A 54,761-nucleotide genomic window follows, 5' to 3' on the forward strand; every position below is an offset into this window, starting at 1 on the left:
TCAGGTCTGCCAGCGGCGATGCGGCGGCCACGGCCAGTGGCGGCGCCTCCGCCGCGGCGCGGCCGGCATAGTGCCGCGCCGCGTTGCGGTCGCCGAGGCGTTCGGCCTCGAGATAAAGCCCGCGCAAGCCGAGCAGCCGCATTTCGGGATCGTCGAGCATGGTCTCGAACTTCTCGCGGGCGCCGTCATGGTCGCCTTCGAGCAGCGAGGCTTGCGCCTCGAGCAGATGGATCAGCGGCTCCTGGTCGGAGCGGATCAGCTTTGCCGCTTCCTTGGTCTTCTTGCGCGCCAGCGCTCCATCACCGGCGCCGGCGGCGATCATGCCGGTCGACAGCGCCTGATAACCACGATCGCGACGGCGCACGCGGAAATAGCGCGAGATGGTGTAGGGGCTGTTCCACAGCGCCTTGAGCAGCCACCAGACGATCATTACCGCGGCAACCACTGCAACGACCGCTACCGCCGCCACCATCAGGCTGACCTGGTATTGATAGCCGCTGAAGGTGACGACCATCTCGCCCGGCCGGTCGGCCAGCCAGGCGAAACCCAGCCCGAGCACGAAAACGACGGCGAGGAAAAGCAGAATGCGAATCATCGGGTTTTCCTCACGCCTTCATCGCACCTGATATCAGCGCGTCGACCTGCTTCTCGACCTCGATTCGCGCCTTCAGTTTGCCGGCAAAATCAGCGCCGGCAGTCTTCACCGCCTCGGGCAGCGTATCGTATTCGCTGAGCGCCTTGGCGTAGTCGCCCTGGTTGACCGCCACCTCCATGCGGGCGACGGTTTCCGGCGCACCGGCGCCTTCGACGGCACCGATCGGCCGGACCTTGACCAGTGATTCGGCGCTCGACAGCAGGTTTTGCAGGAAGCCGGCATTCTGATCGACGGGCTCGGAGGCAGCGACCATGGCACTGGCGGCGGCGGCCACTTCGGCGGCGATCTCGGCACGGGTCGGAACGCCTTTTTCTGCATAGGGACGCAAAGCCGCGATCTCCGGCGCATCCGGTGAAATCGCCGCAAAGGTTTCGAGTTCGGCGGCGAATGGCGCACCGCGGTCGAGGGCTGCCTTCAGCGCCGAGGCGGCGATGGCGAGCGCAACCTTCGGCTGCCCGGCCTGTGCTTCGACCTTGCCGGAAAGCTGCGACACCGACTGTTCCAGCGCCGCAAGCCGGCCGTCCTGCGCCTTTGCCGTCTCACCGGCGGATTTCACCGCCGCGTCGAGCCTGGCCAGCTTTTCGTTGAGCGGGCCGAGATCGACCGGCGCCGTATTGCCGGCCTGGCCAAGGGCCGCGACCGCCGTCTCGATCTGCCTGACCTTGTCGCCAAGGGCTGCAAGCCCGGCAGTGTCGCCTGCTCCGCCCTGCTCGACCGCCGATTTCAGCGCCGCGACATCCGTCTTGACCTGATCCAGCGCCGACGACAGCCCGTCCACCTTGGCCGACGCATCATTGTCGCCGGCTGTGTCCTTGAGCCCGGCGATCTCGCTCTTCAGCGAAGCGATTTCGCCATTGATGCCATCGAGCGACATGCCGCCCGAGGAGACGTCGCCAGTCCCTGGCGCGCCGAGCAGGCCGGCAAACTGCAGCCCTCCGGCGGCAGCGAGCGCGATGACGCCGCCGATAATGCCGGCAGCGATGCCGTTGATGCCGCCACGCTTCGGCCGCGCTGCCATGTCTTCATTCCCTGTCTGGGTTTCCGTCGGCGCATCTTCGGTGCCGCTGGTCCCTGTCCCGCTGGTTTTGGCCGATGCGTCGTCGAAACTGTAGTCGAAGGCCCGGTTCGCAGACGCCTCCGCGCCGGCCGGATAGGTCGGTTTGGGTCCTTCAGGACCTTTGACGCCGCCCTCTGCCGGCTCTTCCGAACCGGCTGGCGGGGCCGCGTCGGCATGTTCCCACGGCTCGATGTCGGTCTGGTCGGCATGGACGGGTTCTTCAGGCGCCTCCGGCTGCGACGCGTTCGCCGATTCCTCCGCCTCCGCCTCGTCGGTCCGCCCGTTGGCGGCTTCTTCGTCGGCAACGCGCGACACGGCGCCGGGTTCGAGCTCGATGGTGACCGGCTCGCGACGGCTTTTCGAATGCCGCATCTTCGGCGTCTTGACCATGCTTGGGCTCCGCAAAATTCGCTTCGGGATGGTTCAGAAAAGGGTCTAGCACATCACCAAGCGGTGAAAAGGGGCGGCGTGATGACGCCGTGACTTCGAAGTCAGTTTTGGCAAAACGCCGCAGGGGCCGTATCTGCACTTCAGGGAGATCAGAAACAAAAAACCCGCCTTGGCGGCGGGTCGTCGGCGCGAATGGGCACCATAAGCAAGTTCTTAGCACAGCTGCCGGCACAAAGCAAGAACAAACATGTCGATCCAGGCAATCGCCCCGGCGCCGACGCCCGGGACGGGCAGGCAGCAGCGGCAGGCGCCGGTCAGCGCCGCGCCTGCAAAAGTCGCAGCAGCGCGTCTTCGCCGGGCTCAGGCGCTATACGGATCCTGTCGCGCGCGACAGGATCCAACGCCTCGGCAATGCGCGCCGACAAAACGAAAAAAACTGTCCTCTCAAAAACGCCAAGCAGCGCCGGCCGGCCGGCCAGTGCCTGCATCGCTGTGGCCGCGTTGGCCGAATAGAGCAGCACCGCCGCGACCGGCAGGCCGGACAAGCGCGCAAGAACGGCTTCGTCGGAATAGTCCAGCACGACGGTGTCGTAGGTCTCGACGGCGCGGACGTGGACACCCGCGGCCTTCAGCCGCTGCTCGAAACCCGAAAACCGCACGCGCCCGCACAGATAGACGATGGTCTGTCCGGCGTAATCGCCGGCAAGCGCATCCGCCAGCGCCTCGGCATCGCCCGGCCCTTCGCTGACGGACAGAAGCCCGGCTGCGCGGGCGGCCTCCGCTGTCCTTCTGCCGACGGCATGGCAAGGCAAACCGGCGAGCGCAGCGCTGATTTTCTTCGGCGCATGGCGCACGGCATTGGCACTGGTGACCGCAACGGCCGCGGCATTGATTGCGATCCCGTCCGCATCGACCGGCAGAGCCACCGTTTGGGTCAACGGCAGCAGGATCGGCTTAAAACCCTGGTCCAAAAGCCGCTGCGCCGTGCGCGAGGCGCCCGGTTCCGGCCTTGTCACCAGGACGCGACGCATGTCAGACCCAGCCGTCGAAGAATTGTTCGCCGGCCTTGGCCCGTACGGTCCTGGCGGCGTCCTCGCCGATGTGGGCGGCATCCTGCACCGGGCCTTCCGCATTGACCTCATGGGACTGCGTACCGTCCGGCGAAATGATCAGGCCGGCAAAGAAGACCGTTCCGCGCGATATCTTCGCATGGCCGGCGATCGGCGTGCGGCACGACCCGTCGAGCGCCGCCAGGAAGCTGCGTTCGCAGGCCAGCGCCTGTCCGGTCGGCAAATCATGGATCGCCGTCAGCATCTTTTCCACATCGAGGTCGCCGATGCGGCTTTCGATGCAGATCGCGCCTTGCCCCGGCGCCGGCGGAAAGGTGTCGAGCGGCATCAGGTCGGTGATGACATTTTCGAGCCCGAGCCGCTTCAGCCCGGCATAGGCAAGGATGGTGCCGTCGGCAACGCCCTCGTCGAGCTTGCGCAGCCGCGTCTGGACATTGCCGCGGAACATCACCACGTCGAGGTCCGGCCGCATCCGCCGGATCAGCGCCTGGCGCCTGAGCGATGACGAGCCGACCTTCGCGCCGTGCGGCAATCCGGCGATTGTTTTGGCCGCCTTACCGACGAAAGCGTCGCGGGCATCCTCGCGCGGCAGGAAGGCGGACAGTTCCAACCCATCGGGCAACACCGTCGGCATGTCCTTCGACGAATGCACGGCGATGTCGATACGGCGCGCCAGCAGCGCTTCCTCGATCTCCTTGGTGAACAGGCCCTTGCCGCCGGCTTCCGACAGCGGCCGGTCCTGGATGCGGTCGCCGCTGGTGGAGATGACGACCACTTCGAATGCCTCAACCGGCATGCCGTGCGCGGCCATCAGCCGCGCCTGCGTTTCATGCGCCTGCGCCAGCGCCAGCGGGCTGCCGCGTGTTCCGATTTTCAAGGTTGTTTGCATGGCGCGCGGTCCGTGATAACCCCCGGCAGGTTGTCGGGCTTTCTCCTAACGGGGAACGCCAAGCTATACAATCACTAGGGACAGCGACGAATTGATCCGCGTTCTGGGCATTGAGACGAGTTGCGACGAGACCGCCGCCAGCGTGGTAGCGCTGGACGCCGGCGGCGCGCCGAAAATCCTGTCCGATATCGTGCTCAGCCAGATCGAGGAGCATGCCGCCTTCGGCGGCGTCGTCCCGGAAATCGCCGCGCGCGCCCATGTCGAGGCGCTGGACGGCATCATCGAGGCAGCGCTCGCCGATTCGGGCGTCGAACTCGCCGACATCGACGCGATTGCCGCGACCGCCGGCCCCGGCCTCGTCGGCGGGCTGATCGTCGGGCTGATGACGGCCAAGGCGATCGCCGCCGCGGCGAACAAGCCGCTGATCGCCATCAACCATCTCGAAGGCCACGCGCTGACCGCGCGGCTGACCGACGGGCTCGATTTTCCCTACCTGTTGCTGCTGGTGTCCGGCGGCCACACGCAGATCGTCGCGGTGCGTGGCGTTGGCGACTACCAGCGCTGGGCGACAACCATCGACGATGCGCTCGGCGAAGCCTTCGACAAGACGGCCAAGATGCTCGGCCTGCCCTATCCCGGCGGACCGAATGTCGAGAAGGCGGCGGCGACCGGCGATGCCACGCGCTTCGCCTTCCCGCGGCCAATGAAAGGCTCGGCGCAGCCCGACTTTTCCTTTTCCGGACTGAAGACCGCCGTGCGCCAGGCGGCGACGGCCATTGCCCCTTTGAGCGATCAGGACGTCGCCGACATCTGCGCCTCGTTCCAGGCTGCGGTGGCAGACGCGCTGGGTGATCGGGTTTCGAGAGCGTTGAACCGATTCCGTCAGGAATTCCCGAGCGAATTGGACCCCGCGCTTGTTGTTGCCGGCGGCGTCGCCGCCAACCGGACGATCAAGACGACACTCGAAGCCCTGTGCGAGAAAGCCGGCTTTGTTTTCGTCGCACCGCCGCTCAAACTCTGCACCGACAATGCGGCGATGATCGCCTGGGCCGGCATCGAACGGCTGCGCGCCGGCATATCAGGTGTGAACACCGCCGATTTTGTGCCGCGCTCGCGCTGGCCGCTGGACAGCATCTCTGCCCCGATGGTCGGCTCGGGCCGGCGTGGGGCCAAGGCGTGACCGGTAGCGGGCACAAGGCGCCAAGCGGCTGGCGCATTGCCGTGCTCGGCGGCGGTGCCTGGGGCACGGCGCTGGCGCTGGCCATGCTGCGAGCCGGTCATTTCGTCCGCCTCTATGCGCGCGACCCGGAGACCGTCGCCGCGATCGACCGTGGCGAAAATCCGCGCTATCTGCCGGGCATCGCGCTCCAGGCCGGCATCGTGGCGACGAGCGACCTCGAGGCCGCGCTCGACGGCGCCGACTGCGTTCTGGCGGTGGCGCCGGCGCAGTCGCTTCGCGCCATGCTCGCCACCGCGAAAGGCCCTATGCCGAACGGCGTCCCGCTGGTTCTCTGCGCCAAGGGCATCGAGCGCGACACCGGCGCGCTGCTGTCGAAGATCGTCGAAGAAATCCTGCCTGAAAATCCGGTCGCCGCCCTGTCAGGCCCGAGCTTCGCCACCGACGTCGCCAGGGGCCTGCCGACGGCCGTGGTGGTCGCCGCCCGCAATGAGGATCTGGCGGCCGACCTCGCCGCCCGCTTCTCCGCGCAGAACCTGCGCTGCTATTCGAGCGACGACCTCATCGGCGTCGAGATCGGCGGCGCGCTGAAGAACGTCTTCGCCATTGCCGCCGGCGCCGTCACCGGCGCCGGGCTCGGCGCCAGCGCTCAGGCCGCCATGGTGACGCGCGGCTTCGTCGAATTGCGCCGCATCGGTGCTGCCTTCGGCGCCAAGCCGGAAACGCTGATGGGACTTTCCGGCCTCGGCGACCTGTTGCTGACCTGCTCGTCCGCCCAGTCGCGCAATTTCGCCTACGGGCTGGCGCTGGGGCAAGGCAAGCCACTTGCCGGGCTGCCCTTGGCTGAAGGTGTGCCGACGGCGGCGATCGCCGCCCGCATCGCCACCGAACGCAAGATCGACGCGCCGATCATCACCGCCGTCACCGCCATACTGGACGGCACGATCACCATCCGCCAGGCTGTGTCGGCGCTGATGACAAGGCCGTTGAAGACCGAAACCGACGTCTAACCTCGAACGATCCGGAGATGGAAAGATGCTGTTTGCGTTGATTTGCAAGGACAGGCCTGGAAACCTGCAGGTGCGGCTCGATACGCGGCCCGAGCATGTTGCCTTCCTGGAAGGATTGAACGGCGAGAAGAAGCTGGCTTTCGCCGGTCCGTTCCTCGACGCCGACGGCAAGCCGAACGGCAGCCTCGTCGTGGTCGAGGCGCCCGATCTGGCCGCAGCACAAGCGCTGTCGGCGGCAGACCCCTACGCCAAAGCCGGGCTGTTCGAAAGCGTCGAAATCCGGCAATGGAATTGGGCCTTCAACAAGCCGGCGAGCGCATGATCGTTCGTTCGCGCCGCCCCTCATCCGCCTGCCGGCACCTTCTCCCCGTGAAGAACGGGGAGAAGGGACAGTTGCAGCGCTGGCGAACCCCTCTCCCCGTGCTTACGGGGAGAGGGTAAGGGTGAGGGGCGGCGCCGACTTCAACAATGCTGAACTGACAAACGGCAACTAGGACAACTGAGATGAACTATTGGCTGTTCAAATCCGAACCCTCGGTCTTCTCCTTCGAGGACCTCAAGGCGAAGGGCAAGGCCGGCACACAATGGGACGGCGTGCGCAATTATGCGGCGCGCAACAACATGAAGGCGATGCAGATCGGCGACCTCGGCTTCTTCTACCATTCCAACGACGGGCTCGATGTGGTCGGCATCGTCGAGGTCTGCGCGCTGGCCCATCAGGACACCACATCAGACGATCCGCGCTGGGAATGCGTCGATATCCGCGCCGTCAAGGACGTGCCGAAGCCGGTGACGCTGGAACAGGTCAAGGCCAACCCCAAGCTTGCCGAAATGGCACTGGTCCGGCTCGGACGGCTTTCCGTGCAGCCGGTGACGCCGGCCGAATGGAAAGAGGTCTGCCGCATGGGCGGCCTGACGCCGGCTCCGTGACGGCGCTGACGCCAAACAGCGCGAAAAACTTCATCCTCGACAACACGGCGCTGATGGCGCCGCCGCATGTGCCGGAGATCCTGCTGCATCTGGCCGACGAGGCGCATGAATTGTGGCAGCGGACAGAGGACGAACTGGCCGAAATCGGCCTGCCGCCGCCCTTCTGGGCCTTCGCCTGGGCCGGCGGCCAGGGCCTTGCCCGCTATATTCTCGACAATCCGTCTGATATGCGCGGCAAGCGCGTGCTCGACTTTGCCTGCGGTTCCGGCCTTGTCGCCATTGCCGCGGCGAAGGCCGGCGCGGTAGAGGTGATCGCCGCCGACATCGACCCGTTCTGCGCGACCGCGATCCGTCTCAACGCCGAAGCCAATGATGTCGGGATAAAGTTCCTCGGCTCGGACTGCATCGGAGCCGATGGGGGCTGGGATGTGGTTCTGGCCGGCGACGTCTTCTACGACAAATCCTTCGCCGACCGGCTGATGCCATGGTTCGCGACGCTGAACGCGCGCGGCGCCGACATCATCGTTGGCGACCCCGGCCGATCCTATCTGCCGAAAGCAGGACTGGAGCCGCTTGCCGTCTATGAAGTGGCGGTAACCCGGGCGCTGGAAGACGCCCTGGTGAAGCGCACGACCGTCTGGCGGTTTGCTTGATGGCATCGCCGAACAGGCGTTCCATCACGCATCGATTTTGAGAATACGCATATCGTTGTCCCAAAACCGCTGGCACCCCCGGTTCGGGCCCGGGGGGATGCTTTTGGGCGACATGCTTCCGGGGAGGGAAATCATGGATTTTTCAGCAGTGAACTGGCTGGCGGTGATCGTCGCCGCCGTGGTGGCGTGGATGTTCGGCGCCGCCTGGTACATGGGCTTGAGCAAGCCGTGGCTCAAGGCCGCCAAGCTTGATCCGGCGACCATGAGTAAATCGCCGCTGCCCTTCGTCATCAGCTTCGTCGCGGAACTTGTCATGGCGCTCGTCATGTCCCTGGTCATCGGAGCGATGACCGGCGGCGAACCGAGCCTCGTTGCCGGGCTCGTCTTCGGTTTCGTTCTCTGGCTGGGATTCGTCGCCACGACGCTTTCCGTCAATCATCGCTACCAAGGGTTCGGCTGGGACCTAACCATCATAGACTGCGGCCACTGGCTCGGCGTGCTGCTTATCATCGGCGCGGTGATCGGCTGGTTCGGCGCGGCGGATGTCGCGGGCTGACCCTGCCACCATGAATAATGCATGTCGCGCAAAAGTGTGCAGCGGTTTTGCGATAACGACATGCATAAAAACAACAACCTAAAGCGCGTCGCATGAGGCCGGTCAAACGCGACGCGCTTTAGTCGACGACCGCCGGCTGATCACTCAGAGCGACCTAAAGCTCATCCAGGCGTCGGGTCCGGCTGCGGGTTGTGAACTTCGTTCAGGAGCCAATCCCTGAACGCCGCGATCCTGGCGTCGTTGGCGGATGCGATGGGATAGACCAGGAAGTAGGCGAAGTCGGGCGGAACCCTGATGCCAAGTTCGAAGGGCCGGATCAGCCGGCCTTCGGAAAGGTCGTTCGCCACCATGGCAAAATCGGCGAGGGCGACGGCATTGCCGTCGAGTGCGGCCTGAACGGCGTCGGTCGAGGTGCCGAACACGATCGTTCGGCTGTCGTCGAAATCGTCGACGCCGGCCGCTGCCATCCACATCCGCCAATTCGGCCACGTCACGCCTTGTCGCGCCCACTCGATATGGGCGAGCGTGTGATGGAAGAGATCGCGCGGCTCGCGCAGCGGCGGGCCGGAGGCCAGCAGGCTGGGGCTGCACACAGGGATGATGATGTTGTCGAACAGCCGGTGGGTGCAAAGGCCCGGATATTTTCCCGCGCCGAATCGGATGCCGACATCGATGTCGTCCAGGTCGAAATCGCGCAATTCGGAGGCAATGTCGAAGCGGAGATCGATGCCCGGCCGCTGCTTGCGAAAATCATCGACGCGCCGCATCAGCCATTTTGTCGCGAACTGGGCGTCGAGGGTCACTTTCAGCAGCGCCGTTCCGCGCGCCATCTTGTGCGCCCGTGAGACGGCCCGGCCAAGCAGGTCGAGCGCATCGGTCGAGGCCTCGAACAGCACCGCGCCCGCCTCCGTCAGCCGGATCGTCCGGCTGGTGCGCGTGAACAGCACTATGCCGAGCTGATCCTCGATTTCCTTGATCTGGTGGCTCACCGCAGCCGGCGTCAGGCCGAGTTCGTCGGCGGCGCGGGTGAAATTAAGGTGCCGGGCCGCCGCCTCCAACGTCCTCAGCGCCCGGGTTCCGGGCAGCAGGCGCGCCATCACAGCAGGCCGAGGAAAGGTCGGTCGAGCATTTCCAATCCTCAAACAAAACTTGAAGATACAGAGAAAACTACTCGTTTCTCATTTTAATTTCAATCCGTCATGATGCGACCATCGAACAAACATCAAACCGGATTTGATGTCCGGAGAAGCGGATTGCACCATGTCTCACATTGCCTTGAGCTCTGTAACCACCCGCCCGGCCTGGTTGCGCGCGGTGCTTGACTGGTTTCGTCATGCGAAAGTTGCGGTCAACCTCCCGCATGAGAACGTCGACGATCTTCCGGACCGCCAATTGCACGACATCGGCGCTGAACGCAAAGATGTCGCGCGCGCGATGGATCGGGAACTCGGCCGGTTGGGTCTTCTCGACATCGGCTGGCAGAGGCCGCGGAGTAGGGCAGTAGGCAGTAGGCAGTAGGCAGTAGGCAAACGAAAAGGCAAGCGGCGCGCCTGGGCAATCCTGCGGACACCTTCTTGCTGCCCTACCCCCCTACTGCCTACTGCCTACTCCCTCACCTCACCACCCTCATCACCGTGCGGTCCGACAGCAGCGGCAACAGCCGGGCCATCGTGCGTGCCGTCACCGCGACGCAGCCTTGCGTCGGCGTGAAGCCGGGGCGCGCCAGATGAAAGAAGATGGCGCTGCCGCGCCCGCGGCGGCGCGGCGAAATGTTCCAGTCGAGCACCAGGCAGGCATCATAGAGCCGATCGGTGCGCAGCATCCGTTCGTGGCTGGCGCCATAGGGAATCTTGACCGGACGGTTGTAGTTGCGGTCCTCAGGTACTTCGCACCAGCCGAGATCGGGACCGATCGGCGTCATCGCCAGCCGGGTTTTCCGGCCGCCGGAAAAATGATCGTTACGGAAATATCCTGACAGGATCCGCATCGACCCAAGCGGCGTGGCGCCATCGCCTTCGCGCTTGCCGGCCGATATGCCGCCGCGTCCCAGCGCACATGAAAACACCAGTTTGCCAGCCTGCAGGAGCCCCTGACTGGCGTGGCCGGGCCTGGCGCGCACCGTGAGAACACGAAGCCCTTTTGGCAAAAATGCGCTCGCCTCATTGCACACGCGTTTTTTCTTGTATGATCGTGCCACGGAACAAATCATTGTGATCGGCTGTTGTGTCGGTCAGCTTCCGCATAAACAGGCAGCGGTCAACTGAATTTTCTTTTCAAAACAACGGATTGATCCATGACTTCACGCACCATTCTGATCGTCGATGACGATGACGACCTGCGCGGCACGCTCGTCGAGCAATTGTCTCTCTACGAGGAATTCGACGTCCTGCAGGAATCAACCGCCGCCAAAGGTGTCGCCACGGCCCGCGGCGGCCTCATCGATCTGCTCATCATGGATGTCGGCCTCCCGGATATGGATGGCCGCGAGGCGGTGAAGATACTGCGCAAGGGCGGCTATAAGTCGCCAATCATCATGCTGACGGGACACGACACCGATTCCGACACCATTCTCGGCCTCGAAGCCGGCGCCAACGACTATGTGGTCAAGCCGTTCCGCTTCGCGGTTCTCCTGGCCCGCATCCGTGCCCAGCTTCGCCAGCATGAGCAGAGCGAAGACGCCACCTTTTCGGTCGGCCCCTACACTTTCAAGCCCAGCCAGAAGCTTCTGATCGACCAGCGCGGCGCCAAGGTGCGGCTGACCGAAAAGGAAGCCTCGATCATCAAGTATCTCTATCGCGCCGACCAGAAGGTGGTGACGCGCGACGTGTTGCTCGAGGAAGTCTGGGGCTACAATTCCGGCGTCACCACGCACACGCTGGAAACCCATGTCTATCGGCTGCGCCAGAAGATCGAGCGCGATCCTTCTAACGCAGAAATTCTTGTGACAGAAAGTGGCGGCTACAAGCTGGTTCCTTAAACATTTAATCATTCAATCAGCGGTCGGGGCAGGGGCCGCTTTCGGGTACGATCCTGAGACTGGAGGTGGTTCTGGATCGAGCTCGCCGACGCATCGGACCAAAATCGCAATCGATTTTGGAAAGCGTCGATTTCAAAGCGTTAGAGCGTCCTTTGCGCGTCCAAAGGGAGGCTCGGCGCTGTAAGGGAGGGATTGGACTGGCCGTTCGGGGACATAGCTAGATGGCGTTGGATGACGACATCCGCATCCTGTCCACCGTGAGGCTCTTCGAGGGCTTCACGGAGGAACAGTTGCGTCTGCTCGCCTTTGGCGCGGAAACCACCAGGTTGCAGGCCGACCACAAGCTCTACCGCGAGGATGACGAGGCCGATTGCGCCTATATCGTCGTCAGCGGGCGCATCGTGCTCTATCGCGAGCAGGATAGCGCCCGCGTGCCGATAGGCACGGCGGACCCCGGTACCATGTTGAGCGAACTGGCGCTGATCGCCGACACCAACCGGCTGACCAGCGCATCCGCCGAGATCGATTCGGAAGTGCTGCGGCTCAGCCGCAAGATGTTCCACCGCATCCTGGAGGAATATCCCGATATCGCGGTCCATCTGCACCAGCGCATCTCCGAGGATTTTCAGGAATTGATCCGGCGCATCGAGAAACTGGCCCCGCGTTTCGACAACTGAGCGGGCAGCGGTGGTACGGAACTTCTGAACGCCGGAGGGACAGCGCCCGCTCCGCCCACTTCTGCAGCGTTGGAGATTGGCGAAAGCCAAGGTGACGGCCAATCTCCCCACAAGTGGGGGAGATGTCCGGCAGGACAGAGGGGGGCGCGAAGGATCGCTACAGAAGGACTTTCAGTCGTAGAATGACTGCCGGCGCTAATCCAGGTCGAACCGCGCTATGACCGGCACATGGTCCGACGGCCGTTCCCAGCCGCGCGCCGGCCGCAGGATCTCGTAGCCGGCAAAGCTCGGCACCAGATTTGGCGACGACCAGACATGGTCGAGCCGCCGGCCGCGATCCGACGCTTCCCAATCCTGCGCGCGATAGCTCCACCAGGTGTAGAGCTTCTGCTCATAAGGCACGTTGAGCCGCATTAGGTCGACCCAGTTGCCGGCGAGCCGCATCGCCTCGAAATTTTCCGTCTCAACCGGCGTATGGCTGACGACTTTCAAGAGCTGCTTGTGCGACCAGACATCGTGCTCGAGCGGCGCGATGTTGAGGTCGCCGACCAGGATCGAACCGGAGACTTCGTCGTGCTCGGCGCGGATGGCGTTCATCTCGAAGACGAAATCCAGCTTGTGCCTGAACTTGGGGTTGATCTCCGGGTCGGGCTCGTCGCCGCCGGCCGGAACGTAGAAATTGTGCAGCAGGATCGCCTTGCCGCCGGCCTTGACGGTGACCGACAGATGCCGGCAGTCCTCGATCTCGCAGAAGCGGCGCCGTTCGACCACTTCGATCGGCCGGCGCGCCACCGTCGCCACGCCGTGATAGCCCTTCTGGCCGTGGAAGGCGATGTGCTCGTAGCCGAGCTTGCGAAAGGCCTTCTCGGGAAACAGCTCATCCGGAACTTTGGTTTCCTGCAGGCAGAGCACGTCCGGTGCCTGTTCGACAAGCAGGCGTTCGACGATCGGCATGCGCAGGCGGACGGAATTGATGTTCCAGGTGGCGATGGAAAAGGGCATGCACAGGATCCGGGGACAGCGTATGGCCGCCGGAGGTGAACGCCACTGGCGAGTCATGCGCGCATGAAAGAGTCGGGCCGGAACCTGCCAGCCGCGCGCGCCAAAAACAAGCCGAAGTGCGGCCCGGGCTGGCACCAGGGTTCGCTGAGATTCAGGTCAGGCCGAGTCGAGAATGGCGGATTCCGAGAACCGGAGCGGAGCGTACTTAAAGTACGTGAGCACCGGAAGCGCAGGAAACCGCCATTCGCAGGCCGGCCTCACCTGAATAACAGCGGACCCTACCGCGACTTGGTGTTCAGCTCGCGGTTCGCCGTATAGTCGATGGCAAAGGTGTCGGGGGCGAAGCTCACGCCTTCCCTGACGTTGAAGATCATCACCGTCGTGTCCTTGCCCTGCGCATCGGTTATCGTCCACTGGCGCAATTCGTAGGTCTTCGGATCGAACATCATGGTTATCTTCGAACTGCCGAACACCGATTTGTCGGCGAGCTGAATGGTGGTGACGTCGTTCTCTTCCTTGACGCTTTTGACACGGCCGCCGGAGAGGTCGATCTTGGTGTCGAGCAGCAGCTTGAGCGGCGTTTTCGAGAGTGGGTAGAGATCGGACGTTTTCAGCCGCTTGTTGAGGATGACCACCGACTTGCCGTCGGAAATCACCCTGAAATTCGACGTCCCGTCATAGTTGAAGCGGATCTTGCCCGGCCGTTCCAGAAAGAACTTGCCGCCGGTCTGCTCGCCCTTGGGTCCGAACTGTACGAATTCGCCGGCCATCGATTTGACCGAGGAAAAATGGTCGGCGATCTTTTGCGCCGTGGGTGGCACCGCCGCTTGCGCCGACGCCAGCAACTGGACCCCGGGCACGACATTGATGGCCGCAGCACCTGCCAGGACCAGGCCGAGGCCAAGCAGCTGGCGGCGGGTCGGGGCAAAATCGCTGATCGTGGCGAAAGAAGAGTTTTTCATGCCGGTCACTCTCGTCTGGTTTATCTGTTGTCGCAGTGTTTGGCCCTCCAGTTGGGCTTAAGTTTGGCGGCCGAACAGCGCTTGGTCGTTGCCAACGCGCCAGAAGGTTCAAAGTTGCCGCGGCCAGGTTGCAGCGGCGAAAATCCTATCGGGTCCTGCCGGTCGGATCAGAACTTGTCGTCTTCCGTCGGCACCAGAATCTCGCGTTTTCCGGCATGGTTGGCCGGGCCGACAATGCCTTCCTTCTCCATCTTCTCGATGATCGAGGCGGCGCGGTTGTAGCCGATGCCGAGCCGGCGCTGGATGTAGCTGGTCGAGGCCTTGCCGTCGCGCAGCACCACCGCAACCGCCTGGTCGTAGGGATCGTCGGAATCCTCGAAATTGCCGCCGCCGCCGCCCGAACCACCCTTGCCCGGCGGCTCGTCGTCGTCCTCGTCGTCATCCTCGGTAATGGCATCGAGATATTCCGGCACGCCCTGCAGCTTCAGATGCGCGACGATTTTCTCGACCTCGTCGTCGGAAACGAAGGGGCCGTGTACGCGCTGGATGCGGCCACCGCCGGCCATGTAGAGCATGTCGCCCATGCCAAGCAGCTGTTCGGCGCCCTGCTCGCCCAGGATGGTGCGGCTGTCGATCTTCGACGTCACCTGGAAGGAAATGCGGGTCGGGAAGTTGGCCTTGATCGTGCCGGTGATGACGTCGACCGACGGTCGCTGCGTCGCCATGATGACGTGGATGCCGGCGGCACGCGCCATCTGCGCAAGGCGCTGCACCGCGCCTTCGATGTCCTTGCCGGCGACCATCATCAAATCGGCCATCTCGTCGATGATGACGACGATGTAGGGCATCGGCTCGAGATCGAGGTTTTCCGTCTCGTAGATCGCTTCGCCGGTCTGGCGGTCGAAGCCGGTCTGCACGGTGCGCGAGATTTTCTCGCCTTTCTTCTCCGCCTGCTGCACCCGCGCGTTGAAACCGTCGATGTTGCGGACGCCGACCTTGGACATCTTGCGGTAGCGGTCCTCCATCTCGCGCACGGTCCATTTCAGCGCCACCACCGCCTTCTTCGGGTCGGTGACGACAGGCGTCAGAAGATGCGGGATGCCGTCATAGACCGAGAGCTCCAGCATTTTCGGGTCGATCATGATCAGCCGGCAGTCCTGCGGCGTCAGCCGGTAGAGCAGCGACAGGATCATGGTGTTGATGGCGACCGACTTGCCCGAACCGGTGGTGCCGGCGACCAGCACATGCGGCATCTTGGCGATGTCGACGATGACCGCCTCGCCGTTGATGGTCTTGCCGAGGGCCAGCGCCAGCTTGGCCTTGGTGGTCTCGAAATCGCGGCTGGCCATGATCTCCCTGAGATAGACGGTCTCGCGCTTGGCGTTCGGTAGCTCGATGCCGATGGCGTTGCGGCCGGGCACCACGGCGACGCGGCAGGCGATGGCGCTCATCGAGCGGGCGATGTCGTCGGACAGGCCGATGACCCGCGACGATTTGATGCCGGGCGCCGGTTCCAGCTCATAGAGCGTGACGACCGGGCCGGGGCGGACATGGATGATCTCGCCCTTGACGCCGAAATCCTCCAGCACGCCCTCGAGCAGACGGGCATTCTGTTCCAGCGCGTCCTTGGAGAGGCTGGCGTCGCGCACGACGTTCTTCGGCTCGGACAGGAAATGCAGCGATGGCATTTCGAATTGTTCGGAGCCGATCAGCGAGGTCTGGGCTTCGCGCTGGACACGGGCGCCCGGAACGGGCCGGGGCGCCGGCGCCGCGACGCGGGTGGCCGCATCGGAGCGGAACGGCTGCACCTTCGCATTGGGCGCAGTGCTGCGCTGGCCTACGGGCTCCGGCGCAAAGTCCATGTCGTCGTCATCGTCAAAAACATCGGCGTCGTCGGGATCGAGCGAGGCGCTGCGGTCGTTGACCATGGCGGCGAAGAATTCCGGCTCGACGCGGGCGCGGCCATCAGGGCTCATCCGCGCTTCCGCGAATTCGGCCGATTCGACCCGCTCGGCAGCGCGCCGCCAGGCGCTGGCGCGCGGTTCCATCTCCGGTTCGAAATCGTCGCGCTCCCGGCGGCGCGCAGCGCGACGGCGGAGATAGGCGCGCAACGACAGCCACCAATGCGTGATCGCGCCAAGTGCCAGAATGCCCTCGTCGCCCTCGTCCTCGTCATTGTCGAAAAGCAGGTCGTCCTGGTCCCGAGGATCGGGCGCGGCCGGTTGCTCCAGGACGGCGAAACCGTTCTGGCGTGCAATCAGCGCCGAGCCGTAGGCAAACAGCCACAGTGCCGGCGCGGCGAGAAGCACGGCGAGCACGCTGGCGATGAGGCCCGTCGGGTAGCCGCCGACGACGAGGCCGGGAATCTTGAGCACCATGTCGCCGAACACGCCGCCGAGACCGGTCGGCAGCGGCCAGGTCTTGGGCGGCACCCCGCAGCCGGCGATGGCCGCGGCAAGCACCGCGTAGCCAAACCAGGCGAGCCCGCGCTTCGGCAGCCTGTCGACGCCGCGCGCAGAAAACAGCAGAAATCCCCAGACCACCGCCGGCACCAGCGCCGCGACGGCAGCAAGGCCGAAGAACTGCATGGCAAGGTCGGAGAAGACAGCGCCCACATAGCCCATGGCGTTGGTGACGATGTTATCGGTGGCGTGGGAGAAGCTTGGGTCGGCGACGTTCCAGGTGGCGAGGCTGGCGATACCGAAGGCGACCAGCGCAAACAGGCCGGCGCCGACCAGCCGGCCGACCTGACGCCGCGCGAACGCCCGGATGCCGTACCCCGTATCGGCCAGCGCGAGCGGTGCTGAAGCCCCTGAACGCATGTTCTTCCCCGTCTGTTATTGCCTGGCCGACAGCGTGCGCGCAGCCCGGCAGATTCGGGCTCCAGACTATCGGCGGGAAGGTTAAGGCAGCATTAACTATAAGGGGTTGAATTGATTAAGGCGGTTGCCGGGGTTGAGCTGTGGGTCAGTCGTGTCCGTCCCGGAGCTGACATTTTCTGATCGTCCTAAATCGCCTTGATATACGCGGCGCGCAGCAACGGATCAAAGATCGAGTCAAGCTGTTCGAACCGCTCGCGAGGTGATAGGCGTTTAAGCATCTGCTGTTGCCTCAAAACATCGTAAAGACTGACAATGACGCCAAGTCTGTTTTTTATTCAGCTTGCTATCTTGCTGCTGCCGGGCGTTCTTTGGGCAAGGATCGACGCCGCCTACGGCAATAAAAGAGATCAATCACAATTCGAGTTCGGCATTCGCGTGATCTTGTTTGGCCTTACCTCGTATGCCGCGACGTACGTGTTGTTCTTGCTGCTAAATGCCCCTTTTGAAATGATTGACCTTGCTAACGCAGCAGACAAAAACGTCCTCACCCGGGGCATGGTGATCCAGACCCTCTGGGCGATATTAGTCGGGTTTTCTGCGTCGATCATTTGGCTTTACGCCGTCAATTACAAAATCCTGACCCGCATACTTCAAGGAATTCGAGCGACGAAGCGATACGGCGACGAGGACGTTTGGGAATTCACGTTCAATTCGAACTCTGCCGATGTTCAGTTTGTGCACATTCGCGATTTCGCGAACAAAGTCGTCTATTCCGGCTGGGTACTGGTTTTCTCGGAAACCGAAAAACTTCGCGAGCTGGTACTTTCCGAAGTCGATGTTTACGATTTCGAAGGCAACCTGATATCGTCGCCTCCGAGACTATATATAGCCAGAGAGCCAGAGGGACTGCACATTGAGTTCCCCATTCAACCGACGCGCCCGGAGGTCACCGACAATGTCAAATAGACCGTCACCACCAAAGAACTCGGAGAGCCGTGGTTACGCAATCAAACTCGAAGAAGGGTATGAGCGCAAAGGGGGTATAAACCCGCCACCGCCGCGCGGCGTGGATCGCCCTGCCCCGCCTACACCTACGAATCCCAAGAGACCGGCCACTAGTGCATCTGGTTGGCAGAAAAAGTGAGGGGCGCGCTCATGGCAGAGCAAGCGCTCCCAGACAGATGTTTTCGGTATCCATAAATGGTTTCCTAGGGACCGCTGCGGCCGACGTTTCGCATTGCCGGCCGATCAACCGCCTGATCAGCGATTGTGATCGAGCCACAACGGCGATCTGCGCGCAAAAAAAGAGGCCCGGAATGGTCCGGGCCTCAATGCGTGAGCCCTTTTCAGGAGCGTCACGACGGGATGGGAGGATGCGGGGCGGCCGAGGCCGCCCCGACAAGACTTACGGATGATAGGCCGCTTCGCCATGCGCGGTGAGGTCGAGCCCTTCACGCTCTGCATCGGCTGTCGGGCGCAAGCCTACGATCATATCGACGATCTTGTAGAGGATGGCGCTGCCGATGCCCGACCACAGGACGGTTACCAGGACACCCTTGAACTGCGACCACAGCTGGGTCGCCGTGCCGGCATAGCCGGCGGCGAAGTCGGCTGTCGAATAATCGACGATGCCGGCGCCGCCGAGGGCGGGGTTGACTAGGATGCCGGTGCCGAGCGCGCCGATGATGCCGCCGATACAGTGGATGCCGAAGACATCGAGGCTGTCGTCGTAGCCGAACTTGTTCTTCACGACCGAAACGAAGAAGTAGCAGACGCAGGTGGCGACGATGCCGAGCACGATGGCGCCCATCGGTCCGGCAAAGCCGGCAGCGGGTGTGACGGCGACAAGGCCGGTAACAGCGCCCGAAACCGCGCCAAGCATGGACGCCTTGCCGCGCAGCAGCGTTTCGAGCACGATCCAGGTCACTGCCGCCGCCGCTGTGGCGACGAAGGTGTTGACCATGGCCAGCACCGCGTAGGCGTTGGCTTCGAGGTTCGAGCCGGCGTTGAAGCCGAACCAGCCAACCCACAGCAGCGAAGCACCGACCATGGTCAGCGTCATCGAGTGCGGTGCCATGATGTCCTTGTTGTAGCCGATGCGCTTGCCGATCATGAGCGCGCCGACAAGGCCGGCGATGCCCGCATTGATGTGAACGACGGTGCCGCCGGCGAAGTCGATGGCGCCGAAGCCGAAGATGAGCCCCGACGGATCGCTATAAGCGCTCGGGCCGCCCCAGAACCAGACCATATGCGCGATCGGGAAATAGACGAATGTGACCCAGAGGATGGTGAAAAGGATCACGGCCGAAAACTTGACGCGTTCGGCGAAGGCGCCGACGATCAGGGCGGGCGTGATGCAGGCGAAGCTCATCTGGAAGATGACGAACACCAGCTCGGGAATGGCGACGCCCTTGGTGAAGGTTTCCGACACCGTCGTCACGTCGACGCCGGCAAGAAACATCTTGGAAAGACCGCCGATGAAGGCATTGCCGGGGGTGAAGGCAAGACTGTAGCCGTAGAAAACCCAGACGATCATGACCACGCTGGTGATGGTGAAAACCTGCATCAGCACCGACAGCATGTTCTTGGCGCGAACCAGGCCGCCGTAGAAAAGCGCAAGGCCGGGAATGGTCATCAACAGCACCAGGATGGTGGAAATCATCATCCACGTCGTGTCACCCTTGTCGACGGTAAAGGCCGGTGCCGCTGGCGCTGCCGGGACGGCTGGCGCCGCTTCCTGCGCGAATGCGGCGACCGTGCCCAGTGCTGCGATAGCGAGCGAGCCCAGCAGCGCCGTGCGCGCCGCCGACTTCAAAGTAGAAGGAATATTCATTGAACTCTCCATTGGGATACGTGTCCGCAGCTCAAAGCGCGTCGGTGTCTGTTTCGCCGGTGCGAATGCGCACCGCCTGGTCGATGCCGAAAACGAAGATCTTGCCGTCGCCGATCTGACCGGTCTTGGCCGCCGCGGTGATGGCTTCGACGGCCTTGTCGACCATGTCCAGGCCGACCGCGACTTCGATCTTGATCTTCGGCAGGAAGCTGACCGCGTATTCCGCCCCGCGATAGATTTCCGTGTGTCCCTTCTGCCGCCCGTAGCCTTTGACTTCGGTGACGGTCAGGCCCTGGATGCCGACTGCGGTGAGCGCTTCGCGCACCTCGTCGAGCTTGAACGGCTTGATGATTGCCATCACGATTTTCATAAGGTTTCACCCTTTGCTGTTGCGGTCCCCCGCGTTTGTACGACGTCGCCGATCCCCATGAGAGCCGGAGAGTGCCCGCTAGGATTCAAGCTCCGTGCCAGTTGCCGAAGCAGGGTGTTAAGCTGCTGTTAAATAAGGAGTTGGGGAAGTTTTGTCGGCTGACTGTTCATAGTCGCGGCAGCGCATCTGATTAAAAAATAGGCAATTTTGCAAAATTGCCTATTCGGCGGGCTGCCGCTTCAACCTGATCAGGCCTTCCTGGGCAACCGAGGCGATCAGCGTGCCGTCGCGGGCAAACAGCGACCCGCGAGTGAACCCCCGCGACCCTTGCGTCGACGGGCTATCCTGCGTGTAGAGCATCCAGTCGTCGAGCGGATGGCTCCGGTGGAACCACATCGCGTGATCGAGGCTCGCCGCTTGGATGTCGCTATCGAAAATTGCGCGGCCATGCGCAAAGGTCGAGGTATCGAGCAGCGTCATGTCGGAAAGATAGGCAAGCACTGCCGCCTGCGTGGCGCGATCGGCCGGAACCGGGCCGGTCGTGCGGATCCAGATGTTCTGCTTTGGCTCCAGCTTTTCCCGGCTGGTGTAATGCTCCAGCATCACCGGCTTCATTTCGATCGGCCGGTCACGCTCCCAGTAGCGCCTGATGCCGTCGGGCACGGCCGCGCCGAACTTGCCGATCAATTCGCGCTGCGACAGCAATGTGTCGGGCGCCGGCACGTCCTGCGGCATCGGCACCTGATGCTCGAGCCCGATCTCGTCCTGCTGGAACGAGGCTTCCAGCGAAAAGATCGCCTGGCCGTGCTGGACAGCCACGACACGGCGCGTGGTGAAGGAGCCGCCGTCGCGGATGCGGTCGACCTGATAGATGATCGGCACCTTGGTGTCGCCGGGCCGCATGAAATAGCCGTGCAGCGAATGCACGTGGCGTTCGGGCTCCACCGTTCGCTGGGCTGCGACCAGCGCCTGGGCGATGGTCTGGCCGCCGAAGACACGCTGCCAGTCGAGTTTGGGGCTGCGACCTCGGTACAGGTTGTGTTCCAGCTGCTCGAGGTCGAGAATGCCGAGAAGCTCGTCCATGGCCGCCGTCATGTTTCGCGCCCTCACTGCAAGTGTTATGGCGGTTTCCGACAGGAATGGCGGGCAGTCAAGGCCGGAAAGGAATTTGGCCGGAAAGGAATTTGCCATGGTGGATCGCAAGGCGGATGCAAAAACCTCGCTCGATATTCTGGTCGCCGGCGCCGGCTATGTCGGCCTTGCCGCCGCCGTATCGCTGAAACAGGCGCGGCCGAGCCTGGCGGTCGCTGTCGTCGACGCCGCGCCCGCCGGCGCCTGGCAAAAGGACGGCCGCGCTTCGGCCATCGCCGCTGCCGCTTGCCGCATGCTCGACCAGCTCGGCATCTGGGCCGAAATCGCGCCCGAGGCGCAGCCGATCACCGAAATGATCGTCACCGATTCGCGCGCTTCCGATCCGATGCGCCCGGTGTTTCTCACTTTCGATGGCGAGGTCGCGCCCGGCGAAGCCTTTGCGCACATGGTCGCAAACCGCGATTTGAACGGCGCCTTGCGCCGGCGCGCTGAAACACTCGGCATCGACATCATCGAAGGGGTCGCCGTCAGTGCCTTCGACGTGAACGGCGCCGGCATCACCGTGCATCTTGTCGACGGCGCGACGCTGAAGGCGCGGCTGCTGATCGCCGCCGACGGCGTCAACTCGAAGCTGCGCGACATGGCCGGCATCAAGACGGTGAAATGGGAGTACGGCCAGTCCGGCATCGTCTGCACCGTGGCGCATGAACGGCCGCACAACGGCCGCGCCGAAGAGCAATTTCTGCCAGCCGGCCCGTTCGCCACGCTGCCGCTCCAGCCTGACAAGGACGGGACCAACCGCTCGTCGATCGTCTGGGTCGAGCGGTCGGAAGATGCCGAAAAACTGGTCGACGGCGACGACCTCGTCTTCGAGCACGAGCTCGAACAGCGGTTTGGCCTGAAGCTCGGCGAAATACACGTCGCCGACAGGCCGCGCGCTTGGCCGCTCGGCCTGACGCTTGCCCGCGCCTTTGTCGCGCCGCGCATCGCACTCGCCGGCGACGCGGCCCACGGCATCCACCCGATCGCCGGCCAGGGCCTCAATCTCGGCTTCAAGGATGTGGCGGCATTGGCCGAAGTGGTGGTCGAGGCCGACCGGCTCGGCCAGGATATCGGCGCGCTCGACGTGCTCGAACGCTACCAGCAGTGGCGGCGCTTCGATACGCTGCAGATGGGCATCACCACCGATGTCCTGAACCGGCTGTTTTCCAACGACATCGGCCCGCTGCGCGCCGTCCGCGACATCGGCCTCGGCCTCGTCGAACGCCTGCCGCGGCTGAAGGATTTTTTTATCCGCCAAGCGTCCGGTCTGTCCGGCGACACGCCGAAGCTGCTCAAGGGCGAGGCGATCTGAGCAGCTCAGCGGCGTGCCCAACTTCGTCATCCTTGGGCGGAGTGACGCGAAGCGGAGCGAAGACCCAAGGATCCATGCCGTGACCTCAGCCGGAGAATACAGCGGAGCAGAATTCTGCACCGTCGCGACGCCTTAAGGTCACGGCATGGGGTCTGCGCGGCGTCGCTTCGCTCCTTGCTCCGCCCCAGCGCTCCTTCCGTGTCACGGAACTAGTTGACCTCAAAGCCGAGCTTCTGGCGCAGCCGCAGTATCCGCTGGTCGGATATCTTCAGGGGTTGCTCGCCAGCCTGCGCCGCGCGGTTCACCATCTGCAGCAAATCGTTTCGCTCAGTCACATCCAGACATTCGCGCAGGAACGGCGCCAGCTTGTCGATGACGATCGTGGCATCGTCGACCTGTGACGCCGCCCATTTGGCGTAGACCACGGCCTCCGCGGTCTTCTTGTCGTCCGCGATCTCCGAAATCAGCGACCGAATCGCGGCTTCGCGCTGCGGCAGGACAGGGCCGTTCTCAGAAACAATGGCGGTGATCAGCGTCGCCGCCGCCACCACCGGATCGTCGATCGCCGTCAGCGGCGAGAGCGCCGCCTGCTTGCGCAGTCGCTTGCGGCGTATGTTCCCTTGCACACGCCCGACGACGTCCGCGACCTCGCGTGCCGCATCGTTCATTGCCTTCATCCGATACCACCAGAACGCCGCCGCTCCCAACAGGCCAAGTACAGCAATCAGGAAAGGCATGCCGAATTCCCCCAAACCTTGGTGAGGATAAGAGAAGTGGCGTTTCGCATCAACGCGCAAAAGTTGCGCCCGGCGAAGAATCCGGGCGTTCCGTCAGGTTGGCTTCTATCTAGGACCCCGGCACGTTGTAGATCGCCCTGACCTCGATCGTGCCGATTTCGGCCAGCGGAACGCCGCCGGCAATCTCCAGCGCCTCGTCGATATCCCCGGCCTCGATCATGACAAAGCCGAGCAATTGCTCCTTGGTCTCGGCGAAAGGGCCATCGGTGATCAGCCTCTTGCCCTTGCGCCGGCGCAGGGTTTTCGCGGTCTTCACCGACTGCAGCGCCTGCGCGATGATCAGCCGACCGCTTTGCTCCACCGATTTGTCATAGGCCAGCGAGTCGGCGTCGAGCTTGGCCAACCTCTCCGGGCTCATTGCATAGAGGTCTTTTTCCTCACCGTAGACCAGGCAAACGTATTTCATCTCTCATCTTCCTTGTTGGGTCGAACCGTTGGCAACCAGGGTCCCAGCCGGGCTTTTGACCGCCGCGTGATCGACAAGGGACACCGCAACCCCGATGATGGCGACCGCCGCAAGCAGTCGACCGAAACCGGAGGGTGGGCGATGCAACCAGTCGGCTTCTTGTTCAGCAGCCTTTCGGCCGGTGTCTCTCCAGTGGGCAGAAAACAAATCATTCATGTGATCCTCCATCCGGCCACGAAACCCGTGGCCGTCCGCAGGACGGCCGAGGCAGATGGAAGTCGACATTTTTGCACGCGGATTTTTTTGCGTGGCCATTGGCGCGAAAGCACGGGTGGCCTTCGTGCCCGCGCGCGCTATAGTCGATCAGACGCCGAACCCGGCTCAGCCACCGCATCAAGGAGGAATTCATGGACCGCACCGCAAACGCCGTCTGGAAAGGCAATCTGAAAGAGGGCAAGGGCACGCTCGACACCCAGAGCGGGACTCTGAAAGGGACGCCTTACTCGTTCAAGATGCGCTTCGAGGACGAGAGCGGCAAATCCGGCACCAATCCGGAGGAACTGATCGCAGCGGCGCATGCCGGCTGCTTTGCCATGCAGCTTTCGCATGTCCTGGCCGAGAACGGCACCCCCGCCACCGAACTCAAGGCCAAGGCCGTGGTGACGCTGGTTCCAGGCACCGGCATCACCGGCAGCGCGCTCACGCTGGTCGGCAAGGTGCCGGGCATCGATGCAGCGAAATTCCAGGAGCTGGCCGAACAGGCCAAGGCCGGGTGTCCGGTCTCGAAGGCGCTCGGCGCCATCAAGGTTTCGCTCGACGCTAAGCTCGGCTGAGAGAGCTTCCGCGTATAGCCGATTGCGACGTGGAGGCCATCAATTTTTGAAAGCCGGCTCCGCCCCTCATTGCCCTGCCGGGCATTTCTCCCCGTATAGTGACGGGAAGAAAAAAGCCGGCCGCCGCCGCGGCACCCTTCCTGCAACGCGGATAATTGGCGAAAACTGTCGATGAGCGTCCCTCTCCCCGTCACTATACGGGGAGAGGTCGCCGGCAGGCGGGTGAGGGGCAGCGTCTACCGATCGAGAGTGACGGCGAACAAGGTTCCTGGAGAGCTGTCCTCTCGAAAGGTCGTTAGCTTCCTTCGCCGGTCAGCGCGTCGATGCGTGCGCGCAACTGTGCAAGCTCTTCCTTGAGAGCCTGCACGCGCGCTTCGAGGTCCGAGGCCGGTGACGGCGATTGCAGTGGCGTTGCAGCCACCGCCGTCGTCTGCACCGGCCCGCTCAAGAGATGCACATAGCGGTCCTCACGTTGGCCGGGTCCACGATCGATCTGCTGGACGAGCGGCGGCTTGCGGCCGATCAACAGGTCGAGATTGCTGCGAAGCTCGTCGATGGAGGGCAACCGCGCCATGCGCTCGCTCCGCGCCAGCAATTCATAGGCGGTTTGCGGACCGCGCAGCAACAGCAGCCCGAGCAGCGCAATCTGCGCCGAGGTCAGCGAAAAGCGCTGCGCGACGATATGCTCATAGCGCTCGACACGCGAGGCAAAGACCTGCCTGACCAGACCCTTGTGCTCAAGTTGGCCAAGCGCTCGTCTTACCTCGACAAGCTCGACCGACATCACCGGCTCGCGCGCCGTCTTCTGGTTGGCGGCGGCAAGTGCCGCATTGAGCGTCAGCGGGTAGATATCGGGCGTCAGTTCCTTCTTTTCGATCAGGCAACCGAGCACGCGCGCTTCGACGGGAGACAGGATGGGCAGTTCGGAGTCGGTCATAGGTCGGCTATCCTTTTAGAGCTGGCGGGACAGCGCCCCCCTCTGTCCTGCCGGACATCTCCCCCACTTGGGGGGAGATTGGCGGCTTCAGCGCTCTGCTCACTCCGCAACGCCTACGATTGGCGCATGCCGACGTGACGGCCGATCTCCCCCCTCGTGGGGGAGATGTCCGGCAGGACAGAGGGGGGCGCGAAGGATCGCTTCGGATGGAACGATCTCGACGGCACCCGTCCGCCGCTACACCCTTCTCTCCACCATCATCTTCTTGATCTCGGCGATCGCCTTGGCCGGGTTGAGCCCTTTGGGGCAGGTCTGGGCGCAGTTCATGATGGTGTGGCAGCGATAGAGCCGGAACGGGTCTTCCAGATTGTCGAGCCGTTCGCCCGTGGCCTCGTCCCGGGAATCGATCAGCCAGCGATAGGCCTGAAGCAGTGTCGCCGGCCCGAGATAGCGGTCGCCGTTCCACCAGTAGCTCGGACAGGAAGTCGAACAGCAGGCGCAAAGGATGCACTCGTAGAGCCCGTCGAGCTTTTCGCGGTCCTCATGGCTCTGCAGCCATTCCTTGGCCGGCTCGGGCGACACAGTTTTCAGCCACGGCTCGATCGAGGCGTGCTGGGCGTAGAAATTGGTGAGGTCGGGCACCAGATCCTTGACCACCTGCATATGCGGCAGCGGATAGACCTTGATCGCGCCGGAAATGTCGTCGCAGCCCTTGGTGCAGGCGAGCGTGTTGGAACCGTCGATATTCATGGCGCAGGAGCCGCAAATGCCTTCGCGGCAGGAGCGGCGCAAGGTCAGCGTCGGGTCGATCTTGTTCTTGATCCAGAGCAGCGCATCGAGCACCATCGGCCCGCAATCGTCCATGTCGACGAAATAAGTGTCCATGCGCGGGTTCTCGTCATCGTCCGGCGACCAGCGGTAGATGCGGTATTCGCGCAGATTGGTAGCATTCTCCGGTTTCGGCCAGGTTTTCCCGGCCTTGATCTTCGAGTTCCTGGGGAGCGTCAGTTCAACCATGTCGCGGCTGGTCCTTTAATATTTTTCGCAAGCTGACCACATCAGTCGATTTGTCTGATAGGCGAACGATCTGCGTAAGCAATAGTTGGGGTTTAAACTGGCGAGCAGCTTCAAACCAAACTGAACGTGTTGCTGTTAACGTTCTATTTCGATGGGATTTCGCAATCGAGTCAACAATTCTGAGGTAAACTTCAGACAACGCCAGCAGCATCGCGTAAGCAATGGCCTTAAATTGGCTCAAGGCGAGCATAGCGGCGGACTGATCTTCCTTATGTGTGATTGCTTTTAAATGTGCGGAATACGCCCAATGGGCATGGTCGCTTAGCCAGCCATAAAGGCGTCCCACAATTGGAAAGACCCTACTGGCCTCACCTACGCTTTTTGTGGCGCTTTTCAGGGCTATTGCGTCAACGTCGTTGAGCGATCGAACACAATACACCCAACATACCTGCTCCAAGATCATCCTACCAATCGCGACACACTCGTATAGCGCACCTTTGTCGGCCTCAGCGAAGGCGCGTTCGAAGCTATATTCGACACGTACCAGTGTTAGATCGCCTATCCACTCCCCAACGGTCGGCTCTCTGCGGAGAAAGGATGGATACGTCTTAAGGAAGACGTCTGCGGCAGCATATAGAGTGTCGCAAGAATGTTTGCAGTTGCGATCAATACGCAGCTCACCTCCCGTATCTTCGTCATACGAAATACCCTTGAAGTAGGTCCTTCGTACGTAGTCGATGGACGAGTTTTGCAACTGATACGTAAGCGCAGCTGCGCTAACCATCTCTCGCAATCGGGCCGGATAGTCCTTGTTGACCCCGATTACAAACCCCTTCCTATTGACCGGAACTTCCAACTCGTCGCGCATGTATAGAGGGAAAGCGTCCCTTACCTTCGATGAGTTGGCGACCGAGCGCATGGCCCTCAGTACACCCTGGCCTTCGGCGCGATCTTGGCCAGGTTGATGCCGCCGTCTGCTTCGCTAAGCAGCGGTTCGGTGTGCACCGGCCGGTAGCTGAGTGTCACCTCGCCATCTTCGCTGAGCCGGGCCAGCGTATGCTTGCGCCAGTTCGCATCGTCGCGCGCCGAAAAATCTTCCCGCGCATGCGCGCCGCGGCTCTCCTTGCGCGCCTCGGCGCCATAGACGGTGGTGATGGCGTTGGCCATCAGGTTTTCCAGCTCCAGTGTCTCGACCAGGTCGGAATTCCAGATCATCGAGCGGTCGAACACTTTTACATCCTTGAGCTCGCCCCAGATCTGCGAAATGCGCTTGCAGCCGCTTTCCAGCGATTCCTGCGTGCGGAACACCGCCGCATCGTCCTGCATCGCCTTCTGCATCTTTTCGCGCAGCACGGCAGTCGGCGTCGAGCCGTTGGCATGCCGCAGCCGGTCGAAGCGGTCCATGATCTTCTCGACCGAGGCTTCGTTGGGCGACGGGATCGCGGCGTTGCGGTCGATCACCTGGCCTGCCCGGATCGCCGCCGCGCGGCCGAACACCACCAGATCGATCAGCGAGTTGGAGCCCAGCCGGTTGGCGCCATGGACGGAGGCGCAGCCGGCTTCGCCGGCCGCCATCAGCCCGGGCGACACCTGGTCAGGGTTCAAGGCGCTGGGGTTGAGCACCTCGCCCCAGTAATTGGTCGGCACACCGCCCATATTGTAGTGGACCGTCGGCAGCACCGGGATCGGCTCCTTGGTCAGGTCGACGCCGGCAAAGATTTTTGCCGACTCCGAAATCCCCGGAAGTCTCTCGTGCAAAACGGCCGGATCGAGGTGGTCGAGGTGGAGAAAAATATGGTCCTTGTTCTTGCCGACGCCGCGCCCCTCGCGGATCTCCAGCGTCATGCAGCGCGAGACCACGTCGCGCGAGGCCAGGTCCTTGGCTGATGGCGCGTAGCGCTCCATGAAGCGCTCGCCCTCGGAGTTGACGAGATAGCCGCCCTCGCCGCGCGCGCCCTCGGTGATCAGGCAGCCGGCGCCATAGATGCCGGTCGGGTGGAACTGCACGAACTCCATATCCTGCAGCGGCAGCCCGGCCCGCGCCGCCATGCCGCCGCCGTCGCCGGTGCAGGTGTGCGCCGAGGTCGCCGAGAAATAGGCGCGGCCATAGCCGCCCGTCGCCAGCACCACCATTTTTGCCGAGAAGCGGTGGATGGTGCCGTCGTCGAGATTCCAGGCGACGACGCCGGTGCAGGTGCCGTCCGGCTCCATGATCAGGTCGAGCGCGAAATACTCGATGAAGAACTGTGCGTTGTTCTTCAGCGACTGGCCGTAGAGCGTATGCAGGATGGCGTGGCCGGTGCGGTCGGCGGCCGCACAGGTGCGCTGCACCGGCGGTCCCTCGCCGAAATTCATCATGTGGCCGCCGAACGGCCGCTGGTAGATCTTGCCCTCTTCGGTGCGCGAGAACGGCACGCCGTAATGCTCGAGCTCGTAGACGGCGGCAGGTGCTTCGCGCACCAGATATTCCATGGCGTCGACGTCGCCGAGCCAGTCCGATCCTTTCACGGTATCGTACATGTGCCACTGCCAGGAGTCGGGGCCCATATTGGACAGCGAAGCGGCGATGCCGCCCTGAGCGGCGACAGTGTGCGACCGTGTCGGAAAAACCTTGGTGATGCAGGCGGTGCGCAGGCCCTGTTCGGCCATGCCGAGCGTGGCGCGCAAGCCGGCGCCGCCGGCGCCGACGACCACCACGTCGAATTTATGGTCGACATAGGTAAAGGCGGACGCCGTGTTGGCGTTTTTCGCGTCCTTGGCCAAAACTCAGCCTCCAAATGCCAGTTTGAGCAGGGCGAAGATCGAGGCGACGCCGACCACTACGGGAAAGAATGTGTTGAGCGCGAGCAGCGCCAGCCTCATGCCCTCGCCATGCACATAGTCCTCGATGATCGCCTGCATGCCGAGCCGCATATGGTAGAGCCCGGACAAGAGCACCAGGGCCAGGACCAGCGCCACGAACGGGTTGGCAAGTGCGGCGCGCACTTCTGCATAGCCGGCGCCATTCAGCGCGATCAGGAAGCCGACGAAGAACAGGATCAGCGGGATGTTGGCGATCGCCGTCAGGCGCTGGCGCCAGAAATGCTCCGTACCCTCGCGGGCGGAGCCGAGGCCGCGGACTTTCGCCAGCGGCGTGCGCATGTCGGTGTTGTGGTGGCTCACGATCAGGCTCCCCGCGCCATGTAGCCGGCGATCCAGATCAGCAGCGTCAGTACAATCGAGCCGGCCAGCGTCGCCCAGGCGATCCTCGAGGCCGTGTCCTTCTCAAGACCTGCGCCGGTGTCCCAGATCAGATGGCGCACGCCGCCCAGCATGTGGTGCATCAGCGCCCAGGTATAGAAGAACAGCACCAGCCGCCCCAGCCACGAGCCGAAGGCCCAGTTGACGGCATCGAAGGTGGATTGCGAGCTCGCCGCCGCCATCAGCCACAGCGCGACCAGCAGCGTGCCGAAATAAAGCGCCCCACCGGTGATGCGATGGATGATCGACATCGTCATCGTGATCGGCGGTCTATAGACGGTCAGATGCGGCGAAAGCGGCCGTTCACGTCTGGCAAATTCGCGGGTGGCTGGTGATTTGCTCATGGCTCCCCCAGTTCGGCGTCTCTGGAGCCCCAGGGGAAATGCGGCGTTACCGCTTCCGGTTGCGACTTCGGACAGCCGGTTTCTAATGCGCTTTTTGCACCGCGTCAAAGCCGGAAAATCGTTTCGAAAACGTAATTTAGTCTGACAAAAGGGCGGTGTTTCGCTTCAATCGATTAGGGCGCAAGCCAAAGCCGGCGCAATGTTCGCTGCAGTGCGGTAAAACTGATTAACGCTTACAGGTCAGCGGCGTCTTCCCGCCCTTCATCACCAGCGCGTCGCGTCCGTCGATCACGATTGCGTCATGCGCCGCGCCGAAGCGGCTGCTTTGATTGGCGGGCGAGGCCGGCAGGTCCTCACTGGCGCCGTCCGGGCCAAGCACGCGCACCGAGGTGCCGAGGTTTTCGATGGTGATCCTGGCGCCATCGGCGCAAGTGTAAGTCGCGGTGCGCGGCTGCGGTGAATCGGTCGCGGCGGCCGGCGCATTGGTCTGCGACACGCAGGCAACGGTGATCAGCAACGGTAAAAGCGCAAGCGTCACCCGAAAGGTCCGGCCAAACGCCATATGCTGCCTCCCTACGCTCGATCCAGCCGCGATGCTTGGCCAAGATCACTCGACGTCGCGCTTGGCGCCGGCCGCGATGGTGCGGGCAAGCATGGCCGAAAGATGGCGCAGCCTTTCAAGCGCCGGATATTAACCATGTTTGCCGAGACCTAGCTGCCAGCAGGCCTAGCCTCTTAACAAAGGTTAATAAAAGGTTAATTTATGATTCGAGGAAGACTCGCCTCTGACAAATGGGGGACGCCATGCGTTCGAATTCAGGCAGATCGCGCCTTCCGGCGCTCATCCTGGTGGCGGTGGCCGTCGGCTTCGCAGCACCGGCACTCGCCGGGACGCGCGACCGCGTCTACGCCGATTCCTTTGGCAATCTCGTCATCGAAAGCGCCGCCGGCTACAAGCGCATCCTCGTTGGCGAGGGCAATCTGGCCAAGGAACTGTCGGACTACACCGGCGCCGGCCAGCCCAAAATCTATGAAAACGACGCGGATGACGTCAGCAGCCGCGACTGCTACAGGCCGCCGGTTTTCGTGAAGGGCCGCAGTTATATGTACGGGCTCTCCGACGGCGAGATGCCCGAACTCAGCCCCTGCCGCTGATCTTCGGCCCGGCGTTGGCAATAGCCGTCTGCCGGGAGGCGATTGACCCTATCGAGATGCGCACGCAATCACGTCCGCTGCCCTTCGCCTGATAGAGCGCTTCGTCGGCGCGCCGCAGCAGGTCGGAAAACCCTTCGGCCGGGTGAAGCTCGGCAACGCCGAAGCTGGCGGTGCAACGATGGTGCGCCGGCAGACAGTCGATCGGCAAGGCCCCGAAGGCGCTGCGCGTCCCTTCGGCGAAGAGCCGCGCGGCGGCGAGGTTGGTTCCCGGCAGGATGATAGCGAATTCCTCACCACCGATGCGGCCGGCGACGTGATGATCGGCAGCCGCATCACGCAGGAACCCGGCAAAGGCTTCGATGACCCGGTCGCCGGATGCGTGGCCGAAACTGTCGTTGATGCTCTTGAAATGATCGAGGTCGGCGATGACCAGGGCGACCGGAATACCCCTGCGCACGGCGTCACGCATCGCGAGCTCGGCATGACGTTTGAAGCCGCCGCGGTTGAGCAGCCTCGATAGCGTGTCCGTCTCCGACTTCGACGTCGCTTCGGCGAGCACGTCGCGGACCAGGATGACGAGAATGAGAAGCGCGATTGTCAGGCCGAACACCGTGCCAAGCGATTGCGACACCAGAGCGTAGTTGCTGTGCAGATATGCCTGCGGATTGACACCCCAGCCGCCCAACGCATGGGCGATGAACGGCTTGCTCACGAATTGCAGGGCGCTGGCCGCCAGAACGGCCATCAACGCATGGTCGAGCCAGTCGCGTCTTTGCCTGGACGACCAGACGATGCCGAGGCCGACGAACTGCATGGCCGCATAGGGAAGCTGGTAGGCCATCATGCGGGCAAGCGACTGGCGCGGCAGGTCCTGCACGAAATACACCGCCACGGTAGCCGCAAACAGGAAGACGAGCATCGGCGCCCAGCGCGGCGCCACGCCGTATTTATAGGCAAGCCCGCCATTGAAGGTGATGGTGGCGCCCAGGAAAACGGCGAAACCCGCGACGACTGCCGGTCGCGCATTGTCGAAGACCGGAATAATGAACTCGATGGCGAAATAGGCCATCCCGAGCAGATAACCGAACACCAGCCAGCGCGCCGGCGCGCGCGCCACATCGTTGAACGAGATGGTCATGAAGGCAGCCGCGAGCAGGCCGGCGACAAGCAGGTTGATTGCAAGGATGAACTCTGCGCCGCCGCCCATGTGGTTTTTCGCACTCCCTGCGCCAGCAAATCATGAACGGGCGAAAAAGACGTTAACGTGGACCCGGAGCGGGATGATCAGCCGGGCTTTGAGCGTTCCACAACGAGCACCGTTTCCGACCGTTCATGGGATAGCTGCACGCTGTCGCGGCCGTTCCTCTTGGCTTTGTAAAGCGCCTCGTCGGCGCGGCGCATCAGCGGCTCCAGCCCTTCCTCGCCGGTGCGGGCGGCCACGCCGAAGCTCGCGGTCACTCTTGTGCCGAACGGAAGCCCGTCGACGCTGCCTGCCGAATAGAGCGTGCGAATGGCTTCGGCAAACAGCCTTGCCGCGCCAAGGTCGCTCAGCGGCAAAAGCACGGCGAACTCCTCGCCACCGATGCGGCCGGCGACGCCGCTGGTGCCGGCAGTCGATAGAAGCTTGGCGGCGAAGTCGGCGATCACGCGATCGCCCGCCGCATGCCCATGCAGATCGTTGAGCGCCTTGAAATGATCAAGGTCGGCGAGCACCAGCGCGACCGGCAGTTTGGCGCTGGCGCAGTGCTGCAGGAGGAGCGTGGCGCGCTCCTCGAAACCGCGGCGGTTGAGCAGGCCCGACAGCGGGTCGGTGTACGCCTCGGCCTTCAGCGCTTTCATCACGTCGAGTGCAGCCGCGCAGAACAGGCAAAGCGCGATGAGCAACGACAGCAGCGCATGCGACAGCAGCGCCGTCGTCCAGTAGGACGAGGCATAGAACCCGTCATAGCTTTGGTAAGGTCCATGCGCGATGACGATAACGAGGGTGCGCACGAAGAAGTTAAACCCGGAAAGCAGCGACAGCACGAACAGGATCATTTCCGTCGGGCCCTTGTCGCGCACCACACGCAGTTCGGCGGCAACAACCAGGCTGAAGCCGCCGAAAGCGAAATTCATCGCCAGGATTCGCCAGGTGAGGTCCGGCTGGATGAACATGAACCAGCAAAAAGCGGCCAGGCCGCCGCTTGCCAGGACGCCGATCGCGACAAAGGGCACGCGCCGTCCATAACGCGTCACGATCGCGCCGGCGAGGCCACAGGCGGCGATGGTGAAGCAGAGGTTGGAGAGCAGCTTGGTCGGCGCCATGCCGATGGGCAGCGTGAAATACTGCAACAGGAAACCGGCCGCCGAAAGCCAGTAGCTGGCGGCGAGCACGGCCAGATAGGGGCGGTGACGCTGATAGAACCACAGCACGAGAAACACCGCGCCGAGCGCAAGCGCGATCGTCGGGTTGAGCAACCCTACCAGCAGACCGGTGTCCAAAGGACCGTGACCCCCACGCTTCCGTCAGGCAAGAACCTAGAGCGGAAGCCCAAACAAGCGGTTAAGCCCAAGCAGTTAAGCAAAGTCGAATATGCGCAAGGCCGCCAATGAAGCTGCTGCACGGAACTTGAAACCGCGGCCGGCGTTTTCCGGCAGCAGCCAAGAGGAGACGCTTTCATGGCCGATACGATCATGCTGACCGACCACGAGGCAATTCGCTCATGGGCCGCGGCGCGCGCTGGATTTCCAGCAATCGTCGACGTGTCGCCCGAAGCAGGGACCCAAGCTATGCTGAGGCTGGTCTTCGGCCAGCATGCCTATCAGGACCTGGATGAGGCCGAACGCCCGGTCAACGCCGGCGGCTACGAACTGGTCGAATGGGACGAATGGTTTAAGCTGTTCGACGAACGGCAGCTGGCTCTGGTGGTCGCCGCAGAGCAACCCGGCCGGCGTGAGCAATTCCATGAGATCGTGAGACGCCCGGGGTGAAGAAAACCCGAACCGCATAGCGGTTCGGGTTCTGGTATATCTTTATATACGGACTGTGGCAGCCCTGAGTTATTTCCACTCGCGGATGTCGACGAAATGGCCGGCGATCGCCGCCGCCGCCGCCATGGCCGGCGACACCAGATGGGTGCGGCCCTTGAAGCCCTGACGGCCCTCGAAATTGCGATTCGAGGTCGAGGCGCAGCGCTCATGCGGCTTCAGCCGATCGTCATTCATGGCAAGGCACATCGAGCAGCCCGGCTCGCGCCAGTCGAAGCCGGCGGCGATAAAGATCTTGTCGAGGCCTTCGGCCTCCGCCTGTTCCTTGACCAGGCCGGAGCCGGGCACGATCATCGCACTGACCCGCGGATTGACCTGTCTGCCCTCGATCACCTTGGCGGCGGCGCGCAGATCCTCGATGCGGCCGTTGGTGCAGGAGCCGATGAAGACGCGGTCGAGCGCTATATCGGTGATCTTGGTGCCCGGCTTCAGGCCCATATAGTCGAGCGCGCGCTGCTTGGACGTGCGCTTGTTCTCATCAGCGATATCGTCCGGGTTCGGCACGATGCCCTGGACCGAGACGACGTCCTCGGGCGAAGAGCCCCAGGAGACGATTGGCGGCAATTTGGCCGCGTCGAGCACGACCACCTTGTCGAAATGCGCGCCTTCGTCGGACTGCAGCGTCTTCCAGTAGGCGAGCGCGGCATCCCACGCCTCGCCCCTCGGCGCGCGCGGCTTGTCCTTGACATAGGCGAAGGTCGTCTCGTCAGGCGCGATCAGACCGGCCCGGGCGCCGCCCTCGATCGACATGTTGCAGATCGTCATGCGGCCTTCCATCGACAGCGCGCGGATCGCTTCGCCGGCATATTCGATGACATAGCCGGTGCCGCCGGCAGTGCCGATCTCGCCAATGATCGCCAAAATGATGTCCTTGGCGGTGACGCCTTCCGGCAGCACGCCGTCGACGCGCACCAGCATGTTCTTGGCCTTGCGCTGGATCAGCGTCTGCGTGGCCAGCACATGCTCAACCTCAGACGTGCCGATGCCGTGCGCCAACGCGCCGAAAGCGCCATGCGTCGAGGTGTGGCTGTCGCCGCAGACGATGGTCATGCCGGGCAGCGTAAACCCCTGTTCGGGACCGATGATATGGACGATGCCCTGGCGGATATCTTTCTCGGAATAATATTCGACGCCAAAATCCTTGGCGTTCTTGGCCAGCGCCTCGACCTGGATGCGGCTTTCCTCGTTCTTGATGCCGAACTTGCGCTCCGGCGAGGTCGACACATTGTGATCGACCACGGCCAGCGTCTTTTCCGGATGCCGGACTTTTCTGCCGGTCATGCGCAGGCCTTCGAAAGCCTGCGGGCTGGTCACTTCATGGACGAGGTGACGGTCGATATAGAGCAGGCAGGTGCCGTCGTCCTGGCGGTCGACGACATGGTCGTCGAAAATCTTGTCGTAGAGGGTGCGCGGTGCGCTCATGTGCGTAAATCCGTCGATATGAAAATGGGAAAGGACAAGTGCCGGCTAGCCGGCGAACACGGTCTAGCGAAGTCGGCTGGTCAGAGCGCCGGAAACGCGCGCCGAGAATCGCGACGGCAGGCGTTTTCTGTCCTGCAGCACGAAGCCCTTGTAGGCCGGATCGCCAAAAAGCTGTTCCATTGCGTGGCTCATATCAATGTTTTGGCTTTTCGGCAATCGCGGCGGCCTTCGCAGAACCTGGGTTCAAAGCACCTCAAACACGAAAGTCTTCACCAGCGCCTCGGGTTCGGCGATCGCATAGCAGCGGAACCACGGGCTTTCCTCGACCGGTCGCCATTTTTTGTCGTGCTCCAGATCGGCAAAGACATCGCGAAAGCCGCCGCTTTCGAACACCTGGTCGCGAACGGTGAAAATGGCATGGCCGCCCTTCTTGGTGATGCGCACCAGTTCATGCAGGCCGGAGGCCGGCGCATGGCTGATGGTGAACACGCCGGTCGAGAAGAAGGCGCGGAAATACCCGTCCGGCCAAGGCAGCGGACCGCCAAGCATTGCCTGTTTCAGCTCGCTGTAGGCTTGCCGACTGCCGGCGATGTCAAGCATGTCCTCCGACAGGTCGAGCCCGGCGATGTCCTGATAGCCGAGCGCCCTGAGCGACGGTCCCGACAGGCCGGTGCCGCAGCCGGCGTCGAGCAGCGGCCCCTCGCCTGATGGCACATGGCGCGCCACCCAGGCGGCGATCAGGAACGGCAGGAGGTAGCCGAGCGAGGCGGTTTCGCTGTCATAGGTTGCTGCCCATGCGGCATAAGCCTCGGCAAGCGCTTCCGGCGTATCGGCCGTGTAGACCGCATCCAGCGCCGCATTGGCCTTGTCGATGATCATGGTGGCATCCCTTGAAACGTATCTGCCGCGATCGTAGCGCCGTCTTCGCCTGCCGGCTATTCCTGGTGCTGGCGGCGCAGCCGCTTCTCCAGCCCCCGCAAGGCTAGCGACAGGCCGACCGTCAGGATGAGATATATATAGGCGACGATCGAATAGGTCTCGAAGAAGCGGAACGAGCCGGCAGCGTAGATCTTGCCCATTTGGGTGATGTCGGCGACGCCGAGCACCGAGACCAGCGAGGAATCCTTGACCATGGCGACGAAATCATTGCCGAGCGGCGGCAGGATGGTGCGGATCGCCTGCGGAAACACGATCAGCCGGAAACGCTGCGCGCGCGTCAGCCCCAGCGCCTTCGCCGCCTCGATCTGGCCTTTCTCGACCGCCTGAATGCCGGCGCGGAAGACCTCCGAGATGAAGGCGGAGTAGCCGATGGTCAGCGCCATGATGGCGCGCCACAGCAACGACACGTCGCGTATCATTAGCTCGCCGAACAGGCCGGCGCTTTGCAGCGGCGCCGTCAGCGCGTTCCATGCCGCGACAAAGGCCGGCGCGCCTGCGAAGGCGATCCAGAACAACAGCACCAGCATCGGCACGCCGCGGATGATCTCGACATAGAAGCGAGCGATCTGGCGCAGCCAGCGCGACCCCGACAGTCCCATCAACGCAATGCCGAGCCCGATTGCCGAGGCCAGCGCAAAGGCGACCATCGTGACGAAGACGGTGATGCCGATGCCCTTGGCGACCGTCGCGAAAACCTGGGCGTAGAGATCGCTTGCCGCAATGAAGATGGCGGCGGCCACGCCGAGCGCCGCCGCCACGGCAAGCCACCACGGGAAGTCGGTTTTGGGGGTAGAGGGTGCGGGCGTTGCCATCAGGGCGCGCCGACGACCCAACGTCGCGCCAAGCCACCCCCCTCTGTCCTGCCGGACATCTCCCCCTCAAGGGGGGAGATCCGCAGCCTTGACGTCGCCGCCCATTCTGCAACGCTGACAATTGGCGAAAGCCGATGCGAAAGCCAATCTCCCCCCTTGAGGGGGAGATGTCCGGCAGGACAGAGGGGGGTGTTCGAGCGCAGAGTCAGCGCGAGTTCCGGCGCGCAATTGTCATGAAAAGCGCGCCACAAAGGAAATCACTGCCCCATCTTGTAGTCAAGAAACCATTTCTTGTTGAGCGCGTCGAGCGTGCCGTCGGCCTTCAGTGCGGCGATCGCTGCATTGACCGGCTTCACCAGATCCGAGCCCTTGGGGAAGATGAAGCCGAAATCCTCGGTGCCGAGCGGTCCGCCGATCAGCTTCAGCCCGCCATTCGACGCCTCGACATAGCCCTTGCCGGCGGTGCCGTCGGTCAGCACGACATCGACGTCGCCGGTCTTCAGCGCCTGAACCGTCGCGCCGAACGTTTCGAACAGTTTGATGCGCGGGTTCTGCTCGTTGCCGTCGAGCACGCTGTAGACGGCGGTGTAGAAGGGGGTGGTGCCGGCCTGCGCGCCGATCAGCCCATCCTTGAAGGCGCCAAACGTCTTGGCGTCGGTGAAGCGCTTCTCGTCGCCGCGCACCAGCATGAACTGTTCAGAACGCATGTAGGGGTCGGAGAAATCGACCTTCTGCTTGCGGTCGTCCTTGATGGTGATGCCGGTCATGCCGATGTTGTACTGGTTGTCGGAAACCGCCTGGATCATAGCATCCCAGGAGGTATTCTGGTACTCGACCTGGAAATTCAGCCGCTTGGCGATCTCGTTCATCGCGTCATATTCCCAGCCGATCTGCTTGCCGGTCTTGGCGTCGATGAACTGCAGCGGCGGATAGGCGTTCTCCGTCACAACCACCACCTTCTTGCCGCCGAGGTCGGGCAGCGCCTGCGCCAGGGCGGCGACGGGCGCAAGAATCAGAGCCAACAGGCCGGCTAACAGCAGTTTCGATTTGGTCATGGTGCACCCCTAAAACCTTGAACGGCCTCGACATGGTCGAGGCTTGCAGGAAATCCGGCGCCGACTTTAGCTTTCCGCAAGCGCCTTGCAAGCCGGCTTGATGCGCCGCTTTGCGCGAAATGAATTCCCATGCTTTCACCAAACGATTACGGAACGATCCGTTTCGATTGCGGACCAACGTGGCCCGGCAAGATCGGATCCATCCCGCGAAACAAAAAGGCGGCCGAAGCCGCCTTTCCGAAACGTCGGTTTTTGAAGACGCCTTATTCGGCGACAGCCGCTTCCGCAGCCTTGGCAGCCTCGTCGGCGGCCTTCTTCTCGGCGGCGTCCTGCGCCGCCTTCTCGGCGGCCAGCGCCTGGGCTGCGGCCACTTTCTCGGCCTCGATGCGGGCCTTTTCGGCGTTCAGCGCATCGCGCTCATCATCGTTCAGCTTGCGGGCGCGCACGCCGGTGTTTTCCGAAATACGGGCCGACTTGCCGCGACGATCGCGCAGGTAATAGAGCTTGGCGCGGCGCACCTTGCCGCGGCGCACGATCTCGACGCCCTCGACCATCGGCGAAAAGACCGGGAACACGCGCTCCACGCCTTCGCCGTAGGAAATCTTGCGAACGGTGAAGTTCTCCTGGAAGCCGGCGCCGGCGCGGGCGATGACGACGCCCTCATAAGCCTGGACGCGGGTGCGGGTGCCTTCGGTCACGCGGACCTGGACGCGCACGGTGTCGCCGGGCTGGAATTCGGGAAGCTTGCGCTTGGCTTCGATCTTGGCGGCCTGTTCGGCCTCGAGCTGACGGAGGATATCCATCTCAAAAATCCACTTCTTGTTCTTCCGACAGTCAGAGCGTCCGACACTCGCCTTGCAGTTCCATCGACCGCTCGGCTATGCCCTTTGTTCGAGACCATCTGGGGTTCGGGAACATCGGGCAGGGGCGACTACACCGCCATTGTTGACGGGCCAGAAGATCGCTCTTGGCAGATTGTTCTTCCGGTTCGGCGCGCACATACAGCTATTTCGACGCTTTGTCACGCCTTCGCCGTGTTCTTTTTTGGTCGTTGGCCGACATTGCAATCTTTCAGCGCAGGGGTTGCGTCGAAGGCCCAAGCTTTTTAAGCCGGGGAAAACGTGACTTTCCTCCGGCGGCAACACCTCCATGCCAGTTCTCGATGCGGCCCTGCTCTTTTTCGCGGGCTTTCTCTCAGGTGCCGTCAACGCCATAGCCGGAGGCGGGACGTTCATATCCTTCGGCGCCATGTCGCTGGTCGGCTTGCCGCCGATCGTCGCCAACGCCACCTCGTCGGTGACACAGTTTCCCGGCTACATCACCTCGACGCTCGCTTACTGGTCCGACATCAAGCATTTCTGGCGCGGCGCATTGCTGCTCGGCCTTATCTCGGCTGTCGGCGCGCTGGCCGGCGCGCTCATCCTTCTGGCGCTCGACAATCCGTCGTTCCGCGTCCTGGTGCCCTGGCTGCTGCTCGCGGCAACGGCGCTGTTCGCCGCCGGGCCGTGGCTGAAGCCGGCGCCCAAGCCGGGGCATGAGGCCGCGGTGGGTTCGCTGGTCGGTTCCTTGGCGCAATTCGCCACCGCCGTCTATGGCGGCTTCTTCGGCGCCGGCATGGGCGTCATGATGCTGGCGACGCTCGGTCTCACCCAGGCCGGCGACTATCACCGACTGAACGCGCTGAAGAACATGCTGGCCGTGGTCATCGCGGCGGTAGCCATCGTGGTCTTCATCTCCGGCGATGTCATCGCCTGGCCGCAGGCCATAGTGATGATACCAGGCGCCGCGCTGGGCGGCTATGCCGGCGTCTGGATCGCCAAGCGCGTGCCGCAAATTGCCGTGCGTGGCTTCGTCGTTGGGGTCGGCGTGTTCCTGGCCTTTTACTATTTCACCAAGGGGTGAGCAGCTAACAGGTCCGGCCGCCGCTCCTTCGTCAATTTTTCCGCCTCCGCCCGCCGCCATGCGGCGATCTTCTTGTGATTGCCCGAAGTGAGAACCTCGGGGATTTGCCGGCCCTCGAATTCCTGCGGCCGCGTGTAGTGCGGATGTTCGAGCAGGCCGTTTTCAAAGCTCTCTTCATCGCCCGACACCGCGTTGCCCATTACGCCGGGCAACAGCCGCACCACGGCATCGAGCAGCGCGAGCGCTGCCGGCTCGCCGCCGGAGAGAATGAAGTCGCCGATCGAGACCTCCTCAAGCCCCCGCGCCTCGATAGCCCGTTGGTCGACGCCCTCGAAGCGGCCGCAGACGATGACGACGCCCGGCCCGGCGGCAAGTTCGCGCACGCGGGCCTGTGTCAGCGGTTTTCCACGCGGACTCATTAGCAGCCGTGGCCGTGGATCGCCCGGCAGCGAGGTATGGTCGATCGCCTTGGCCAAGACATCCGCGCGCATCACCATGCCGGCGCCGCCGCCTGCCGGCGTGTCGTCGACGGTGCGATGGCGATCGCTGGCGAAATCGCGGATCTGGATTGCTTCCAGCGACCACGTGCCGGTCTCCAGCGCCCGGCCGGCCAGCGACAGGCCGAGCGCGCCGGGAAACATCTCGGGATAGAGCGTCAGCACCGAGGCGGAAAAACTCACCGGTTGCCCCCGGCGTCCTTCGGCCCGCGCGGCCTGCCCTTCGGGTCGAAACCATCGCGGCCGGGTGCATCGCCGTCTTCGTCATCGATCAAGCCCGCCGCCGCCGGATCGATGCGGAGGAAGCCCTCTTTGATCGACACGTCAGGCACGGCGGCCTGCGTGAACGGGATCAGCACGCCTTTGCGCTCGCCAAGCGTCACGTCGAGAATGTCGCCGCCGCCGAAATTATGCACGGCAACGACCTTGCCGATGTCAGCACCGGTATCGTCCCGGACCGCCAGCCCGACGAGATCGGCGTGATAGAATTCGTCCTCTTCGCCATCGTCAGGCAGCATCGAGCGGTCGACGAATAATTCCGTGCCGGCGAGCGCCTCGGCGGCGTTGCGGTCGCTGATACCCTTGAAGCGCACCACGACGACCGTGTTGGCCGGCCTGATGTCGACGATCTGGAAGGCGCGGCCGTCCCTGGCATAGAGCGGCCCGTAGTCGGCCAGCGCCAGCGGATCGCCGGTGAAGGTCTTCACGCGCAATTCGCCCTTGATGCCGTGGGCGGCGCCGATCACGGCCATCAGGACGGGGTTTTGCGGTTTGGTCATCGGTGGTTCCTTTGCCTTGCTCTAACTCCACCCTCTTATCATTTCAATGACGCGGCTCTTCACCGCTTCCTAACCCGGCTGCCGGAAGATGGCCCAGAATCGAAGAACGGCATCGGAAGAGCGCAATGCAGGAATTCCTCATTCCGGCCAAACCAGACCTTCAGGCGGCCCGCGAAAGCTGGCTGAAGATGCTGGCGCGCGAACGCCGGCTGTCGCCGGAAACGGTGGAGGCCTATGAGCGCGATACGCGCCAGTTCCTGCACTTCCTGACCGGCCATTGCGGCGGCTCGCCCGGCATTTCGGATATCGCCGATCTGCGCCCGGCCGATCTGCGGGGCTTTCTTGCCGCCCGCCGCGCCGGAGGCGCCGGCGCCCGCACGCTCGGACGCGGGCTGGCCGGCATCCGCTCGCTGCTGCGCTTTCTGGAGCGGCGCGGCCTCGTCAATGCGGCGGGTGCCGCCGCACTGCGCGCGCCACGGCAGCCGAAGTCGCTGCCCAAGCCGCTGACGGCAAGCGATGCGAAACACGTCGTTTCGGTGGAAGGCCAGTTGGCGGAGGAACCGTGGATCGCCGCCCGCAACGCCGCCGTGCTGACGCTGCTCTACGGTTCGGGCCTGCGCATTTCCGAGGCGCTTGGTCTGTCGGGTGCCGATCTGTCGGCTCCCGGCGATAAGGTGCTGCGCGTCACCGGCAAGGGCGGCAAGACGCGGCTGGTGCCGGTGCTGCCGATCGCGCTGCGGGCGGTCGCCGAATACCGCCGGCTCTGCCCCTATCATCTCGATCCGAAAGGCCTGCTGTTTCGCGGCGCCCGCGGCGGCCCACTCAACCCGGCCATCGTCCAGCGCGACATGGCCAGGCTGCGCTCGGCGCTCAATCTGCCCGACACCGCCACGCCGCACGCCTTGCGCCATTCCTTCGCCACGCATCTGCTTGGACGCGGCGGCGACCTGCGCACCATCCAGGAACTTTTGGGCCACGCCAGCCTGTCGACGACGCAGATCTACACCGGCGTCGACACCGCGAGGCTGCTCGAAATCTATGAAGCGTCCCATCCGCGGGCGTAACCGATGCGTGATTTCGCAAAGTTGCAGCCAGGAAATGAGTCGTGGAGCCATGTCTGAGACAATTTTGCCGCGCCGGTTAACCGTTTCGCCGTTCTTTCTCTCTAGAAAGCGAGCCATGAACCGCGTCATTGCCATCGCCGACCGCACGGTCCTTGCGTCGCTAAAGCTGCTCGTGGCGCTCAACGTCCTGTTTTTTCTCTCTTTCCTCATCCTCGCGCTGCTCGCCGCCGGCAAGGCGCGCGCTGAAACCCCGGCCTGCGCTGGCGCCGACATGCTGTCGGCCTTGCAGAAGGACGACCCGGCCAGCTACCGCAAGATCGAGGCCGAAGCGGCCGCGACACCGAACGGCAAGGGCCTATTGTGGAAACTGGAAAAGGCGGGGGAAAGACCGTCCTTCCTGTTCGGCACCATGCACATGACCGACCCGCGTGTGACCACGCTACCGCCCGCCGCGCAGAAGGCCTTCGACGCCGCCGACACTATCGTCATCGAGACCACGGAGGTGCTCGATCAGCAGAAGATGATGGCGGCGTTCCTGAAAGAGCCGGAGCTGATGATGTTCACCGACAGCACCACGCTGTCCTCGCTGCTGTCGCCGGACGATGCGGCGGCGGTGAACAAGGCGCTCGACGCGCGCGGCATCCCGCCGGCGAGTGTCGCCAAGATGAAACCGTGGATGCTGTCGACCATGGTCGCGCTCCCGGCTTGTGAACTGGCCCGCCAGGCCGGCGGCACGCCGGTGCTCGACATCAAGCTTGCGCAGGACGCCAAAGCCTCAGGCAAGGCCGTCGATGGGTTGGAGACCATCGCCGACCAGCTTCGCGCCATGGCCTCGCTGCCGCTCGCTTTTCACATGAAGGGCCTCGTCGACACATTGAAACTCGGCGACAGAATGAGCGACGTCAACGAAACTATGATCGTGCTCTACCAGCGCGGCGACATCGGCATGTTCTGGCCGCTGTTTCGTGCCGTCCTTCCCGGCGGCGAAGACGATTCGGCGGGCTATGCCGCCTTCGAGGAAACCATGATCACCCGCCGCAACAAGGTGATGATCGACCATGCCAGGCCGATCCTCGCTAAGGGCAACGCCTTCATGGCGGTCGGCGCCCTGCACCTTCCGGGCGCGGAAGGCCTGGTCGAGGATTTCCGCAAGGCAGGCTACATTGTCACTGCCGTCGAATAGTTGCACGGTTTAGTTGCGTATCCGGCAAGACGTGATTCGGGGCGATGCGTTCCCGAATCACGGAAGGTTGTCTCAGTACGGGAGGTCGAAAAGGTTTGTTTTTGGCTCGATCTCCGCGAATTTTGCGAGTAAAGTGCGTGCAGACAAACGATTCCAGGCGAAGATTGCCCTGTTTTCGGCGTTTTCGATCTCTAGCGTGAAACCTGTTCAACGATTGCGCGTTGAAGTGTGTTGATTGATACTTTTCATCCACGGAGGACACTTTTATGGCGAATCCAAACGACCCGTACACCACTCCGACACCCCCTCCCAGGTCGGGTGGCGGCGCCACCGGCTGGCTGATCGCCCTGGTTGTCGTTATTCTGGCTATTGTCGCTTACTATGTTTTTGGGAGAAGCGGTGAAGCGCCTGAGCCTGCTGAACCGCCTGCCGCCACGACGCCGGCGCCAGCGCCCGCTGAACCGACGCCTCCTCCGGCAGAGCCTGCGCCAGCCCCGGCACCTGCTGAGCCTGCGCCCGCGCCCGCAGAGCCTGCGCCAGCCCCGGCACCTGCTGAGCCTGCGCCCGCGCCCGCAGAGCCGGCGCCTGCTCCGGCGCCCGCACCAGCCCCGCAGTGATCCGCTGCTGACTCCAAATACGAACGGCCCGCTGAAAAGCGGGCCGTTTTGCTTTAAGCCGTCAGATGGCTGCCGGAGGTGGCCTACATATGGATCGGCTTGAAGAAGGTCGCCAGTGCCGCTTCCTTCACCGCTTCCGACATGGTCGGATGGGCATGGCAGGTGCGGGCAAGATCTTCCGACGAGCCGCCGAACTCCATCAGCACCGCTGCCTCGTGGATCATCTCGCCGGCGCCGAAGCCGACAATGTGGACGCCGAGCACGCGGTCGCTCTGCTTGTCCGCCAAGATCTTCACGAAGCCGTCGGTATGCAGCATGGCGCGCGCCCGGCCATTGGCGGTGAATGGAAACTTGCCGGCCTTGTAGTCGATGCCGGCCGCTTTCAGCTCTTCCTCCGTCTTGCCGACCGAGGCGATTTCCGGACTGGTGTAAACGACGTTCGGGATCACCTCGTAATTCACATGGCCGGCCTGGCCGGCCATGGTCTCGGCCACCGCCACCCCCTCGTCCTCGGCCTTGTGGGCGAGCATCGGCCCGGCGATGACATCGCCGATGGCGTAGATGCCCGGTACATTGGTCTTGAGATGGCCGTCCGTCTTGACTCGACCGCGCTCGTCGACCTCGACGCCGGCCTCCTTCAGCCCAAGACTGTCCGAATAGGCCCGGCGTCCCGTCGCGATCAGCACCGCATCCGCCTCGATCGTCTCGGCAGCCCCCCCCTTGACCGGCTCGAAGGTGACGGTGGCACCCTTCTTGGCCTTGGCGACACCGGTCACCTTGGCGCCGAGCCTGAATTCGATGCCTTGCTTGGACAGCATGCGCTGGAACTGTTTGGCGACTTCGCCGTCCATGCCGCCGAGAATGGTGTCGAGGAACTCGACGACGGTGACCTTGGCGCCGAGCCGCGCCCATACCGAGCCGAGCTCCAGGCCGATGACGCCTCCGCCGACCACGACCAGATGGCCCGGCACCTTGTCCAGCGACAGTGCGCCGGTCGAGGACATGATCACCTTCTCGTCGATGTCGACGTTGACGCCCGGGATGCCGGCGACGTCGGAGCCGGTGGCGATGACGATGTTTTTGGTCTCGATCTCCTCGACCTTGCCATCCTCGCCGGTCACCGACACCTTGCCGGCGGACAAGATCTTGCCGGTGCCGCGAAACGAGTCGATCTTGTTCTTCTTGAACAGGAAGGCGACGCCGTTGACGTTGGACGCCACCGTCGCGTCCTTGTGCGCCATCATCTTCTTCAGGCTCAGCTTCGGCGCGCTGATTTCGACGCCGAGCGTGTCGAAGGAATGGCCGGCCTCGGCGAACACCTCGGAGGCATGGAGCAGCGCCTTGGACGGGATGCAGCCGATATTGAGGCAGGTGCCGCCGAAGGTCGGGTTCTTCTCGACCACCGCCGTTTTCAGGCCGAGCTGTGCCGCCTTGATAGCGCAGACATAGCCGCCTGGCCCCGATCCGATGATAACGACGTCATAAGCCATGTTTTGTCCTTCTGGTCTGGCACTTAGCCTTGGCTGGGATTAGCGGCCGCCGCCCACTTCCAAATTCGCGCCTGTCGTAAAGGACGCCCCGTCCGACAGGAGCCAAAGAATTGCCGCGGCGACCTCTTCGGCGGTTCCCGCCCTTTGCAGGGGCACGGCGTGACGCATCCTCTCGACGCGATCCGGCTGTCCGCCGGAGGCGTGAATTTCGGTATCGATGATGCCTGGGCTGACCGCGTTGACGCGGATGCCTTCGCCGGCCACTTCGCGCGCCAGGCCAATGGTGAAGGAATCGATCGCGCCCTTCGAGGCGGCGTAGTCGACATATTCGCCCGCTCCGCCAATTCTTGCAGCAATCGAGGAAATATTCACGATGGCGCCGCCCTTGCCGCCATGGCTGGTCGACATGCGCTTCACCGCTTCGCGGGCACAGAGCATCGAGCCAATGACGTTGATGCGCATCATGCGCTCCAGCCTTGCTCCGCTCATTTCATCGACACGCGCCCTGCGGTCGACCACGCCAGCATTGTTGACGAGCGCATCGAGCGAGCCGAAGGCGCGATCGATCCTCTCGAACATCGCCTGAATATCGGCCTCGCTGCCGACGTCGCCCCTGATGGCCAGCGCTTCGCCGCCGTCCTGAGCGATCGCCTCGACAAGTGCTGCGGCGGCAGCCTCGTTCGAGGCATAGTTGACCACAACACGATATCCAGCCTTGGCGGCAAGCCTGGATGTGGCGGCGCCGATGCCGCGGCTGCCGCCGGTCACCAGCAGCACTTTTTTGGTCGCGCTCATTCCTGACAGCCCTTTAACGAAAAAACATCCCACGGCACTTTCGAAAACCCATTGGTGCCATAGGCGGCCGACATCTGCAGCGACGGTCCGAGGTCAGGAAAGATCAGGGTCTTCGGGGCATCGACACCTTCGGCCGGCAGCAGGGCGATGTTGCCCTTGTCGTCAGCACTGTAGACGACCCCCTCCCACAAAGTGCAGGCGGCGAGTTCGTCGCCGGTAACGTCGCCTGTCGGGCATTTGTACAACAGCGAACCATGCGGCCGCGCCACGCCTTGCGTCCACATGACGATCCCGTCGAGCACGACATCGTTATCGAGCACCATCTTGAACGTGTTGGTGACCACAGCCGACCCGCCGGTCGGCCTGAAATCGATCTCGGCCGCGTTTTCGGCATCGCCATAGACGGCGAGCTCGAGCGGGCAGGCGGCAAAGGCTGCCGATCCCGTCTGCGCAACGCCGGCCGCGCACAGTGTGAAAAACAATCCGGAGCGCAAACGAGAAGAGATCATTCGGTGGCGCAGATCCATTCCCCGGCACACCTCGACCGGTCCCCTAGAGGTCGAGCACCAGCCGCTCCGGATCCTCCAGGCTTTCCTTGACCCGGACCAGGAAGGTCACCGCTTCCTTACCGTCGACGATGCGGTGATCGTAGGAGAGCGCCAGATACATCATCGGCCGGATCACGATCTGGCCGCCGACCACCACCGGCCGCTCCTGGATCTTGTGCATACCCAGAATGCCCGACTGCGGCGCGTTGAGGATCGGCGTCGACATCAGCGACCCGTAGACGCCGCCATTGGAAATGGTGAAGGTGCCGCCCTGCATATCGGCCACCGACAGCTTGCCGTCACGTGCGGCGACGCCCAGCCGGCCGATCTCCTTCTCGATCTCGGCGATCGACATCTGGTCGGCATCGCGCACCACCGGCACGACGAGGCCTTTTTCGGTGCCGACGGCGACGCCGATATGGGCGTAGTTCTTGAAGATGATGTCGGTGCCGTCGATCTCGGCATTGACGGAAGGGATTTCCTTCAACGCATGGGTGACGGCCTTGGTGAAGAAGCCCATGAAGCCCAGCTTCACGCCGTGCTTCTTCTCGAACACATCCTTGTATTTGGTCCTGAGCGCCATCACCGCGCTCATGTCCACCTCGTTGAAGGTGGTCAGCATGGCGGCGGTCGACTGCGCTTCCTTGAGGCGGCGCGCGATGGTCTGCCGCAACTTGGTCATGCGCACGCGCTCTTCGCGCGACGCGTCGTCGGCCGAGGACGGCGCACGGGCGGCGACGGGCGCAGGCGCCTTCGGTGTCTCGGCCGGTTGCGACGGTGCGCCCCTGGCGATCGCGTCGAGCACGTCGCCCTTCAGCACCTGGCCGCGCTTGCCGGAACCCGGGACCTGGTCGACCGCGAGATTGCTCTCGGCCAGCAGCTTCGCCGCCGCTGGCGCCGGCGGCATTGTGCGCGCCTCGATCGGCCCGGCGTCGCCGGCGATCTTGGCGGTCTCGGCCGCGGCTTGCTTGACGGTGGATGCCGCGGTCGGCGCCGAGGCCTGCGATACCGCGTCCTGCTTTGGTTCGGGAGTTGCCGCCTTCGCGGGTGCTGCCGCTTTTGCCCCGTCGCCCGCCGAAATCATGCCGAGCAAAGCGCCGACTTCGACCGTCTCGCCTTCCTTGACGGCGATTTCGCTAAGCGTTCCCGCGGCCGCGGCCGGCACTTCCACCGTTACCTTGTCGGTTTCGAGCTCGACCAGCGGCTCGTCGGTGGCGATCGCGTCGCCCACCTTCTTGAACCATTTGCCGATGGTCGCCTCGGTGACGGATTCGCCAAGAGTGGGGACGCGGATTTCGGTAGCCATTGTGCCTGTCCGTTTTTCTGTCGGTTCTGTTCTATTCGCCGAGCTCTGTTCTATTCACCGAGCGCGTCTTCGAGCAGGGCGGCAAGCTGGGCGAGATGCTTCGACATCAATCCGGTCGCCGGCGACGCCGCGGCCGGCCGGCCGGTATAGCGCACCCGCTGATGCTTGGCGTCGATATGCGCCAGCACCCATTCCAGATACGGATCGATGAACGACCAGGCGCCCATATTCTTGGGCTCCTCCTGGCACCACACCATCTCGGCGTTGCGGAAGCGTGATAGTTCGGTGATCAGCGCCTTGGCCGGGAACGGATAGAGCTGTTCGACGCGCAGCAGGTAGATGTCGTTGATGCCGCGCTTCTCGCGCTCCTCGTAGAGGTCGTAATAGACCTTGCCCGAGCAGAGCACGACACGGCGGATCTTCGAATCCTTGGTGAGCTTGATCGCCTGGCCGGGGAGCTGCTGGGCATCGTCCCACAACAGCCGGTGGAACGCGCTTTCGCCCGACATCTCCGGCAGCGTCGACACCGCCCGCTTGTGGCGCAGCAGCGACTTCGGCGTCATCAGGATCAGCGGCTTGCGGAAATCCCGCTTCAACTGCCGCCGCAGGATGTGGAAGTAGTTGGCCGGCGTCGTGCAGTAGGCCACTTGCATGTTGTCTTCGGCGCAAAGCTGCAGGAAGCGCTCGAGCCTGGCCGACGAATGCTCCGGCCCCTGGCCTTCATAGCCATGTGGCAGCAGGCAGACGAGGCCCGACATTCTGAGCCACTTGCGCTCGCCCGACGAGATGAACTGGTCGAACACCACCTGGGCGCCATTGGCGAAATCGCCGAACTGGGCTTCCCAAAGCGTCAGCGCCTTCGGCTCGGCCAGGCTGTAGCCATATTCAAAGCCGAGCACGGCCTCTTCCGACAGCATCGAGTTGATGACCTCGAAGCCGGCCTGCGCCGCCGACAGATTGTTGAGCGGGATAAAGCGTGTCTCGTCGCGCTGATCGTAGAGCACGGAGTGGCGTTGCGAGAACGTGCCGCGCTCCGAATCCTGTCCGGAAAGCCGGACCGGATTGCCGTCGAGCAGAATGGCGCCGAAGGCCAGCGCCTCGGCCGTCGACCAGTCGATCCCTTCGCCCGACTCGATCGCCTGGCGGCGATTCTCGAGAAACCGCAGGATCGTCTTGTGCGCCTCGAAATCCTTCGGCACCTCGGTCAGCTTCTTGCCGATCTCCTTCAGCGTCTTGACCGGCACGGCGGTCTTGCCGCGCCGCTGTTCGTCCTGGTTGTCGGCCGTGCGCAGGCCCGACCAGGCGCCATCCAGCCAGTCGGCCTTGTTGGGCTTATAGTGCTGGCCGACCTCGAATTCCTGCTCGAGATGTGCCCGCCAGTCGGCCTTCATCTTGTCGAATTCGGCCTGGGTGATGTGGCCTTCGGCGATCAGCCGGTCGGCATAGATCTGCACCGTCGTCTTATGGTTGCGGATGTTCCGGTACATGATCGGCTGGGTGAACGCCGGTTCGTCGCCCTCATTGTGGCCGAAGCGGCGGTAGCAGAACATGTCGACCACGACGGGCTTGTGGAACTTCATGCGGAATTCGATCGCCACCTTGGTGGCATGGACCACGGCTTCCGGATCGTCGCCATTGACGTGGAAGATCGGCGCCTCGATCATCTTGGCCACATCCGACGGATAGGGCGACGAGCGCGAGAAGCGCGGATTGGTGGTGAAGCCGATCTGGTTGTTGATGATGAAATGCAGCGTGCCGGCGACGCGGTGGCCGCGCAGTCCCGACAGGCCGAGGATTTCGGCAATCACGCCCTGGCCGGCAAACGCGGCGTCGCCGTGCAGGAGCAGCGGCAGCACCTTGGCGCGTTCTTCCAGCGGCACGATCTCCTCGCGGCTGCGGCCGAACAGAGAGTCCTGCTTAGCCCGCGCCTTGCCCATCACCACCGGATCGACGATTTCCAGATGCGAGGGATTGGCGGTCAGCGACAGGTGCACCTTGTTGCCGTCGAACTCGCGGTCCGACGAAGCACCGAGATGGTACTTCACGTCGCCCGAGCCCTCGACCTCGTCGGGTGCGGCCGAGCCGCCCTTGAATTCGTGGAAGATCGCGCGGTGCGGCTTGGCCATCACCTGGGAGAGCACGTTCAGCCGGCCGCGATGCGCCATGCCGAGCACGATCTCCTTCATGCCGAGCTGGCCGCCGCGCTTGACGATCTGCTCCAGCGCCGGGATCAGCGCTTCTGCGCCGTCAAGGCCGAAGCGCTTGGTGCCCTTGTACTTGACGTCGATGAACTGCTCGAAGCCTTCGGCCTCGACCAGCTTCTGCAGGATCGCCCTCTTGCCGGCAGCGGTGAAGGAGATCTCCTTGTCGGTGCCCTCGATGCGCGCCTGGATCCAGGCCTTCTCCTCGGGATCGGAAATATGCATGAACTCGACGCCGAGCGTCGAGCAATAGGTGCGGGTCAATATGTCGAGCATCTGCCGGATGGTGCCGAATTCGAGCCCGAGCACATTGTCGAGGAAGATCGGGCGATCGTAATCGGCTGATGTGAAGCCGTAATTTTCCGGCGACAGCTCGTTGTAATCCTCGAGCTTGGCGATGCCGAGCGGGTCGAGATTGGCGTGCAAATGGCCACGCATGCGGTAGGCGCGGATCATCATGATGGCGCGCACGGAATCACGCGTCGCCTGATGCACGTCTGCATCGGAAAGGGTGACGCCGTTCATCACCGCCTTGTGCTGGACCTTCTTCTCGATGTGCTTCTCGACGATGCCCCAATCGCCGTCGAGCGCCGACACCAACTCACCATTGGCCTGCAGCGGCCACGAGGGCTTCGCCCATGAGGCGCCCTTGGCATTCTTGCGGACATCGCCGGCGTCGTCCTTGAGCGCCGCGAAGAAATCCTGCCATTCGGGATCGACCGAAGCGGGATCGTCCTCATAGGCGGCGTAGAGCGCATCGATATAGTCGGCATTGCCGCCATAGAGGAAAGAGGTAAGCGAAAACTGGTCGTTGGCCTGATCTTGTCTTGCCATGTCACTCAGCGGAGGCTGCGCTCCGTCTCCTTTTTTGGAGGGGAGTAGGGCAGTAAGGGAGTAAGGCAGTAGGGAAAGTAGGCTCTTGCCAACGTTCGTCCCGTCTTCCTATTCCCCTACTCCCATACTGCCCTACTCCCTTACTGCCCTAACCTTTGATCGCCTCGACCAGCGTCGTGCCCAGCCGTGCTGGCGACGGCGATACCTTGATCCCGGCCGATTCCATCGCCGCGATCTTGTCTTCCGCGCCGCCCTTGCCGCCGGAAATCACCGCGCCCGCGTGACCCATGGTGCGGCCGGCCGGGGCCGTACGCCCGGCGATGAAACCGGCCATCGGCTTCTTGCGGCCACGCTTGGCTTCGTCCTTGAGGAACTGCGCGGCGTCTTCCTCGGCCGAGCCACCGATCTCGCCGATCATGATGATCGACTGGGTCTCGTCGTCGGCGAGGAACATCTCCAGCACGTCGATGAACTCCGTGCCTTTGACGGGGTCGCCACCGATGCCGACGGCGGTGGTCTGGCCGAGGCCGACATTGGTGGTCTGGAACACTGCCTCATAGGTAAGCGTTCCCGAGCGGGAAACAACGCCGACCGAGCCCTTGCGGAAGATGTTGCCGGGCATGATGCCGATCTTGCATTCGTTGGGAGTCAGGACGCCGGGGCAGTTGGGGCCGATCAGTCGCGATGTCGAGCGGTCGAGCCGCGCCTTGACCTTGATCATGTCGATCACCGGGATGCCCTCGGTGATGCAGATGATCAGCGGGATCTCGGCTTCGATCGCTTCCAGGATCGCTTCGGCCGCCCCTGCCGGCGGCACATAGACGACGGAAGCATTGGCACCGGTCGTTGCCTTGCCTTCGGCAACCGTAGAAAAGATCGGCAGGCTCTCGCCCTTGGCGCCGGTCCACGTTTCGCCGCCCTTCTTCGGGTGGATGCCGCCGACCATTTTTGTCCCATGATAGGCCAGCGCCTGTTCGGTGTGGAACGTGCCGGTCTTGCCGGTCAGGCCCTGCACGAGCACCTTGGTGTTCTTGTCGACGAGAATGGACATTTTTGCGACCTGATCAGTGAGTGCGGAAGGGGTTGATGGCGACCACAGAGCCATAAACCTGCCCGTGGTTGAGGTCTTCGGTGTAAAGTGTCTTGACGCCAAGGCGCTCGGCGGCGGCGATGATTGCGCCATCCCAATATGAAATCTGGTAGCGTTGGGAGTTCTCGATGCCCCGCATGACGACCGCGCTATCCAAATCCTGGCAGGGCTTCATCGAGATCGCTGCGACCCACTCAGCCGCCTTCGCTGGCGCCAGTGTGACATCCGCTCGTTTGGTTACGTTCACATAGAACTCCTGCAGCACCTGTGCGGAGGTCGAATAGTCTTCCTTGGCGATCAACTTTACGGCGCGCTCGTACTTCGCGCGCTCGGATTTGTGTCCGATGGCGGCATAGACGAGAACGTTTGTGTCGAGGAAGCACTCAGCGGTCATAGAGAACTTCCCGGTTCCACTTCTTACCGCCCATGTCGCCTGCCGCCTCGCGGGCAAGCTTCAGCAGGGCTTGCCGTGCCTCGTCCTTGGCGCGCCGCTTCGTGGCCACTGTCGCGAAAAACTCCCGCACCATGGCATTGACGGTCGTTCGCTGTTCGGCAGCCACCAGCTTGACCTGCTCCAGAACCTCATCTTCGACCGCCAGAGTGATATTCTTCATTTCGCTCTTCTCCTGCAAACATCACACGGTATATGTGTAACTGTGTAGCATTCGCAAGTTTCTACAGTCGCTTGAGGTCGGCGACGGTGAGGTCGCTCTTGGCGTTGCCGGTGTTGAGCGTCGTCGCCGGCTCGAACATCAGCACCACCGGCTCCTCGCTCAGCGAGCGCGGCCGATGCTCGACGGACCGCGGCACGACGATGAACTCGCCGCTGCCAAGCTCCACCGTGCCGTCGCGGAAATCGATGGCGATGCGGCCGCGCAGCACGAGGAACGCCTCGTCCTCATTGTCATGCGCGTGCCAGTCGAAGACATCGCCGAACTTGGCGATCTTGACCTGGGCGTCATTGACGTCGCCGGCGATATGGGGATCGAAGACCTTTTTGATCTTCTGATCCGCCGCCTCGACCAGATTTATCTTGTGCGGAGGCACCAGATCAGCCCTTCACCGCCGCCACGATCTTCTTGGCAGCGTCGTCGAGGTCGTCGGCCGAGACGACGTTGAGCCCGCTGTCGTTGATGATCTTCTTGCCGAGCTCGGCATTGGTGCCTTCAAGCCGCACCACCAGCGGCACTTGCAGCCCGACTTCCTTGACTGCTGCGATCACGCCCTCGGCGATGATGTCGCACTTCATGATGCCGCCGAAGATGTTGATCAGGATGCCCTTGACCGCCGGATCCTTGGTTATGATCTTGAACGCCGCCGTCACCTTCTCTTTCGACGCGCCGCCGCCGACATCGAGGAAGTTGGCGGGCTCGGCGCCGTAGAGCTTGATGATATCCATCGTCGCCATGGCGAGGCCGGCGCCGTTGACCATGCAGCCGATATTGCCGTCGAGAGCGACATAGGCGAGGTCGTATTTCGACGCCTCGATCTCCTTCTCGTCCTCTTCGGTAATGTCGCGCAGCTCCATCGCGTCGGGATGGCGGAACAGCGCGTTGTTGTCGAATGACACTTTTGCGTCGAGCACGCGCAGCCGGCCGTTTTTCATGACGATCAGCGGGTTGACCTCAAGCAGGCTCATGTCCTTCTCCAGAAAGGCCTTGTAGAGGATCGGGAACAGTGTCTCGCCGTCCTTGGCGGCGTCGCCGTCGAGCTTCAGCGCGCCGTTGAGTTCTTTCAAATCATTCGCCGTTATGCCTTTTTCCGGGTCGATGGCGACGGTGATGATCTTTTCCGGCGTGTCGTGGGCGACCGCCTCGATGTCCATGCCGCCCTCGGTCGAGACAACGAAGGCGATGCGGCCGACGGAGCGGTCGACCAGCAGCGACAAATAGAGCTCGCGCTCGATGTCGGCGCCATCCTCGATGTAGAGGCGGTTGACCTGCTTGCCCGCCGGGCCGGTCTGCTTGGTGACCAGCGTATGGCCAAGCATTTCCT

Annotated in this window: 58 protein-coding genes (1 of these 58 running past the window's edge); 17 read left to right on the top strand and 41 right to left on the bottom strand. The window is 63.2% G+C overall.

All coding sequences use genetic code 11. The features are described 5' to 3' along the window. The 4 genes from NKH12_RS03015 to hemC all read right to left on the bottom strand — a co-directional run. A partial coding sequence (locus tag NKH12_RS03015) for a heme biosynthesis HemY N-terminal domain-containing protein (RefSeq protein WP_352951833.1) occupies positions 1-595 on the bottom strand: 595 nt, incomplete at its 3' end. A gap of 10 nt (positions 596-605) precedes the next feature. Then, complete coding sequence (locus tag NKH12_RS03020) at positions 606-2,102, bottom strand: COG4223 family protein (protein WP_352951834.1); 1,497 nt, start codon at positions 2,100-2,102, stop codon at positions 606-608. 314 nt (positions 2,103-2,416) lie between these two features. After that, the gene (locus tag NKH12_RS03025; RefSeq protein WP_352951835.1) at positions 2,417-3,133 is read right to left on the bottom strand and encodes a uroporphyrinogen-III synthase; all 717 of its coding nucleotides are present in this window, start codon (positions 3,131-3,133) and stop codon (positions 2,417-2,419) included. A 1-nt stretch (position 3,134) separates the two neighbouring features. Next, positions 3,135-4,061: a hydroxymethylbilane synthase gene (hemC, locus tag NKH12_RS03030; protein ID WP_352951836.1), complete on the bottom strand. Its 927-nt coding sequence runs from the start codon at positions 4,059-4,061 to the stop codon at positions 3,135-3,137. Between the two features lie 94 nt (positions 4,062-4,155). Between hemC and tsaD the strand changes: the two genes are divergently transcribed. From tsaD to NKH12_RS03060, 6 genes are all read left to right on the top strand, one after another. Continuing rightward, positions 4,156-5,241, top strand: coding sequence for a tRNA (adenosine(37)-N6)-threonylcarbamoyltransferase complex transferase subunit TsaD (gene tsaD, locus NKH12_RS03035; protein ID WP_352951939.1), 1,086 nt, complete (start codon positions 4,156-4,158; stop codon positions 5,239-5,241). Beyond that, positions 5,238-6,248, top strand: a complete 1,011-nt coding sequence (locus NKH12_RS03040) for an NAD(P)H-dependent glycerol-3-phosphate dehydrogenase (RefSeq protein ID WP_352951837.1) — start codon at positions 5,238-5,240, stop codon at positions 6,246-6,248. Before tsaD ends, NKH12_RS03040 begins: the two co-directional genes overlap by 4 nt. Before the next feature lie 25 nt (positions 6,249-6,273). Next, the gene (locus tag NKH12_RS03045) at positions 6,274-6,570 is read left to right on the top strand and encodes a YciI-like protein (RefSeq protein ID WP_352951838.1); all 297 of its coding nucleotides are present in this window, start codon (positions 6,274-6,276) and stop codon (positions 6,568-6,570) included. A gap of 182 nt (positions 6,571-6,752) precedes the next feature. Next, positions 6,753-7,178, top strand: coding sequence for an EVE domain-containing protein (locus NKH12_RS03050; protein WP_123148835.1), 426 nt, complete (start codon positions 6,753-6,755; stop codon positions 7,176-7,178). A gap of 53 nt (positions 7,179-7,231) precedes the next feature. Continuing rightward, positions 7,232-7,831 (top strand): class I SAM-dependent methyltransferase, encoded by a 600-nt coding sequence (locus tag NKH12_RS03055; protein WP_352951940.1) that lies wholly within the window; start codon positions 7,232-7,234, stop codon positions 7,829-7,831. 133 nt (positions 7,832-7,964) lie between these two features. Further along, entirely contained in the window at positions 7,965-8,387 is a 423-nt protein-coding gene (locus NKH12_RS03060) for a DUF1761 domain-containing protein (RefSeq protein WP_352951941.1), read from the top strand. Positions 8,388-8,548: 161 nt separating this feature from the next. Here NKH12_RS03060 and gcvA read toward each other — a convergent pair whose 3' ends face one another. Then, on the bottom strand, positions 8,549-9,484 hold the full coding sequence (gcvA, locus tag NKH12_RS03065) for a transcriptional regulator GcvA (RefSeq protein ID WP_352951839.1): 936 nt from the start codon (positions 9,482-9,484) through the stop codon (positions 8,549-8,551). Positions 9,485-9,647: 163 nt separating this feature from the next. Between gcvA and NKH12_RS03070 the strand changes: the two genes are divergently transcribed. Next, positions 9,648-9,905: a hypothetical protein gene (locus NKH12_RS03070; protein ID WP_352951840.1), complete on the top strand. Its 258-nt coding sequence runs from the start codon at positions 9,648-9,650 to the stop codon at positions 9,903-9,905. Between the two features lie 94 nt (positions 9,906-9,999). Here NKH12_RS03070 and NKH12_RS03075 read toward each other — a convergent pair whose 3' ends face one another. Beyond that, a complete protein-coding gene (locus NKH12_RS03075; RefSeq protein WP_352951841.1) occupies positions 10,000-10,596 on the bottom strand; it encodes a L,D-transpeptidase family protein in 597 nt (198 codons plus the stop codon). Between the two features lie 84 nt (positions 10,597-10,680). Here NKH12_RS03075 and NKH12_RS03080 point away from each other — a divergent pair, with 84 nt between their 5' ends. Together NKH12_RS03080 and NKH12_RS03085 are read left to right on the top strand one after the other, a co-directional pair. After that, entirely contained in the window at positions 10,681-11,364 is a 684-nt protein-coding gene (locus NKH12_RS03080) for a response regulator transcription factor (RefSeq protein ID WP_127319501.1), read from the top strand. 221 nt (positions 11,365-11,585) lie between these two features. Continuing rightward, on the top strand, positions 11,586-12,041 hold the full coding sequence (locus tag NKH12_RS03085; RefSeq protein WP_352951842.1) for a cyclic nucleotide-binding domain-containing protein: 456 nt from the start codon (positions 11,586-11,588) through the stop codon (positions 12,039-12,041). A gap of 195 nt (positions 12,042-12,236) precedes the next feature. Here the strand turns inward: NKH12_RS03085 and NKH12_RS03090 are convergent, their stop codons facing one another. The 3 genes from NKH12_RS03090 to NKH12_RS03100 form a co-directional block, all read right to left on the bottom strand. Beyond that, positions 12,237-13,043 carry an exodeoxyribonuclease III gene (locus NKH12_RS03090; protein WP_352951843.1) on the bottom strand — a complete coding sequence of 269 codons (807 nt, stop codon included), beginning with the start codon at positions 13,041-13,043 and terminating at the stop codon, positions 12,237-12,239. A gap of 278 nt (positions 13,044-13,321) precedes the next feature. Continuing rightward, positions 13,322-14,005: an outer-membrane lipoprotein carrier protein LolA gene (locus NKH12_RS03095; RefSeq protein ID WP_352951844.1), complete on the bottom strand. Its 684-nt coding sequence runs from the start codon at positions 14,003-14,005 to the stop codon at positions 13,322-13,324. Between the two features lie 167 nt (positions 14,006-14,172). Then, on the bottom strand, positions 14,173-16,827 hold the full coding sequence (locus NKH12_RS03100; protein ID WP_352951845.1) for an FtsK/SpoIIIE family DNA translocase: 2,655 nt from the start codon (positions 16,825-16,827) through the stop codon (positions 14,173-14,175). 312 nt (positions 16,828-17,139) lie between these two features. Between NKH12_RS03100 and NKH12_RS03105 the strand changes: the two genes are divergently transcribed. Continuing rightward, a complete protein-coding gene (locus tag NKH12_RS03105) occupies positions 17,140-17,793 on the top strand; it encodes a DUF6338 family protein (protein ID WP_352951846.1) in 654 nt (217 codons plus the stop codon). A 439-nt stretch (positions 17,794-18,232) separates the two neighbouring features. Here the strand turns inward: NKH12_RS03105 and NKH12_RS03110 are convergent, their stop codons facing one another. The 3 genes from NKH12_RS03110 to tesB all read right to left on the bottom strand — a co-directional run bounded on the left by NKH12_RS03110 (position 18,233) and on the right by tesB (position 21,125). Next, positions 18,233-19,660 carry an ammonium transporter gene (locus tag NKH12_RS03110; protein WP_352951847.1) on the bottom strand — a complete coding sequence of 476 codons (1,428 nt, stop codon included), beginning with the start codon at positions 19,658-19,660 and terminating at the stop codon, positions 18,233-18,235. 31 nt (positions 19,661-19,691) lie between these two features. After that, complete coding sequence (locus tag NKH12_RS03115) at positions 19,692-20,030, bottom strand: P-II family nitrogen regulator (protein WP_023800571.1); 339 nt, start codon at positions 20,028-20,030, stop codon at positions 19,692-19,694. Positions 20,031-20,249: 219 nt separating this feature from the next. Further along, positions 20,250-21,125, bottom strand: coding sequence for an acyl-CoA thioesterase II (tesB, locus tag NKH12_RS03120; RefSeq protein ID WP_352951942.1), 876 nt, complete (start codon positions 21,123-21,125; stop codon positions 20,250-20,252). 94 nt (positions 21,126-21,219) lie between these two features. On the opposite strand from tesB, the gene NKH12_RS03125 reads away from it, so the two are divergent. Further along, positions 21,220-22,476: a ubiquinone biosynthesis hydroxylase gene (locus tag NKH12_RS03125; RefSeq protein WP_352951848.1), complete on the top strand. Its 1,257-nt coding sequence runs from the start codon at positions 21,220-21,222 to the stop codon at positions 22,474-22,476. 209 nt (positions 22,477-22,685) lie between these two features. Here the strand turns inward: NKH12_RS03125 and NKH12_RS03130 are convergent, their stop codons facing one another. The 3 genes from NKH12_RS03130 to NKH12_RS03140 all read right to left on the bottom strand — a co-directional run bounded on the left by NKH12_RS03130 (position 22,686) and on the right by NKH12_RS03140 (position 23,895). Then, complete coding sequence (locus NKH12_RS03130) at positions 22,686-23,213, bottom strand: hypothetical protein (protein WP_352951943.1); 528 nt, start codon at positions 23,211-23,213, stop codon at positions 22,686-22,688. Between the two features lie 109 nt (positions 23,214-23,322). After that, on the bottom strand, positions 23,323-23,679 hold the full coding sequence (locus NKH12_RS03135) for a YciI family protein (protein WP_352951849.1): 357 nt from the start codon (positions 23,677-23,679) through the stop codon (positions 23,323-23,325). A 3-nt stretch (positions 23,680-23,682) separates the two neighbouring features. Then, on the bottom strand, positions 23,683-23,895 hold the full coding sequence (locus NKH12_RS03140; protein ID WP_352951850.1) for a hypothetical protein: 213 nt from the start codon (positions 23,893-23,895) through the stop codon (positions 23,683-23,685). 191 nt (positions 23,896-24,086) lie between these two features. On the opposite strand from NKH12_RS03140, the gene NKH12_RS03145 reads away from it, so the two are divergent. Next, positions 24,087-24,512 carry an OsmC family protein gene (locus tag NKH12_RS03145; RefSeq protein WP_352951851.1) on the top strand — a complete coding sequence of 142 codons (426 nt, stop codon included), beginning with the start codon at positions 24,087-24,089 and terminating at the stop codon, positions 24,510-24,512. Between the two features lie 295 nt (positions 24,513-24,807). Here the strand turns inward: NKH12_RS03145 and NKH12_RS03150 are convergent, their stop codons facing one another. The 7 genes from NKH12_RS03150 to NKH12_RS03180 all read right to left on the bottom strand — a co-directional run bounded on the left by NKH12_RS03150 (position 24,808) and on the right by NKH12_RS03180 (position 30,612). Then, positions 24,808-25,449: a YceH family protein gene (locus NKH12_RS03150; protein WP_352951852.1), complete on the bottom strand. Its 642-nt coding sequence runs from the start codon at positions 25,447-25,449 to the stop codon at positions 24,808-24,810. A gap of 237 nt (positions 25,450-25,686) precedes the next feature. Beyond that, a complete protein-coding gene (locus NKH12_RS03155) occupies positions 25,687-26,466 on the bottom strand; it encodes a succinate dehydrogenase iron-sulfur subunit (protein WP_352951853.1) in 780 nt (259 codons plus the stop codon). After that, entirely contained in the window at positions 26,459-27,334 is an 876-nt protein-coding gene (locus NKH12_RS03160; protein WP_352951854.1) for a hypothetical protein, read from the bottom strand. Before NKH12_RS03160 ends, NKH12_RS03155 begins: the two co-directional genes overlap by 8 nt. A gap of 56 nt (positions 27,335-27,390) precedes the next feature. Then, positions 27,391-29,229 carry a succinate dehydrogenase flavoprotein subunit gene (sdhA, locus tag NKH12_RS03165; protein WP_352951855.1) on the bottom strand — a complete coding sequence of 613 codons (1,839 nt, stop codon included), beginning with the start codon at positions 29,227-29,229 and terminating at the stop codon, positions 27,391-27,393. Positions 29,230-29,232: 3 nt separating this feature from the next. Continuing rightward, complete coding sequence (gene sdhD, locus NKH12_RS03170; RefSeq protein ID WP_210335001.1) at positions 29,233-29,607, bottom strand: succinate dehydrogenase, hydrophobic membrane anchor protein; 375 nt, start codon at positions 29,605-29,607, stop codon at positions 29,233-29,235. A gap of 23 nt (positions 29,608-29,630) precedes the next feature. After that, positions 29,631-30,050 (bottom strand): succinate dehydrogenase, cytochrome b556 subunit, encoded by a 420-nt coding sequence (sdhC, locus tag NKH12_RS03175; RefSeq protein ID WP_065007244.1) that lies wholly within the window; start codon positions 30,048-30,050, stop codon positions 29,631-29,633. A 226-nt stretch (positions 30,051-30,276) separates the two neighbouring features. Then, complete coding sequence (locus NKH12_RS03180; protein ID WP_352951856.1) at positions 30,277-30,612, bottom strand: hypothetical protein; 336 nt, start codon at positions 30,610-30,612, stop codon at positions 30,277-30,279. A 242-nt stretch (positions 30,613-30,854) separates the two neighbouring features. Here NKH12_RS03180 and NKH12_RS03185 point away from each other — a divergent pair, with 242 nt between their 5' ends. After that, the gene (locus NKH12_RS03185; RefSeq protein WP_352951857.1) at positions 30,855-31,205 is read left to right on the top strand and encodes a hypothetical protein; all 351 of its coding nucleotides are present in this window, start codon (positions 30,855-30,857) and stop codon (positions 31,203-31,205) included. Here the strand turns inward: NKH12_RS03185 and NKH12_RS03190 are convergent. Then, the gene (locus NKH12_RS03190) at positions 31,189-32,412 is read right to left on the bottom strand and encodes a GGDEF domain-containing protein (protein WP_352951858.1); all 1,224 of its coding nucleotides are present in this window, start codon (positions 32,410-32,412) and stop codon (positions 31,189-31,191) included. The genes NKH12_RS03185 and NKH12_RS03190 overlap by 17 nt on opposite strands. Positions 32,413-32,489: 77 nt before the next feature. Further along, entirely contained in the window at positions 32,490-33,686 is a 1,197-nt protein-coding gene (locus tag NKH12_RS03195; protein WP_352951859.1) for a GGDEF domain-containing protein, read from the bottom strand. Positions 33,687-33,863: 177 nt separating this feature from the next. On the opposite strand from NKH12_RS03195, the gene NKH12_RS03200 reads away from it, so the two are divergent. Continuing rightward, positions 33,864-34,175, top strand: a complete 312-nt coding sequence (locus NKH12_RS03200; protein ID WP_352951860.1) for a hypothetical protein — start codon at positions 33,864-33,866, stop codon at positions 34,173-34,175. A gap of 69 nt (positions 34,176-34,244) precedes the next feature. Here the strand turns inward: NKH12_RS03200 and leuC are convergent, their stop codons facing one another. The 5 genes from leuC to rplS all read right to left on the bottom strand — a co-directional run bounded on the left by leuC (position 34,245) and on the right by rplS (position 39,263). Beyond that, positions 34,245-35,654, bottom strand: a complete 1,410-nt coding sequence (gene leuC, locus NKH12_RS03205; RefSeq protein WP_352951861.1) for a 3-isopropylmalate dehydratase large subunit — start codon at positions 35,652-35,654, stop codon at positions 34,245-34,247. A gap of 243 nt (positions 35,655-35,897) precedes the next feature. Beyond that, entirely contained in the window at positions 35,898-36,533 is a 636-nt protein-coding gene (locus NKH12_RS03210; RefSeq protein WP_352951862.1) for a class I SAM-dependent DNA methyltransferase, read from the bottom strand. A 56-nt stretch (positions 36,534-36,589) separates the two neighbouring features. Continuing rightward, complete coding sequence (locus NKH12_RS03215) at positions 36,590-37,405, bottom strand: amino acid ABC transporter permease (RefSeq protein WP_352951863.1); 816 nt, start codon at positions 37,403-37,405, stop codon at positions 36,590-36,592. A 257-nt stretch (positions 37,406-37,662) separates the two neighbouring features. Further along, positions 37,663-38,460 (bottom strand): transporter substrate-binding domain-containing protein, encoded by a 798-nt coding sequence (locus NKH12_RS03220; protein ID WP_029349350.1) that lies wholly within the window; start codon positions 38,458-38,460, stop codon positions 37,663-37,665. A gap of 263 nt (positions 38,461-38,723) precedes the next feature. Then, a complete protein-coding gene (gene rplS / locus NKH12_RS03225; RefSeq protein WP_127208339.1) occupies positions 38,724-39,263 on the bottom strand; it encodes a 50S ribosomal protein L19 in 540 nt (179 codons plus the stop codon). Between the two features lie 346 nt (positions 39,264-39,609). On the opposite strand from rplS, the gene NKH12_RS03230 reads away from it, so the two are divergent. Continuing rightward, the gene (locus NKH12_RS03230) at positions 39,610-40,362 is read left to right on the top strand and encodes a sulfite exporter TauE/SafE family protein (protein ID WP_352951864.1); all 753 of its coding nucleotides are present in this window, start codon (positions 39,610-39,612) and stop codon (positions 40,360-40,362) included. Here the strand turns inward: NKH12_RS03230 and trmD are convergent. Together trmD and rimM are read right to left on the bottom strand one after the other, a co-directional pair. Next, positions 40,344-41,042 (bottom strand): tRNA (guanosine(37)-N1)-methyltransferase TrmD, encoded by a 699-nt coding sequence (gene trmD, locus NKH12_RS03235; protein WP_352951865.1) that lies wholly within the window; start codon positions 41,040-41,042, stop codon positions 40,344-40,346. The genes NKH12_RS03230 and trmD overlap by 19 nt on opposite strands. Then, positions 41,039-41,638: a ribosome maturation factor RimM gene (gene rimM / locus NKH12_RS03240; RefSeq protein WP_352951866.1), complete on the bottom strand. Its 600-nt coding sequence runs from the start codon at positions 41,636-41,638 to the stop codon at positions 41,039-41,041. The genes trmD and rimM overlap by 4 nt, the downstream gene beginning before the upstream one ends. A gap of 125 nt (positions 41,639-41,763) precedes the next feature. Here rimM and NKH12_RS03245 point away from each other — a divergent pair, with 125 nt between their 5' ends. Then, positions 41,764-42,702, top strand: a complete 939-nt coding sequence (locus NKH12_RS03245) for a tyrosine recombinase XerC (protein WP_352951867.1) — start codon at positions 41,764-41,766, stop codon at positions 42,700-42,702. A 115-nt stretch (positions 42,703-42,817) separates the two neighbouring features. Next, the gene (locus NKH12_RS03250) at positions 42,818-43,885 is read left to right on the top strand and encodes a TraB/GumN family protein (RefSeq protein WP_352951868.1); all 1,068 of its coding nucleotides are present in this window, start codon (positions 42,818-42,820) and stop codon (positions 43,883-43,885) included. A 700-nt stretch (positions 43,886-44,585) separates the two neighbouring features. Here NKH12_RS03250 and lpdA read toward each other — a convergent pair. The 10 genes from lpdA to sucC form a co-directional block, all read right to left on the bottom strand. After that, positions 44,586-45,992 carry a dihydrolipoyl dehydrogenase gene (gene lpdA / locus NKH12_RS03255; RefSeq protein ID WP_352951869.1) on the bottom strand — a complete coding sequence of 469 codons (1,407 nt, stop codon included), beginning with the start codon at positions 45,990-45,992 and terminating at the stop codon, positions 44,586-44,588. 39 nt (positions 45,993-46,031) lie between these two features. Next, positions 46,032-46,787 (bottom strand): SDR family oxidoreductase, encoded by a 756-nt coding sequence (locus tag NKH12_RS03260; RefSeq protein WP_352951870.1) that lies wholly within the window; start codon positions 46,785-46,787, stop codon positions 46,032-46,034. Further along, positions 46,784-47,296, bottom strand: coding sequence for a hypothetical protein (locus tag NKH12_RS03265; RefSeq protein ID WP_352951871.1), 513 nt, complete (start codon positions 47,294-47,296; stop codon positions 46,784-46,786). The genes NKH12_RS03260 and NKH12_RS03265 overlap by 4 nt, the downstream gene beginning before the upstream one ends. A 43-nt stretch (positions 47,297-47,339) precedes the next feature. After that, on the bottom strand, positions 47,340-48,641 hold the full coding sequence (odhB, locus tag NKH12_RS03270) for a 2-oxoglutarate dehydrogenase complex dihydrolipoyllysine-residue succinyltransferase (RefSeq protein WP_352951872.1): 1,302 nt from the start codon (positions 48,639-48,641) through the stop codon (positions 47,340-47,342). A gap of 50 nt (positions 48,642-48,691) precedes the next feature. Further along, on the bottom strand, positions 48,692-51,676 hold the full coding sequence (locus NKH12_RS03275; protein WP_352951873.1) for a 2-oxoglutarate dehydrogenase E1 component: 2,985 nt from the start codon (positions 51,674-51,676) through the stop codon (positions 48,692-48,694). Positions 51,677-51,824: 148 nt separating this feature from the next. After that, positions 51,825-52,727 (bottom strand): succinate--CoA ligase subunit alpha, encoded by a 903-nt coding sequence (sucD, locus tag NKH12_RS03280; RefSeq protein ID WP_123148796.1) that lies wholly within the window; start codon positions 52,725-52,727, stop codon positions 51,825-51,827. A gap of 13 nt (positions 52,728-52,740) precedes the next feature. After that, on the bottom strand, positions 52,741-53,160 hold the full coding sequence (locus tag NKH12_RS03285; RefSeq protein WP_352951874.1) for a PIN domain-containing protein: 420 nt from the start codon (positions 53,158-53,160) through the stop codon (positions 52,741-52,743). Beyond that, positions 53,150-53,380, bottom strand: coding sequence for a hypothetical protein (locus NKH12_RS03290; protein ID WP_352951875.1), 231 nt, complete (start codon positions 53,378-53,380; stop codon positions 53,150-53,152). The genes NKH12_RS03285 and NKH12_RS03290 overlap by 11 nt, the downstream gene beginning before the upstream one ends. Positions 53,381-53,441: 61 nt before the next feature. After that, entirely contained in the window at positions 53,442-53,813 is a 372-nt protein-coding gene (locus NKH12_RS03295; protein WP_254017006.1) for a cupin domain-containing protein, read from the bottom strand. A 4-nt stretch (positions 53,814-53,817) separates the two neighbouring features. Next, a protein-coding gene (gene sucC, locus NKH12_RS03300; protein WP_352951876.1) for an ADP-forming succinate--CoA ligase subunit beta crosses the window boundary here: on the bottom strand, positions 53,818-54,761 show its 3' portion. Its footprint extends 250 nt past the window's final position; the window shows 944 of its 1,194 coding nt (coding positions 251-1,194); its start codon lies beyond the right edge, outside the window; its stop codon occupies positions 53,818-53,820.

This window comes from Mesorhizobium sp. M1322 (assembly GCF_040318085.1).
Lineage (GTDB): Bacteria > Pseudomonadota > Alphaproteobacteria > Rhizobiales > Rhizobiaceae > Mesorhizobium.

What these genes read in the sequence shown, in the direction of transcription:
- NKH12_RS03090 (WP_352951843.1), bottom strand. Translation starts at nt 13,043, where the DNA reads ATGCCCTTTTCCATCGCCACCTGGAACATCAATTCCGTCCGCCTGCGC.
- NKH12_RS03085 (WP_352951842.1), top strand. Translation starts at nt 11,586, where the DNA reads ATGGCGTTGGATGACGACATCCGCATCCTGTCCACCGTGAGGCTCTTC.
- sucD (WP_123148796.1), bottom strand. Translation starts at nt 52,727, where the DNA reads ATGTCCATTCTCGTCGACAAGAACACCAAGGTGCTCGTGCAGGGCCTG.
- NKH12_RS03250 (WP_352951868.1), top strand. Translation starts at nt 42,818, where the DNA reads ATGAACCGCGTCATTGCCATCGCCGACCGCACGGTCCTTGCGTCGCTA.
- NKH12_RS03245 (WP_352951867.1), top strand. Translation starts at nt 41,764, where the DNA reads ATGCAGGAATTCCTCATTCCGGCCAAACCAGACCTTCAGGCGGCCCGC.
- NKH12_RS03140 (WP_352951850.1), bottom strand. Translation starts at nt 23,895, where the DNA reads ATGAATGATTTGTTTTCTGCCCACTGGAGAGACACCGGCCGAAAGGCT.
- gcvA (WP_352951839.1), bottom strand. Translation starts at nt 9,484, where the DNA reads ATGGCGCGCCTGCTGCCCGGAACCCGGGCGCTGAGGACGTTGGAGGCG.
- NKH12_RS03020 (WP_352951834.1), bottom strand. Translation starts at nt 2,102, where the DNA reads ATGGTCAAGACGCCGAAGATGCGGCATTCGAAAAGCCGTCGCGAGCCG.
- NKH12_RS03070 (WP_352951840.1), top strand. Translation starts at nt 9,648, where the DNA reads ATGTCTCACATTGCCTTGAGCTCTGTAACCACCCGCCCGGCCTGGTTG.
- lpdA (WP_352951869.1), bottom strand. Translation starts at nt 45,992, where the DNA reads ATGGCTTATGACGTCGTTATCATCGGATCGGGGCCAGGCGGCTATGTC.
- NKH12_RS03200 (WP_352951860.1), top strand. Translation starts at nt 33,864, where the DNA reads ATGGCCGATACGATCATGCTGACCGACCACGAGGCAATTCGCTCATGG.
- NKH12_RS03285 (WP_352951874.1), bottom strand. Translation starts at nt 53,160, where the DNA reads ATGACCGCTGAGTGCTTCCTCGACACAAACGTTCTCGTCTATGCCGCC.
- NKH12_RS03130 (WP_352951943.1), bottom strand. Translation starts at nt 23,213, where the DNA reads ATGCCTTTCCTGATTGCTGTACTTGGCCTGTTGGGAGCGGCGGCGTTC.
- NKH12_RS03275 (WP_352951873.1), bottom strand. Translation starts at nt 51,676, where the DNA reads ATGGCAAGACAAGATCAGGCCAACGACCAGTTTTCGCTTACCTCTTTC.
- NKH12_RS03145 (WP_352951851.1), top strand. Translation starts at nt 24,087, where the DNA reads ATGGACCGCACCGCAAACGCCGTCTGGAAAGGCAATCTGAAAGAGGGC.
- NKH12_RS03150 (WP_352951852.1), bottom strand. Translation starts at nt 25,449, where the DNA reads ATGACCGACTCCGAACTGCCCATCCTGTCTCCCGTCGAAGCGCGCGTG.
- rplS (WP_127208339.1), bottom strand. Translation starts at nt 39,263, where the DNA reads ATGGATATCCTCCGTCAGCTCGAGGCCGAACAGGCCGCCAAGATCGAA.
- NKH12_RS03230 (WP_352951864.1), top strand. Translation starts at nt 39,610, where the DNA reads ATGCCAGTTCTCGATGCGGCCCTGCTCTTTTTCGCGGGCTTTCTCTCA.
- NKH12_RS03155 (WP_352951853.1), bottom strand. Translation starts at nt 26,466, where the DNA reads ATGGTTGAACTGACGCTCCCCAGGAACTCGAAGATCAAGGCCGGGAAA.
- NKH12_RS03180 (WP_352951856.1), bottom strand. Translation starts at nt 30,612, where the DNA reads ATGGCGTTTGGCCGGACCTTTCGGGTGACGCTTGCGCTTTTACCGTTG.
- NKH12_RS03060 (WP_352951941.1), top strand. Translation starts at nt 7,965, where the DNA reads ATGGATTTTTCAGCAGTGAACTGGCTGGCGGTGATCGTCGCCGCCGTG.
- NKH12_RS03185 (WP_352951857.1), top strand. Translation starts at nt 30,855, where the DNA reads ATGCGTTCGAATTCAGGCAGATCGCGCCTTCCGGCGCTCATCCTGGTG.
- odhB (WP_352951872.1), bottom strand. Translation starts at nt 48,641, where the DNA reads ATGGCTACCGAAATCCGCGTCCCCACTCTTGGCGAATCCGTCACCGAG.
- NKH12_RS03210 (WP_352951862.1), bottom strand. Translation starts at nt 36,533, where the DNA reads ATGATCATCGACAAGGCCAATGCGGCGCTGGATGCGGTCTACACGGCC.
- NKH12_RS03045 (WP_352951838.1), top strand. Translation starts at nt 6,274, where the DNA reads ATGCTGTTTGCGTTGATTTGCAAGGACAGGCCTGGAAACCTGCAGGTG.
- tesB (WP_352951942.1), bottom strand. Translation starts at nt 21,125, where the DNA reads ATGACGGCGGCCATGGACGAGCTTCTCGGCATTCTCGACCTCGAGCAG.
- NKH12_RS03095 (WP_352951844.1), bottom strand. Translation starts at nt 14,005, where the DNA reads ATGAAAAACTCTTCTTTCGCCACGATCAGCGATTTTGCCCCGACCCGC.
- NKH12_RS03100 (WP_352951845.1), bottom strand. Translation starts at nt 16,827, where the DNA reads ATGCGTTCAGGGGCTTCAGCACCGCTCGCGCTGGCCGATACGGGGTAC.
- NKH12_RS03115 (WP_023800571.1), bottom strand. Translation starts at nt 20,030, where the DNA reads ATGAAAATCGTGATGGCAATCATCAAGCCGTTCAAGCTCGACGAGGTG.
- NKH12_RS03025 (WP_352951835.1), bottom strand. Translation starts at nt 3,133, where the DNA reads ATGCGTCGCGTCCTGGTGACAAGGCCGGAACCGGGCGCCTCGCGCACG.
- rimM (WP_352951866.1), bottom strand. Translation starts at nt 41,638, where the DNA reads ATGACCAAACCGCAAAACCCCGTCCTGATGGCCGTGATCGGCGCCGCC.
- NKH12_RS03055 (WP_352951940.1), top strand. Translation starts at nt 7,232, where the DNA reads ATGGCGCCGCCGCATGTGCCGGAGATCCTGCTGCATCTGGCCGACGAG.
- NKH12_RS03075 (WP_352951841.1), bottom strand. Translation starts at nt 10,596, where the DNA reads ATGATTTGTTCCGTGGCACGATCATACAAGAAAAAACGCGTGTGCAAT.
- sdhC (WP_065007244.1), bottom strand. Translation starts at nt 30,050, where the DNA reads ATGAGCAAATCACCAGCCACCCGCGAATTTGCCAGACGTGAACGGCCG.
- NKH12_RS03110 (WP_352951847.1), bottom strand. Translation starts at nt 19,660, where the DNA reads ATGAATATTCCTTCTACTTTGAAGTCGGCGGCGCGCACGGCGCTGCTG.
- NKH12_RS03265 (WP_352951871.1), bottom strand. Translation starts at nt 47,296, where the DNA reads ATGATCTCTTCTCGTTTGCGCTCCGGATTGTTTTTCACACTGTGCGCG.
- NKH12_RS03105 (WP_352951846.1), top strand. Translation starts at nt 17,140, where the DNA reads ATGACGCCAAGTCTGTTTTTTATTCAGCTTGCTATCTTGCTGCTGCCG.
- NKH12_RS03135 (WP_352951849.1), bottom strand. Translation starts at nt 23,679, where the DNA reads ATGAAATACGTTTGCCTGGTCTACGGTGAGGAAAAAGACCTCTATGCA.
- NKH12_RS03260 (WP_352951870.1), bottom strand. Translation starts at nt 46,787, where the DNA reads ATGAGCGCGACCAAAAAAGTGCTGCTGGTGACCGGCGGCAGCCGCGGC.
- NKH12_RS03290 (WP_352951875.1), bottom strand. Translation starts at nt 53,380, where the DNA reads ATGAAGAATATCACTCTGGCGGTCGAAGATGAGGTTCTGGAGCAGGTC.
- NKH12_RS03125 (WP_352951848.1), top strand. Translation starts at nt 21,220, where the DNA reads ATGGTGGATCGCAAGGCGGATGCAAAAACCTCGCTCGATATTCTGGTC.
- NKH12_RS03160 (WP_352951854.1), bottom strand. Translation starts at nt 27,334, where the DNA reads ATGCGCGACGAGTTGGAAGTTCCGGTCAATAGGAAGGGGTTTGTAATC.
- NKH12_RS03050 (WP_123148835.1), top strand. Translation starts at nt 6,753, where the DNA reads ATGAACTATTGGCTGTTCAAATCCGAACCCTCGGTCTTCTCCTTCGAG.
- NKH12_RS03220 (WP_029349350.1), bottom strand. Translation starts at nt 38,460, where the DNA reads ATGACCAAATCGAAACTGCTGTTAGCCGGCCTGTTGGCTCTGATTCTT.
- NKH12_RS03215 (WP_352951863.1), bottom strand. Translation starts at nt 37,405, where the DNA reads ATGGCAACGCCCGCACCCTCTACCCCCAAAACCGACTTCCCGTGGTGG.
- sdhD (WP_210335001.1), bottom strand. Translation starts at nt 29,607, where the DNA reads ATGCGCACGCCGCTGGCGAAAGTCCGCGGCCTCGGCTCCGCCCGCGAG.
- NKH12_RS03080 (WP_127319501.1), top strand. Translation starts at nt 10,681, where the DNA reads ATGACTTCACGCACCATTCTGATCGTCGATGACGATGACGACCTGCGC.
- leuC (WP_352951861.1), bottom strand. Translation starts at nt 35,654, where the DNA reads ATGAGCGCACCGCGCACCCTCTACGACAAGATTTTCGACGACCATGTC.
- hemC (WP_352951836.1), bottom strand. Translation starts at nt 4,061, where the DNA reads ATGCAAACAACCTTGAAAATCGGAACACGCGGCAGCCCGCTGGCGCTG.
- NKH12_RS03190 (WP_352951858.1), bottom strand. Translation starts at nt 32,412, where the DNA reads ATGGGCGGCGGCGCAGAGTTCATCCTTGCAATCAACCTGCTTGTCGCC.